51 protein-coding genes and 3 tRNA genes (2 of these 54 running past the window's edge) are annotated in these 57,671 nt (G+C 62.5%); 37 read left to right on the top strand and 17 right to left on the bottom strand.

Annotated elements, in window-relative coordinates:
* A protein-coding gene (locus JH15_RS07185; RefSeq protein WP_043528390.1) for an ion transporter crosses the window boundary here: on the bottom strand, positions 1–957 show its 5' portion. The gene continues 54 nt to the left of window position 1, outside the view; the window shows 957 of its 1,011 coding nt (coding positions 1–957); the start codon lies at positions 955–957; its stop codon lies off the left edge, out of view.
* A gap of 53 nt (positions 958–1,010) precedes the next feature.
* The gene (locus JH15_RS07180; RefSeq protein ID WP_043528387.1) at positions 1,011–1,538 is read right to left on the bottom strand and encodes an acyl-CoA thioesterase; all 528 of its coding nucleotides are present in this window, start codon (positions 1,536–1,538) and stop codon (positions 1,011–1,013) included.
* 146 nt (positions 1,539–1,684) lie between these two features.
* Here JH15_RS07180 and JH15_RS07175 point away from each other — a divergent pair, with 146 nt between their 5' ends.
* On the top strand, positions 1,685–1,978 hold the full coding sequence (locus JH15_RS07175) for a hypothetical protein (RefSeq protein ID WP_043528385.1): 294 nt from the start codon (positions 1,685–1,687) through the stop codon (positions 1,976–1,978).
* 54 nt (positions 1,979–2,032) lie between these two features.
* Here JH15_RS07175 and JH15_RS07170 read toward each other — a convergent pair whose 3' ends face one another.
* The 5 genes from JH15_RS07170 to JH15_RS07150 form a co-directional block, all read right to left on the bottom strand.
* A complete protein-coding gene (locus tag JH15_RS07170; protein ID WP_043528383.1) occupies positions 2,033–3,343 on the bottom strand; it encodes a short-chain fatty acid transporter in 1,311 nt (436 codons plus the stop codon).
* Positions 3,344–3,413: 70 nt separating this feature from the next.
* Positions 3,414–4,742: an MATE family efflux transporter gene (locus JH15_RS07165; protein WP_043528381.1), complete on the bottom strand. Its 1,329-nt coding sequence runs from the start codon at positions 4,740–4,742 to the stop codon at positions 3,414–3,416.
* A 108-nt stretch (positions 4,743–4,850) separates the two neighbouring features.
* Positions 4,851–5,099 (bottom strand): YfhL family 4Fe-4S dicluster ferredoxin, encoded by a 249-nt coding sequence (locus JH15_RS07160; RefSeq protein ID WP_043528379.1) that lies wholly within the window; start codon positions 5,097–5,099, stop codon positions 4,851–4,853.
* A gap of 34 nt (positions 5,100–5,133) precedes the next feature.
* Positions 5,134–5,631: a pantetheine-phosphate adenylyltransferase gene (gene coaD, locus JH15_RS07155; RefSeq protein ID WP_043528376.1), complete on the bottom strand. Its 498-nt coding sequence runs from the start codon at positions 5,629–5,631 to the stop codon at positions 5,134–5,136.
* 117 nt (positions 5,632–5,748) lie between these two features.
* On the bottom strand, positions 5,749–7,632 hold the full coding sequence (locus tag JH15_RS07150; protein ID WP_043528994.1) for a beta-ketoacyl synthase: 1,884 nt from the start codon (positions 7,630–7,632) through the stop codon (positions 5,749–5,751).
* Between the two features lie 357 nt (positions 7,633–7,989).
* Between JH15_RS07150 and trmB the strand changes: the two genes are divergently transcribed.
* The 6 genes from trmB to aroQ all read left to right on the top strand — a co-directional run bounded on the left by trmB (position 7,990) and on the right by aroQ (position 14,587).
* On the top strand, positions 7,990–8,676 hold the full coding sequence (trmB, locus tag JH15_RS07145) for a tRNA (guanine(46)-N(7))-methyltransferase TrmB (protein WP_043528374.1): 687 nt from the start codon (positions 7,990–7,992) through the stop codon (positions 8,674–8,676).
* A gap of 16 nt (positions 8,677–8,692) precedes the next feature.
* On the top strand, positions 8,693–9,022 hold the full coding sequence (locus JH15_RS07140; protein ID WP_043528371.1) for a DMT family transporter: 330 nt from the start codon (positions 8,693–8,695) through the stop codon (positions 9,020–9,022).
* Positions 9,023–9,090: 68 nt separating this feature from the next.
* On the top strand, positions 9,091–10,518 hold the full coding sequence (dacB, locus tag JH15_RS07135; RefSeq protein WP_043528368.1) for a D-alanyl-D-alanine carboxypeptidase/D-alanyl-D-alanine endopeptidase: 1,428 nt from the start codon (positions 9,091–9,093) through the stop codon (positions 10,516–10,518).
* A 137-nt stretch (positions 10,519–10,655) separates the two neighbouring features.
* Positions 10,656–11,027: a diacylglycerol kinase gene (locus tag JH15_RS07130; RefSeq protein ID WP_043528365.1), complete on the top strand. Its 372-nt coding sequence runs from the start codon at positions 10,656–10,658 to the stop codon at positions 11,025–11,027.
* 66 nt (positions 11,028–11,093) lie between these two features.
* Positions 11,094–14,105 (top strand): bifunctional [glutamate--ammonia ligase]-adenylyl-L-tyrosine phosphorylase/[glutamate--ammonia-ligase] adenylyltransferase, encoded by a 3,012-nt coding sequence (gene glnE / locus JH15_RS07125; RefSeq protein WP_043528363.1) that lies wholly within the window; start codon positions 11,094–11,096, stop codon positions 14,103–14,105.
* Positions 14,106–14,134: 29 nt separating this feature from the next.
* Complete coding sequence (aroQ, locus tag JH15_RS07120) at positions 14,135–14,587, top strand: type II 3-dehydroquinate dehydratase (RefSeq protein WP_043528361.1); 453 nt, start codon at positions 14,135–14,137, stop codon at positions 14,585–14,587.
* Between the two features lie 13 nt (positions 14,588–14,600).
* Here aroQ and JH15_RS07115 read toward each other — a convergent pair whose 3' ends face one another.
* Both JH15_RS07115 and JH15_RS07110 read right to left on the bottom strand, forming a co-directional pair.
* The gene (locus JH15_RS07115) at positions 14,601–15,554 is read right to left on the bottom strand and encodes an AEC family transporter (RefSeq protein WP_043528358.1); all 954 of its coding nucleotides are present in this window, start codon (positions 15,552–15,554) and stop codon (positions 14,601–14,603) included.
* 105 nt (positions 15,555–15,659) lie between these two features.
* Positions 15,660–16,451 carry an IclR family transcriptional regulator domain-containing protein gene (locus JH15_RS07110; protein WP_043528356.1) on the bottom strand — a complete coding sequence of 264 codons (792 nt, stop codon included), beginning with the start codon at positions 16,449–16,451 and terminating at the stop codon, positions 15,660–15,662.
* Between the two features lie 110 nt (positions 16,452–16,561).
* Between JH15_RS07110 and JH15_RS07105 the strand changes: the two genes are divergently transcribed.
* The 11 genes from JH15_RS07105 to eno all read left to right on the top strand — a co-directional run bounded on the left by JH15_RS07105 (position 16,562) and on the right by eno (position 28,767).
* Positions 16,562–17,899: a class-II fumarase/aspartase family protein gene (locus tag JH15_RS07105; protein WP_043528354.1), complete on the top strand. Its 1,338-nt coding sequence runs from the start codon at positions 16,562–16,564 to the stop codon at positions 17,897–17,899.
* 208 nt (positions 17,900–18,107) lie between these two features.
* Complete coding sequence (locus tag JH15_RS07100) at positions 18,108–18,938, top strand: CoA transferase subunit A (protein ID WP_043528351.1); 831 nt, start codon at positions 18,108–18,110, stop codon at positions 18,936–18,938.
* Positions 18,938–19,711, top strand: coding sequence for a CoA-transferase subunit beta (locus JH15_RS07095; protein ID WP_043528349.1), 774 nt, complete (start codon positions 18,938–18,940; stop codon positions 19,709–19,711). Before JH15_RS07100 ends, JH15_RS07095 begins: the two co-directional genes overlap by 1 nt.
* Positions 19,712–19,723: 12 nt before the next feature.
* Complete coding sequence (pcaF, locus tag JH15_RS07090) at positions 19,724–20,941, top strand: 3-oxoadipyl-CoA thiolase (RefSeq protein ID WP_043528348.1); 1,218 nt, start codon at positions 19,724–19,726, stop codon at positions 20,939–20,941.
* A 59-nt stretch (positions 20,942–21,000) separates the two neighbouring features.
* Entirely contained in the window at positions 21,001–22,200 is a 1,200-nt protein-coding gene (locus tag JH15_RS07085) for an alpha/beta fold hydrolase (protein WP_043528347.1), read from the top strand.
* 63 nt (positions 22,201–22,263) lie between these two features.
* Complete coding sequence (gene pcaQ / locus JH15_RS07080) at positions 22,264–23,238, top strand: pca operon transcription factor PcaQ (RefSeq protein ID WP_231566381.1); 975 nt, start codon at positions 22,264–22,266, stop codon at positions 23,236–23,238.
* Between the two features lie 85 nt (positions 23,239–23,323).
* Positions 23,324–24,055 (top strand): protocatechuate 3,4-dioxygenase subunit beta, encoded by a 732-nt coding sequence (pcaH, locus tag JH15_RS07075; RefSeq protein WP_043528345.1) that lies wholly within the window; start codon positions 23,324–23,326, stop codon positions 24,053–24,055.
* 13 nt (positions 24,056–24,068) lie between these two features.
* Positions 24,069–24,701 carry a protocatechuate 3,4-dioxygenase subunit alpha gene (gene pcaG, locus JH15_RS07070; RefSeq protein ID WP_052383934.1) on the top strand — a complete coding sequence of 211 codons (633 nt, stop codon included), beginning with the start codon at positions 24,069–24,071 and terminating at the stop codon, positions 24,699–24,701.
* Between the two features lie 174 nt (positions 24,702–24,875).
* Positions 24,876–26,537 carry a CTP synthase gene (locus tag JH15_RS07065; RefSeq protein WP_043528342.1) on the top strand — a complete coding sequence of 554 codons (1,662 nt, stop codon included), beginning with the start codon at positions 24,876–24,878 and terminating at the stop codon, positions 26,535–26,537.
* A gap of 24 nt (positions 26,538–26,561) precedes the next feature.
* The gene (gene kdsA, locus JH15_RS07060; RefSeq protein ID WP_043528339.1) at positions 26,562–27,413 is read left to right on the top strand and encodes a 3-deoxy-8-phosphooctulonate synthase; all 852 of its coding nucleotides are present in this window, start codon (positions 26,562–26,564) and stop codon (positions 27,411–27,413) included.
* A gap of 58 nt (positions 27,414–27,471) precedes the next feature.
* A complete protein-coding gene (gene eno / locus JH15_RS07055) occupies positions 27,472–28,767 on the top strand; it encodes a phosphopyruvate hydratase (RefSeq protein ID WP_043528337.1) in 1,296 nt (431 codons plus the stop codon).
* Between the two features lie 585 nt (positions 28,768–29,352).
* Here eno and fdxA read toward each other — a convergent pair.
* Both fdxA and mutS read right to left on the bottom strand, forming a co-directional pair.
* Positions 29,353–29,676 carry a ferredoxin FdxA gene (fdxA, locus tag JH15_RS07050; RefSeq protein WP_043528335.1) on the bottom strand — a complete coding sequence of 108 codons (324 nt, stop codon included), beginning with the start codon at positions 29,674–29,676 and terminating at the stop codon, positions 29,353–29,355.
* Between the two features lie 217 nt (positions 29,677–29,893).
* A complete protein-coding gene (mutS, locus tag JH15_RS07045) occupies positions 29,894–32,500 on the bottom strand; it encodes a DNA mismatch repair protein MutS (RefSeq protein ID WP_043528333.1) in 2,607 nt (868 codons plus the stop codon).
* Positions 32,501–32,708: 208 nt separating this feature from the next.
* Here mutS and JH15_RS07040 point away from each other — a divergent pair, with 208 nt between their 5' ends.
* The 10 genes from JH15_RS07040 (at position 32,709) to JH15_RS06995 (ending at position 43,976) form a co-directional block, all read left to right on the top strand.
* On the top strand, positions 32,709–36,617 hold the full coding sequence (locus JH15_RS07040; protein WP_043528331.1) for an AsmA family protein: 3,909 nt from the start codon (positions 32,709–32,711) through the stop codon (positions 36,615–36,617).
* A 139-nt stretch (positions 36,618–36,756) separates the two neighbouring features.
* Positions 36,757–37,233 (top strand): CinA family protein, encoded by a 477-nt coding sequence (locus JH15_RS07035; RefSeq protein ID WP_422730553.1) that lies wholly within the window; start codon positions 36,757–36,759, stop codon positions 37,231–37,233.
* Positions 37,234–37,365: 132 nt separating this feature from the next.
* Positions 37,366–38,433, top strand: coding sequence for a recombinase RecA (gene recA / locus JH15_RS07030; RefSeq protein WP_043528327.1), 1,068 nt, complete (start codon positions 37,366–37,368; stop codon positions 38,431–38,433).
* Positions 38,434–38,436: 3 nt separating this feature from the next.
* The gene (locus JH15_RS07025) at positions 38,437–38,937 is read left to right on the top strand and encodes a regulatory protein RecX (protein WP_043528324.1); all 501 of its coding nucleotides are present in this window, start codon (positions 38,437–38,439) and stop codon (positions 38,935–38,937) included.
* 166 nt (positions 38,938–39,103) lie between these two features.
* The gene (gene alaS, locus JH15_RS07020) at positions 39,104–41,713 is read left to right on the top strand and encodes an alanine--tRNA ligase (RefSeq protein WP_043528322.1); all 2,610 of its coding nucleotides are present in this window, start codon (positions 39,104–39,106) and stop codon (positions 41,711–41,713) included.
* 66 nt (positions 41,714–41,779) lie between these two features.
* Positions 41,780–43,030 (top strand): aspartate kinase, encoded by a 1,251-nt coding sequence (locus JH15_RS07015; protein ID WP_043528319.1) that lies wholly within the window; start codon positions 41,780–41,782, stop codon positions 43,028–43,030.
* Positions 43,031–43,220: 190 nt separating this feature from the next.
* On the top strand, positions 43,221–43,418 hold the full coding sequence (gene csrA / locus JH15_RS07010; protein WP_043528317.1) for a carbon storage regulator CsrA: 198 nt from the start codon (positions 43,221–43,223) through the stop codon (positions 43,416–43,418).
* A gap of 191 nt (positions 43,419–43,609) precedes the next feature.
* A tRNA-Ser gene (locus JH15_RS07005) sits at positions 43,610–43,702 on the top strand.
* 43 nt (positions 43,703–43,745) lie between these two features.
* A tRNA-Arg gene (locus JH15_RS07000) sits at positions 43,746–43,822 on the top strand.
* A 77-nt stretch (positions 43,823–43,899) separates the two neighbouring features.
* A tRNA-Arg gene (locus tag JH15_RS06995) sits at positions 43,900–43,976 on the top strand.
* A 214-nt stretch (positions 43,977–44,190) separates the two neighbouring features.
* Here JH15_RS06995 and JH15_RS06990 read toward each other — a convergent pair.
* Positions 44,191–45,141, bottom strand: a complete 951-nt coding sequence (locus JH15_RS06990) for a tRNA dihydrouridine synthase (protein WP_043528314.1) — start codon at positions 45,139–45,141, stop codon at positions 44,191–44,193.
* A 164-nt stretch (positions 45,142–45,305) separates the two neighbouring features.
* On the opposite strand from JH15_RS06990, the gene JH15_RS06985 reads away from it, so the two are divergent.
* The 3 genes from JH15_RS06985 to JH15_RS06975 all read left to right on the top strand — a co-directional run bounded on the left by JH15_RS06985 (position 45,306) and on the right by JH15_RS06975 (position 48,793).
* Positions 45,306–45,557: an OadG family protein gene (locus tag JH15_RS06985; RefSeq protein ID WP_043528312.1), complete on the top strand. Its 252-nt coding sequence runs from the start codon at positions 45,306–45,308 to the stop codon at positions 45,555–45,557.
* A 65-nt stretch (positions 45,558–45,622) separates the two neighbouring features.
* Positions 45,623–47,458, top strand: coding sequence for a sodium-extruding oxaloacetate decarboxylase subunit alpha (oadA, locus tag JH15_RS06980; protein WP_043528309.1), 1,836 nt, complete (start codon positions 45,623–45,625; stop codon positions 47,456–47,458).
* Positions 47,459–47,470: 12 nt separating this feature from the next.
* Complete coding sequence (locus tag JH15_RS06975; protein ID WP_043528307.1) at positions 47,471–48,793, top strand: sodium ion-translocating decarboxylase subunit beta; 1,323 nt, start codon at positions 47,471–47,473, stop codon at positions 48,791–48,793.
* Between the two features lie 86 nt (positions 48,794–48,879).
* Here the strand turns inward: JH15_RS06975 and JH15_RS06970 are convergent, their stop codons facing one another.
* From JH15_RS06970 to JH15_RS06950, 5 genes are all read right to left on the bottom strand, one after another.
* Positions 48,880–50,487, bottom strand: coding sequence for a gamma-glutamyltransferase family protein (locus JH15_RS06970; protein WP_043528304.1), 1,608 nt, complete (start codon positions 50,485–50,487; stop codon positions 48,880–48,882).
* Between the two features lie 92 nt (positions 50,488–50,579).
* A complete protein-coding gene (locus JH15_RS06965) occupies positions 50,580–51,110 on the bottom strand; it encodes a chromate transporter (protein ID WP_043528301.1) in 531 nt (176 codons plus the stop codon).
* On the bottom strand, positions 51,107–51,682 hold the full coding sequence (locus JH15_RS06960) for a chromate transporter (protein ID WP_043528298.1): 576 nt from the start codon (positions 51,680–51,682) through the stop codon (positions 51,107–51,109). The genes JH15_RS06965 and JH15_RS06960 overlap by 4 nt, the downstream gene beginning before the upstream one ends.
* A 101-nt stretch (positions 51,683–51,783) precedes the next feature.
* Entirely contained in the window at positions 51,784–52,401 is a 618-nt protein-coding gene (locus JH15_RS06955) for an IMPACT family protein (protein WP_043528296.1), read from the bottom strand.
* A complete protein-coding gene (locus JH15_RS06950) occupies positions 52,401–52,871 on the bottom strand; it encodes a LexA family protein (protein ID WP_043528293.1) in 471 nt (156 codons plus the stop codon). Before JH15_RS06950 ends, JH15_RS06955 begins: the two co-directional genes overlap by 1 nt.
* Before the next feature lie 213 nt (positions 52,872–53,084).
* Here JH15_RS06950 and ccmA point away from each other — a divergent pair, with 213 nt between their 5' ends.
* The 6 genes in view from ccmA to JH15_RS06920 are tightly spaced (at most 12 nt apart) and all read left to right on the top strand, a layout consistent with a single transcriptional unit that may run on beyond the window.
* On the top strand, positions 53,085–53,729 hold the full coding sequence (ccmA, locus tag JH15_RS06945; protein WP_043528290.1) for a cytochrome c biogenesis heme-transporting ATPase CcmA: 645 nt from the start codon (positions 53,085–53,087) through the stop codon (positions 53,727–53,729).
* Positions 53,716–54,432: a heme exporter protein CcmB gene (gene ccmB, locus JH15_RS06940; RefSeq protein WP_043528288.1), complete on the top strand. Its 717-nt coding sequence runs from the start codon at positions 53,716–53,718 to the stop codon at positions 54,430–54,432. Before ccmA ends, ccmB begins: the two co-directional genes overlap by 14 nt.
* Before the next feature lie 12 nt (positions 54,433–54,444).
* The gene (locus tag JH15_RS06935) at positions 54,445–55,185 is read left to right on the top strand and encodes a heme ABC transporter permease (RefSeq protein ID WP_043528286.1); all 741 of its coding nucleotides are present in this window, start codon (positions 54,445–54,447) and stop codon (positions 55,183–55,185) included.
* Positions 55,185–55,388 carry a heme exporter protein CcmD gene (ccmD, locus tag JH15_RS06930; RefSeq protein ID WP_043528284.1) on the top strand — a complete coding sequence of 68 codons (204 nt, stop codon included), beginning with the start codon at positions 55,185–55,187 and terminating at the stop codon, positions 55,386–55,388. Before JH15_RS06935 ends, ccmD begins: the two co-directional genes overlap by 1 nt.
* On the top strand, positions 55,378–55,887 hold the full coding sequence (ccmE, locus tag JH15_RS06925) for a cytochrome c maturation protein CcmE (protein WP_043528282.1): 510 nt from the start codon (positions 55,378–55,380) through the stop codon (positions 55,885–55,887). Before ccmD ends, ccmE begins: the two co-directional genes overlap by 11 nt.
* A gap of 12 nt (positions 55,888–55,899) precedes the next feature.
* Positions 55,900–57,671 carry the 5' portion of a heme lyase CcmF/NrfE family subunit gene (locus tag JH15_RS06920; RefSeq protein WP_043528280.1) on the top strand. It continues 223 nt past the right edge of the window, so only the first 1,772 of its 1,995 coding nucleotides appear in the window; its start codon is at positions 55,900–55,902; the stop codon falls past the right edge of the window.

Below are 57,671 nucleotides of genomic sequence, written 5' to 3'. Positions count from 1 at the left end.
CTTGACGACCTCGAGCATATCCACCAGCACGTGCTCGGTGATTCGGTCGGTACGGTTATCGACCTGGAGCCAGGCATCGAATCCGCTATCCGTGACACGCTCCAACAGCGTATTGAATTCGGGCGAGCGCAGACCCTCCACGGCTTCATGGACCAGGCGGCACGCAATATCACTCAATGTATCGTCCAGTGCCGATGCCACTTGTCCGCCCATGGGCAGACGTTTGAGCCGCTGAATCTCGCGACTCTCGGCCAGAGTACGGCCGACCAGGGCACTGACATAGCGCATCAGGTCGCCCTGGTTACGTGCATAGGCATTGCCCGCCATCTCTTCGATGCGCCCGGTGATCTCGCGCATCAACTGCTGCTTGCGGGGCATGATGACATCATCGACCAGGCGCCTGGACAACGACTCGCTGGAGCGAACCTGATCCTGGGCGGTGCTCAGCATGCGCAGCGCGATGCGGTCCGAGAGCTCTTCCAGCAGGATGTCGTAATACTTGGCAACGAAACCGGCGATATACCAGCGCTTCACATCGATCAGGCCGAGGCGTTGCAGGCGATACAGCAGGGTGACTACCCGCAACACGCGCAAGAGCCTGAATCCGCTTAGCGGGATGCAGCCCAGCACGTCGTACCAATGCACGAAGGGATAGAAGAACCAGCGATGGTAGCGGCGCTCGGCGATGGCAACGGCCCAGCCCAGCAGTACATCGAATAGGAAGATCGCAACGAACGCCAGGTCGATGCGCAAGAAGTTTGCGTGTATCTGCTGGTCGTAGAAGCCGTGCAAGCCAGGGGCGACCGCCTCGAAGGCGCTGTTGAGCGGAGGAACGAGGAACAGACTGTCGAACAGCAGCAATGACAGGTTGATGATGACCAACGCGATGATGAAAAGATCCCAGGCGACATGAAGCCGCTCCAGGCGGGAATTGGGGGTTCGCGGTGAGGGTGACATGGCGCCTCCTTGTGCCACGCGACTAGGCGCATCTCTCGTAGGATCGCTGCGGTTCACGGCTTGCCCTGGCCGAGACGCTGCTCCGCGTAGTAGTCCTCATGGGTACGCCGTGCCTCTTCCTCGGCTTCCTTGCGCAATTTCTTGCGCAGGGCGGCTTTCTCGAAGCGCAGCTCCTGCAACGGCGTTTCCAGCCGCAGCGGGGGAACCAGTGCCGGCTTGCCGGCTTCATTGATGGCCACCATGGTCAGATAACAGCTATTGGTATGACGGATCACTTTATCCTGAATGTTCTCGGCAACCACCTTGATGCCGATTTCCATGGAAGAGCGTCCCACATGGTTAACGCATGCCAGGAACGTCACCAGTTCACCGACATGGATCGGTTGCTTGAACAGCACCTGGTCGACCGATAGCGTCACGACATAGCTGCCTGAATAGCGGCTGGCGCAGGCATAGGCGACTTCATCGAGTTTCTTGAGAATGGCCCCGCCGTGAACCTTGCCACTGAAATTTGCCATGTCCGGCGTCATCAGGACGGTCATCGAAAGCTCATGCTGGCGGGGCAGGTCGTCTGGGGTCATAGCGTTTTCATCGCGCCGGGGAAATAGCCTATAGGTGTAACATGTTTTCGTGGCCCATGGGACGTTCGGGTGCACTTGGCAAGAGGCCCGAGGAATGTGCTGTACTGTGTACTAAGATGATCCGTGCATTCAAGGAGGAGAGACAGATGGCAACCGCATATCGGGTCGGGGTCGAGGTACTCACCCCGGATCAAAAGATGCTCGGCACGGTCGATGTCCTCGGCGAGAAGTACGCGCAACTCGTTGCGCCGGATGGCTCGTTTCGCTGGGTACCGTATTCCGTGCTCGATGAGGCAGAAAACGATCGCTTGATCGTGACCGATGCCGAAAAGATGCTGACGGCACCGCCCGTCGGGGAAAACGATGCCATCGCCGACGAGGCGAGTGCGGAATCGTTTCCCGCAAGCGACCCCCCTGGCTACACCCCCGACAAGCACTGATCGGCTCCGTTAGGGGCCTTGGGCAGGCAGGTGCCGCTTTTGATGAACAATGGCCTACAGATAGGTCAATAGCAGCCCGATCACCGTGCCGGTGATGAAAAGCTGGATCAGGCAGAACCCCATGATGTCCTTGGCCTTGAGCCCGGCGATCGCCAGGACCGGCAGCGCCCAGAAGGGTTGCAGCAGGTTGGTCCAGGCGTCGCCCCAGGCCACGCCCATGGCAACGCGTGCCACATCGGCCCCCAGCGCTTCGGCAGCCGGTAGCATGACCGGTGCCTGAACCGCCCATTGGCCGCCACCGGAGGGGACGAACATATTGACCACGCCGGCACTGATGAAGGACCAGAAGGGCAGTGTCTCAGCCGTGGCAAACGAGACGAAGTTCTCTGAAAGGGTCTCGGCCAGGCCCGATTCGACCATGATTGCCATGATCCCCGCATAGAACGGGAACTGTATGACGATACCCGCCCCGCCCTTGACCGCTTCATACAGACTTTCCAGCAAGCGGCGTGGCGAGCGGTGCAAGACGATGGCGAGCGACAGGAACAGAAAGTTGACTACGTTCAGGTTGAGGCCGCCGCCCCGTAACACGAAATGATCCAATAGATAGAGCAGGGCAGGAATTCCGACCAGCCACGACAGGAGGGGCGTGTTCTCGAGATATTCGGCCGGCCGTGTGATGCGCCCGCTGGATGGCGGTGAATCGTCGAGGAGCTTGGAGTCGACATAGACACTGTCGCGCTCGTTGGGAAGCATGAGGCGATTGACCAGGGGCACCACGATGAACAGACACGCGACGATCGCCAGGTTGAATCCCGAGAAGATGGTGGCGCCGGTACCGATCACGCCAATCCGGTCGGCTGTGAAGTGGCCATCGGTGGCGATCGTCAGCGGTATCGATCCCGCCAGGCCACCATGCCAGACAATGAAGCCGGAATAGGCGCTGGCAATCAGCAGCCGATAATCGACACGTACGAGACGAGCCAGCTCCTTGGCGAACAGCGCCCCCACCACCAGGCCGAACCCCCAGTTGATCCAGCTTGCCGTCAGCGACACCAGGCTGACCAGCAGGATCGCCCTGGCCGGGGTACCGGCCAGGGCGGCCAGGCGTTGTAGCAGTTGCTTTACCGGTGGCGTGTTGGCGAGCATGAAGCCCGTTACCAGCACCAGCAACATCTGCATCGAGAACGTCAGCAGGTTCCAGAACCCATCCCCCCAGTAGCGCATTACGGCCAAGGGGCTTTGCCGCTCGATGCCGATGGCCGCTGCGGCGGCCACCACAGTCAGAATCAGCACGAAGATATAAGGATCGGGCAGGTAGCGCTCGACTAGCCTAACGGCTGGGCGCGAGATCAATCTGAGCATGGCGAGGTCGCTTGTTGTTTGTCGTTTCGTTCAAGCTAGTCCATTTATCAGTTATGTGCGGTAAGGCTCGTCAACGCTGCGCCGCGGACCAGCGCGTACGACGGTAATGCAAGTAATAGGCGCTCAGCGTGGCAGAGCGCACCAGGGTAAAGAGAACGAAGGAAAGCCATAAGCCGTGATTGCCCAGAGGCTGCAACAACCACCAGGCGGGGAGATAGACCGCGAGGCCGGCAAACACGCTATTGCGCATCTCGCGGGTGGCCGTGGCCCCGATGAACACCCCGTCGAACAGATAACTCCATACGGCGATCAGGGGAAGCGCCACCATCCACGGTAGGTAGGTTCCGGCCGTAGCACGCACTTCAGGCAATCCCGTCAACAGGGCGATCAAGGCCTCCCCGCCCACGGCAAAGGCGAGTGCCGCAGCCCCCGCCGTGACCAACGACAATCGCGCGGCAGCGCGCACCGAGTCGGCAAAGGCTTGCCACTGGCGTGCGCCAATGGCGCGGCCGGTCAACGCCTCGGCGGCATGCGCAAAACCGTCCAGACCGTAGGAGACGAGCATGATGAACTGCAGCAGAACAGCGTTGGCGGCGAGCACCGTATCGCCCTGGCTGGCCCCTTGTGCCGTGAAGAAAGCCAGTGCAAACAGCAGCCCCAGGGTGCGTAAAAACAGCTGGGCATTGACCTGAAAGAGTTCGCGATAGGCACCAAGCCGAAGCAGGCGCTCCCCCAGGAAGCGCCCCTCGAGCCGCCCTAATTGGCGACACACCAGCCACAGGCCGGCCAGCAGGGCCGTATAGTCCGCAATGACCGTCGCCCACGCCACGCCATCGCTGGTCATGCCGAGCACCACCACGAACAGCACGTCGAGCAGGATGTTCACGCTATTGGTCAGCACCATGATGGCCAGCGTGACCCGGGAATTCTGCTGTCCCAGGAACCAGCCGAGGATCGCGTAATTGGCGAGCACCGCAGGGGCCGAGAGGATGCGAATGCTGGCATATTCTGCAGCCAGTTCGGTGGCGACTTCACTGCCGTCGAGCAGCCAGAGCCCCAGGCCGATCAAGGGGCGCGACAGCAGGATCAATGCCGCCCCGATGACCACTGCCATGATCAGCGCCTGCCCCAGCAGGTTGCGAACGTCGCTGTTGCTTTCGCGCCCGGCCGCCTGGGAGGTCAACCCCGTGGTGCCCATGCGTAAAAAGCCGAAGCCCCAATAAAGAAAGCTGAACAGGGTGGCCCCCAGCGTGACCCCAGCCAGGTAGCGCGAGTCCGACAGGTGGCCTACCACGGCCGTATCCACCAGACCCAGCAGCGGCACGGTGATATTGGAGAGGATGATCGGCCAGGCCAGGAGCCAGATACGCTGGGCGGGGTTACGCTCGGAGAGGGACACGTCAACGGCCTATGAAATGAACGATCGGCAGCATAGCGATCGTGGGTAACATAAAAAAGCCCTTCGCGGGGAAGGGCTTGGCAACGCGGAGTCGGTAATGACGATGGCTCACGCCGCCGTGATGAGCGTGTACTTCTCCATCAACTGGTCATGTGTCTCGGGCCGTTCGGGGTCGAGGGGAATGCAGTCGACCGGGCAGACCTGCTGACACTGGGGTTCGTCATAATGGCCGACGCATTCCGTGCACAGGTTGGGATCGATGACATAAATCTCCTCCCCGGCGGAAATGGCGCCGTTGGGGCACTCGGGCTCACAGACGTCGCAGTTGATACACTCATCGGTGATCATCAGAGCCATGGCTTTTCACTCCTGGCAGCGTGGTGGTCGACCATCACTGGCCTGATGGCGTTTCCTTGGCATAATGCGCGCGCAGCGCGTCAGCGACCCGGGGGTGCACGAGCCGGCTGACATCGCCGCCCAGTCGCGCAATCTCACGCACAATGGTGGCAGATATATAGGAATTCTCGACCGCTGGGGTCAGGAACACGCTTTCGACATGGGGAGCCTGGGCGCGGTTCATATTGGCCAGCTGAAGCTCGTATTCGAAATCCGACACCGCACGCAGGCCGCGCAGGATGATACGCGCGCCCTGCTGATCGAGTAGCTCGGTCAGGAGGCAACTGAACCCGGTCACTTCGACATTGTCGATACCGTCGATGACCTCCTTTGCCAGCGCCACACGGTCCTCAATCGACAGGGTTGGCCGCTTGCCGGGGCTGGCCGCTACCGCCACCACGACCTTGTCGAACATGCGTGCAGCACGTTCGATCAGATCGAAATGCCCCTTGGTAATGGGGTCGAAGGTGCCTGGATAGACCACGATATTCATGGGTGCATCCTATGCGGGCGGAATACGGCCGGTCGAAAGCCGGGGCGACTAGGGTACCCCAAGCCCTCGAGCGCGACAATCGCGGGTGGGGCGGCGGATCGTCGCTCTTGTTGACGTTCAGTCGTCGTTCACACGCCCGAAGGGGTTGGCCACCGACAACGACACCGGCTGCCCGTATCCAGGGATGCTGAGGCGCTCGGTATTCATGTCGAGCTCAGGGCCTTCGAGCACACCCTCACCGAAGCGATAGATCGCCTGGTAGTGGCCGGCATCCGCTTCGCGTTCAAACGCCTGGCTGGCTTGCAGGATGGCTTCGCGACGCTCCTTCCAGGCGTCGATCGCGGCCTGCCCGTGACGCCTGAGCATCAGTCGCTCCGTGACCTCCGGAGATAGAACCAGTCCCGTTGCGTTGTTGCCGCCAAAGCCCTTGGCATTGATGAACGCGGCATCCGCCGTGAATCGCTGCGTATCCTTGAACAGGTGCAATCGCTCCGCATAGACGTCATCGGCCACGGCATCGAGGGTATGAATGCCCGGCAATAAGCCGTAGGCAAAACTGCCCAGGGCGCTGGCCAACTGATCGCCCGCGGCACTGCCCTGGGTGTGGCCGACGTAAGCCTTGACCGCCACGACCGGCCAGGCCTCGATCGCGTGGGCCCGTGCCACCATGTCGAAGACATGCGATTCGGTCACACGGTTCTTGGGGGTACTGGTACCGTGGGCATGCAGGTAGGTGCGGGTGCGTAGCGCCTGTTCGCCAAGGATGTCGCGTGCCAGCGAAACGGCCTTGCCAAGGGTCAGGTAATTACCGACGCCGGGCGCCGAGATCGAGCGCTTCCAGCCGTCGGCATTGACGAAGACGCCCGGCACGGAGCCAAGTACCTGGGCACCGGTTTCCAGCGCCAGGGCATCGTCCATCAGCAGCACGAACTGGCTGGCTTCGGCGATGGTGAAGCCGCAGTTACGCGCGAATGGGCGACAGGCGCGTTGGTAATCGGCGTCGGTGAGCAGCGTGAGGGCATCCAGGGCCTTGAGACTGTCGTCATCGGCCAGCGCTCCCATGGCGCGAAAGCCCTCGATGATTTCGGGGGTGATCGGTGCATCCGAAGTGCCGACCATCACCACCCGGCGGCGACCGCTGGCAATGTCATCGACACCCAGGCGCAGATTGTAAAGGAAACTGGCGCAGGCCCCCTGAACGGCGCCGGTCGCACCGACGCTTCCCAGGACATAGGCGTTCAGGAAGTCGGCCGGCATCTGGCCATAGCCCAGCGGCATCTGCTTGGAGGTGGCGCGGTTACCCGAGGCGAAACTCTTGAGCAATCCGCCCCAACCCTCGTCATCCATCTGGCCGATGGAGTTGCCGGCATAGACGGCGATCAGGTCGGGATCGAGCCGATCGCGAAGGGCCTCCCAATCCAGGCCACTCTGCCCCAGGCAATCCGAGGCACCGAACACGGCCATGGACAAACCACGGGGGTGATGCACGCTGCGGTACAGGCGGCTGGGTTCGAAGCCACTGGGAAGTTGCCCGGCGGCTCGCACCTGAGCTGGCCGCCGTTCCGGCAGCATGACCTCGAGCGGGCCGGCCGGAATGGTGACTTCGAGCGTCTGGCGATCGTATTCACGCACCTGCCACGTATCGGGCAGGGCGTCGGGGAGCTGACGTCGACGGATTCGGAAGGTCTGCGGTGCGTCGAAGGTCAGCTCGGCCTGTCGGTTTGCTGGAATCCCGTCGCTGTTGAAGCGAGGGTCCTCGATGCGCCGAATCAGCGAGTGGTCGAGCACCTGCTGACGGTATCTCTCGGCGATAGCCGAAGCGTCCAGGGGCGCACCGCTGGCGTCATGCCATGACCCATCCGCCTGGCGCGTAGCCAGACGCATCATGGCTGCCAGTCCAACCAGGGTGCGTGCCTGGTCGTCCTCGTGCAGGGCGTCGAGCACGGTACGCCGATAGGCCTGGTGCCCCGAGGTTCTGCCGGCTGGGTTGACGCCACCCATGCCGACGATCACCGGTAACTGTGACAAGCCGCGTTCCTCGTGTGCTGTTTGACGAGTCAAGTGGTCGTTTCTAATGAGGCAAATGATATCACCCGTGAACCCCCGGCGTCATGCAAGCCACCAGGCTGCAGGACCGTGTTTCCAAAGGGTTTTATGCAAACGAGTGTTTGAATTCGGCGCCCTGCAGCGCTATCATGAAACGGCTGTTTGAGTCATACGAGTTGGTTTGGGCGCACCCTTTTCAGGGCGCGCCTTTTTTCTTTCTGGCGTCGTTGCCGTTTTCACCTGCGTTGTTGCCGTCGGCGTGGCGCCTGGCTGGTATGATGCGGTTTTCTTCCGTTCCGTGCCGAGTCATCCATGCAAGTCGTTTCGCGCTCCATCGTGACCAACCAGACTGGCCCACATGAGGACTTGGCCCGCCGTGTCCAACGGGCCTTGCAGTATCCGCTGCGCAAGCCGGTCGCCGAACATACTCGCGACGCCTTCGAAAGGGCCGATGCCTGGCTACAGGCGATCAGGGCACCGCTGATTCTCGACTCAGGCTGTGGTGTGGGGTTGTCGACACGTAGCCTGGCCCGGCAGTTCCCTGGCCATGCCGTGATCGGTATCGATCGTAGCGTCAGCCGGCTGACCCGCGAGCATGGCGAGGTGCCTGACAACGCCCTGCTGGTGCGTGCAGATCTCGTCGATTTCTGGCGCCTTGCCCTGCAAGCGGGCTGGCGACCCACGCGGCATTTCCTGCTTTATCCCAACCCTTATCCAAAATCCTCGCACCTCAAGATGCGTTGGCAGGGGCATCCGGTATTTCCGGTTATTCCTGCCTTGGGAGGGCAGTTGGAGTTGCGCTCCAACTGGCGGCTTTATGTGGAGGAGTTCGCGCTGGCGCTGACCCAGGCCACCGGAGCGGCGGTGGATGTCGAGGCGTTCGTACCCGAGGGGGACGAATTGACTCCGTTCGAACGCAAATATTACCGCAGTGGGCAATCGCTCTGGCGTTGCCGGACCGATTTGGCTTACGCTCCGGGGCTGTTTCCCCGTCCCTGACGCTCAAGGAGCCGATATGGCCTATTTCTATCTGGGCCTGGCGATTATCGCCGAAGTGGTCGCCACCAGCGCGCTCAAGGCGTCCCAGGAATTCACCCGCTTCTGGCCCACGGTGGTGGTCGTGGTGGGCTATGCCCTGGCGTTCTATCTGCTGACCCTGGCGCTGCGGTCGTTGCCGGTGGGCATCGCCTATGCCTTCTGGGCGGGGCTCGGTATCGTGCTGGTCACCCTGATCGGCGTCGTGGTGTATGGCGAAAAGCCCGATTTGCCGGCCATGCTCGGGCTGGGGTTGATCGTTGCCGGGGTGGTGGTGATTCAGGCCTTCTCATCCATGTCTCATCACTGACCAAGTCCAATCCATCACTGACGATTCTGTCAGGAACACGCTCACTCTTGCTCAAGGTTTTCGTTGTTATGCCGCGTCTGCTGGTCCTGCTGTTCTGCCTGTTGCCCCTGACGGTCTCTGGCGCAGGTTTCACCCACCTCTCCACCCTGACCCAACAAGGCTTTGCCATCGGCGCCCAGGCGCGTCTGCTCGACGACGGCGAAGTCCTGGGCGAAATCGATTCGGCACGACAGCTGTCGCCCGCCTCGGTGTCGAAGCTTTACATCGCCGCAGCGGCACTCGATCGCTGGGGGCCTCAGCATACGTTTACCACGCGCCTGATCTCGCTGGGCGAGATTTCCGACGATGGCACGCTGCATGGCGACCTGGTGCTGGAAGGCGGAGGAGATCCGGCGCTCGACTCGCGCGACTTGTGGCAATTGGTGCAGACGCTGCGCCAACGGGGGGTTGAGCGCATCGATGGACAACTGATCATTAGCCAGTGGCGCTTCGGCCCGGTCGATTGCATGACCGAGGATCGTTGCCAGGCACGTACGCGTACGGCGACCACCTACAGCGCTCAGTTGACCTCCGCGGGGGTCAATCATGGCAACTGGTGCCTGAATGTGGCTCCGGCGCGTCAGGTCGGTGACCCGGCCCGCCTGTCGAGCTGCGATACCGTGATTCCCGCCACCGGCCTGACCAATCGCGTGACAACCGCGGCGGGCGGTAGCGAGACCCAACTCAATGTCGAACGTGTCACCGAATCGGGCAGCGATGTCATGGTGGTACGGGGACAGATTGCCCAGGATGCCTTCCCGCGGACGGTCTATCGCTCAAGCTCCGACCCGGCGATTCAGACCGCCGAGACGCTGGTGGCGCTCCTCGAGCAAGCCGGGGTCGCCGTAACGCAAGGTTATAGCGTCAGTGTGACCCAGCCTCCTGCCAACGCCCGCACGCTAGCTGCCCTGGATGGTGAGCCGCTGCAGGAAGTGTTGATGCGCATGCTCAATCACTCCAACAATTTCATGGCCGATGTATTGAGCCTCAACCTGGCCGATACGGCCCAGGCCTCGCTGATCGATGCCGGGGCGGCCCTGGAGGGCTTCGCTCAGAAATTGCCGGGACACGGTGAGCTGCGGCTTCTCAGCGGGAGTGGCTTGACGACCGAGAACCGAACCTCCGCTCAGGGGGTCAATGCGCTGCTCGAGCACATGTACCGTCAGCCGGCGCTGTTTCCCAGCTTCGTGGCTGGTCTTCAATCGCCGGCCAATGGCGTGATGCGCTTCATTCGCCGCGGCAGTTCCACGTTTCAGGAGCATGTCATGCTCAAGACCGGTACGCTCAACCAGCCCTTTGCCGTGCGCTCGGTCGGTGGTTACTTCCGGACCGAGAGCGGCCGCTGGGGTGTTTTCTCGGTTTTGGTCAACGGCAGCAGCCAGACACCCTATCTCAACTGGACCAAGGTACTCGATCCGCTCGCCCGTGACCTCGAGGCCATGATTCGCTCGCGTTAGTGGGCTGCCGAGTTTTTGGCGCAGTGTCACGCTACGACACAGTGACGCGCGACTATGCTTGCCGCTGCGGGTAGTTTGGTATCCTTGCGGCAAGGACACGGCAACCCTCTACCAGGACATCCCACCAGGACATCTCGATGAAACACGGGCACACCGGTTGGCGCCATCTGCTCTATTCGACGCACTATTCGCTCAAGGGCTTACGGGCGGCCTTTCACAATGAAACCGCCTTTCGCCAGGAAGTGGGGCTGTGCCTGGTCCTGTTGCCATTGGCGATCTGGCTGGGGCGAACCCCGATTGAATGGATCCTGCTGGTGGGGAGTTGCATGCTGGTGTTGATCGTCGAGCTACTCAACAGCGCGATTGAGAACGCCGTCGACCGTATCGGCCCCGAACACCATGAACTGTCCGGACGCGCCAAGGACATCAGTTCGGCTGCCGTCATGCTCACTTTATTGATCGCGGGGCTGACCTGGGGACTGCTGGCCTGGCAGCGTTTTTTGTCCTGACGCTGCCCACCGACGATCCCCTTCGCTATGCTGAAGGCCTGAACATTCACGACCCGTGAGAGGCCCATGGCGCTACCCGACGACTTCCTGCCGCAACGCGTTATTCCCCCTGTCCTGCATCAGGGGCTGGCAACGCTCAAGGAGCGCCTCGACGAGGCCTTGGCACAGGCGGACCGACGCGCCGCACGGCAGGAATCGGAGCCTCCGGGAGAGCGCTGGCAGGCCTTGTCGTCAACGCGCCGCGAGCAGCTGGCGCGGGTGGCGGTGATCTCCGAGTACGCTGCCGAGACATTGACACGCTATCCGCATTGGCTTGCCGATCTCGATGCCGCCGGTGAACTGGACGCGCGCCCCTCCAGGGACGCCATGGGCGAATGGCTTGCCGACGCGCTGCAGTCGGTCGATGACGAGACAGGCCTGCAAGCGACTCTGCGTCGGTTTCGCCGTGCCCGAATGCTGGGCATCATCTGGCGAGACTTGAATCGACCGGCGGGAAGCGACATTTGGCAAACCGCCGCCAGCGTCTCGCAATTGGCCGAGGTGTGCCTCGAAGGGGCGCTGGGTTGGCTCGAATCGCACTTAGCCCCACGCTGGGGGCGCCCCGCGCCGCGTGCCGATGGCTCGCCACAGCGCCTGGTGGTGCTGGGCATGGGCAAGCTGGGCGCGGGCGAGCTCAACCTCTCCTCGGATATCGACCTGATCTTTGCCTTTCCCGAAAAGGGCACCACGCAGGACGGCAAGCGCGAATTCGATCATCAGGAATATTTCACCAAGCTGGGGCAGAAGCTGATTGCGGCGCTGGATGCCGTGACTGCCGAGGGCTTTGCCTTTCGCGTCGACATGCGCCTGCGTCCGCTCGGCGATGGCGGGCCCCTGGTCGGCAGCTTCAACATGCTGGCCAGCTACTATCAGGACCAGGGCCGGGAATGGGAGCGCTATGCCATGCTCAAGGCGCGCCCGGTCGCCGGCGATCTCGATGCCGGCCGCGAACTGCTGGCCAGCCTGCGTCCCTTCGTGTATCGCAAGTATCTTGATTTTGGCGCGATCGAATCCCTGCGTGAGATGAAGTCGTTGATCAATCGCGAGGTCAAGCGCAAGGGCATGGATGACAACATCAAGCTTGGCTCTGGCGGCATTCGCGAAGTCGAGTTCGTGGTCCAGGCCTTCCAGTTGATTCGAGGGGGGCGCGACACCGAGCTCCAGGTCACCTCGCTCAAGACGGCCCTCGAGCGCTTGCCTTCGCTGGGCCTGGTGCCCCAGGCCGTCGTCGATGAATTGCTGCCGGCCTATGCCTTCCTGCGCGATCTGGAGCATGCGCTGCAGGCACTCGAGGATCGTCAGACCCAGACCCTGCCCCGCGACGACAGCGAACGCGAACGCGTGGCACTGGCAATCGGCATGGAAGATTGGCCCGCGGTGATGGCGCGCCTGGCCGAGGTGCGTGAGCAGGTACGCCAGCACTTCGATGCTGTGATCGCCGATCCGGAAGAGGAAATCGAGGCTTCTCCCGAGCATGCTACGGGCGGGGCCGAGGGAGGCTTCACGCTCGATGAGTGGCGCGCCTTGTGGCGAGGCGATTTGACGGACAAGGGGCCGCAGGGAGAAACCGAAAACGAGACGCTCGACATGCTGGCGCGCGGTGGGTTCGCCGATCCCGAGCGCGCCGCCCGGCGCCTGGCCTCCCTGCGCCAATCCCGCCAGGTGCAGAGCATGCAGCGTATCGGCTACGAGCGCCTGGATGCCCTGATGCCCATGCTGTTGACGGCCGTCTCTGACAGCGAAGACCCCGATATGGCCCTTGAGCGTGTCTTGCCCTTGATCGAGGCAGTGCTGCGGCGAACGGCCTACCTGGCCCTGTTGCGTGAGAATCCCGATGCGCTCGATCACCTGATGCGACTCTGCGGTGCCAGCCCCTGGATTGCCGAGCAGTTGGCCCGCCACCCGGTGCTGCTCGATGAATTGCTGACCCCGGCGACGCTTTATTCGCCCGCCGACAAGGCGCGTCTGGCCGACGAATTGCGCCAGGCCCTCGCCCGCATCCCCGAAGAGGACGAGGAAGCCCAGCTCGAGGCGCTGCGCATCTTCAAGCACGCCCAGGTGCTGCATGTGGCGGCCTCGGATATTGCCGGGGCACGGCCGTTGATGAAGGTCAGCGACTTCCTGACCTTCATTGCCGAGGTGGTGCTCGAGCAGGTCTTGGCCATGGCCTGGAAGCACATGGTGCATAAGCACGGCTATCCCCAGCGCCAGGGAGGCCAGGACCGAGATGCCCACTTCATCGTCGTCGGCTATGGCAAGCTCGGCGGGATCGAGCTCGGTTACGGCTCGGATCTCGATCTGGTCTTCCTCCATGATGCCGATTCCCAGGGGAGCACCGACGGCAAGCGACCCATCGACAACGCCGTGTTCTTCACCCGGCTGGGTCAACGCATCATTCACCTGCTGACCACGGTGACCCCGGCAGGCGCCTTGTATGAGGTCGACATGCGCCTGCGTCCGTCGGGCAACTCCGGGTTGCTGGTGACCTCACTGGATAGCTTTGCCGACTATCAGCGTCAGCACGCCTGGACCTGGGAGCACCAGGCGCTGGTACGCGCGCGGGCCGTGGCGGGGCATGACGCCTTGGCGGTGCGTTTCGATGAGGTGCGGCGCGAGATACTCGGGCGTGCGCGGGACAAGCAGGAACTGCGTGACGAAGTCGTCAAGATGCGTCGCAAGATGCGCGATCACCTGGGCAGCAGCGCAACGGATCAGCGCGAAGGGCGCTTCGACATCAAGCAGGATGCCGGCGGCATGGTGGATATCGAGTTCCTGTGCCAATTTGCCGTCCTGGCCATGGGGCACGAGGCGCCTGAGCTGCTCGAATGGAGTGATAACATGCGTATCCTCGAGACGTTGGAAGCCAGCGGCCACCTGCCGGCAGAGGATTGCCGTCACTTGCGTGAGGCCTATTTGGCCTACCGTAACGCCTCGCACCGTGCCGCCCTGACCAAGCAGCCCGCGCGGGATGAGGCGGGCGACTACGAGGAGTATCGGCGCTACGTCAGTGCGCTGTGGGAAAGGTGTCTGAAACAGTAATTAATGATAGTACCGCGAGGAGATACTGGATGAGCGCAGGTAAAGTCCTGGTGTTGCACGGCCCCAACCTCAATTTATTGGGCACCCGGCAACCGGAAATCTATGGCCATGAAACGCTTAACGACATCAACAATGCTCTTTACGAGCGAGCTGCGATCAATGGCTGGGATATCCGGGCACTGCAGAGCAATCACGAGGGCGAGCTGATCGATGCCATTCATGCGGCGCGACAGGATGGCACACAAGCGATCATTATCAATCCCGCTGCCTATACGCACACCTCGGTCGCCATTCTCGATGCACTCAGTGCCTTCGATGGCAAGGTCATCGAGGTCCATCTTTCCAACGTTCACAAGCGTGAGCGTTTTCGCCACCACTCCTACGTATCGCTACGTGCCGATGGGGTGATCGCCGGTCTGGGCAGTCAAGGATACCTGGCGGCGCTGGACGCCTTGATCAAGGCCACCGCGGTCCGGGCGTGAGCTGCCGGCATGGTCAAGAAAAGGCGAAGAGACCGCTTCCCTGTAGCGCCCACACGGCGATGCTCATGGTCGCGAACGAGAGCAGGGTGGTCACCATCAGCGTCGCTGCCGTGATCTCGCCCAGGTTGTAGCGTTGGCCGAAGATCGGATACACGCTAAGCATCGGCGCGCAGGCGAACAGCACACCCGCGGCGGTCAGCACCGGATCGGTCTCCGGCAGCAACAGGAACATGGCCAACACCGCCAGCGGGTGGATGACCAGTTTGCCGAAGGTGATTTGGCTGACCTCGCCAGCCATGCCGCGGGCCCTGAGACCGTAGAGCGTGCCACCAATTACGAACAGGGCCGTGGGCGGGGCCGCCGAAGCCAGCATGTCTATGACTTTGAACAGCGGCGAGGGCAGTTCGATGCCGCTGATGGCCAAGGTCGTACCGAACAGGATGGCGATGATGATCGGGTTGCGAATCAGTTGGCGTGCCGAACGGGCGATGATCGTCCGTAGCTTGGCACCGCGCTGGTTGCTGGCTTCCGCCAGGGCGAGCGCGAGCGGGATGATCAGCAGGTTCTCGATCAGCATGTTGAGCGCCATGGCGATGACCGCGGAAGAACCCAGTACCATCGCCGCGACCGGGTAGCCGACGAAGCCGCTGTTGGCCGCTGCCATGCCCAGGGCATAGAGCGCACTGGCATCGAGTGGCTGGCGCCGGTAGAGGCGCGCCATGGCGAGCCCTCCGAGGAACACGATCAGCGACCCCACACCGTAGGCCAACACATAAACCAGGTTGAAGGTTTCTTCCAGAGGCCGGCTTATCAGGGCGCGAATGATCAGCGCGGGCAGGGCGCAGTGCATGACGAACACGCCGATCCCCCTGACCTGGGGCTTGTCGATGATGCGGGCATGTACGGTCAGGTAGCCGATACCGATCAACAGGAATAGCGGTAGGGTAATGCCGAATATCTCGAGCACGCCTTATCCTTTTGCGTATCGAACGTCTCGCTGTCGTATGAACGTTCTATATGCGAACGACCCGATGGGGTGTGGCCCCGTCTCCGTTCCATCCAATGGCATCGCTCAGCTTACGTGGGTCTGGATTAGCCGAGCCTTCTCCTGCAATAGAGGCAGGAAGGTGCGCGTCAACGTATCGAGATCGATCCGAGCCGCATTGGTGCTAATGTTGATCGCACCGAGCAAGCGGCCATTGCCATCGAAGGCAGGCACCGCGAGCGAGCGCAACCCCGAATCCAGCTCCTGGTCGGAAATGGCGTAGCCCTGCTGGCGAACCTTGAGGATACGCTCACGTAATTCGCTCCTGTCGGTTACGGTCTTTTCGGTATAGGGCTTGAGCTCGACTCGGGCCAGATAGCCCTCGATCTCGTCATCCGATAATTGTGCAAGCAGCACCCGGCCCATGGAGGTATGTGCAGCCGGCAAGCGCGTGCCCACCGAGAGTGTAATGGCCATCAGGCGATGCTTGGCGGCGGAACGGGCCACGTAGGTGACCTCGTCGCCATCCAGCACGCCCAGTGAGGACGATTCGCCGCTCTCTTCGGTGATATCTTCCAGGTACTGCTGGATAACGCCGCGGTAGTCATTGGCCGACAGAAACGAGTAACCGAGCTGCAGGACCTTGGGGGCCAATTCGAACGATCGGCCTTGTTTGCGAACGTAGCCCAGCGCATGCAGTGTCAGGAGGAAGCGTCGGGCCCGGGCACGGTTCATGCCGGTGCGCGCTGCCACTTCGCTCAAGGTCATGCGCGGGTGAGTATTGTCGAAGGCCAGGATGACTTCCAGCCCGCTGGCAAGGGCCGTGACGAAATCGCGATCGTCCGGTGAAAGAGTGTCGTCCTGGTGTTGTGCGTCCATTCGCTCGGTGTCCTGATCGAGTTGCAAGTTTCGACGGCCCCAATCTAGCATAGTGTTCGAATTGCGAACACGTGTACGACTATTGACGCAGGTCACCGGGAGACGTCGCCATGCCAGCCACTTTTATTCAGCATCCCTTCATGAGTCAGGCCGCACTCAGCGACTGTAACGCTGACGCCATGGTCGAGGCGATGCTGAGTTTCGAGCTGGCCCTGGCCGAGGTCCAGGAAGCCCATGGCGCCCTGCCGGCGGGAACCGCCAGCGCCATGGCCGAGCGGCTCACGGCTCATGTCTTCGATATGTCTGCGATTGCCCAAGGGGTCGCTAGCGGAGGCAACGCTGCGATTCCCTTCGTCAAGCAAGGCCGTGCCGCGCTGCCCGATACGCTCAAGCGTTACTGGCACCAAGGCGCCACCAGCCAGGACGTGCTCGATAGCGCCCTGATGCTGCTCATCAAGCCGCGTCTGATACGTATCGATGCGTTGCTATCACGCTGCCGGGACGCCGCCATCCCCTTGATGAAGGACCACGCTGCGACAGTCATGGTCGGTCGTACCTTAATGCAACAGGCCCTGCCGATCACCTTTGGTGTCAAGGTAGCGCATTGGGCGTTGGGGCTCGAGCAGTCGCGCCGTCGCCTGGCACCGCTGGTCGAGCATGGCCTTCCGGTACAGTTCGGTGGCGCCGTGGGTGTGCACTCCGGCTGGGAATCTCAAGGGCTAGATTTCATGGATGCCCTGGCTGAGCGTCTTGGGCTCACCGCGCCGGTGCTGCCATGGCATACCGATCGCCAGCCCGTTCATGCCCTAGCCACCGGGCTGGATGCGGTGGCCGGGGCAGCTGAAAAGGTAGCGCTCGACGTCTCGCTGCTCACCCAGACGGAGGTGGGCGAAGTGAGTGAACCGGGTGGCGAGGGCATGGGCGAATCGTCATCCATGCCCCACAAGCGCAACCCGGTGCGCTGTGCGCTGATCCGCGGTGCCTGTCGGCAGATCCACGCCCATACCACGGTCATTCTTAATGCCGCCGCCCAACCCTTGGAGCGAGGCCTGGGTGAATGGCACGCCGAATGGGCGCCGCTGGTTGATAGCGCACTCTTGCTGGAAGGGGCGTTGGAGCAACTGGCGGTACTGTTCGAGGGAATCGAGGTCCATCCCGAGGCCATGCGGCGCAATCTTGCCATTACCGGGGGGGCGATCATGGCCGAGCCGGTTTCGCGCCTGCTGGCGCCGATCATGGGACAAGACGCCGCCAAGCGCGTCAGTGCCGAGGCGGCTGAAGCGGCACGGCACACAGGCCGGCCCTATAGCGATGTCCTGGCCGAACATGCTGACGTCAAAGGCAGGGTCAGCCCCGATGCGTTGGCCGAGGCGGCCGATCCAGGCTTATACATTGGTAGTAGTCGGCAGCAGGTCACACGAGCCGCTCAATGGCTTACTTCAGTTTAAGCGCCTGTATTTAAAGACATAGCGTTTTTCTCTTCTAGGGAAGGCCCAGCCTTCCCTTTTTTTGTGCGTTTGACGGACGATCCGCTTGGGTTTTATTTTGTTCGTATTACAAACCTATGTTCACTAGGCGAACATAACGTGCGCTGAACTCGCGATGAGGCGCCGTCGGACTGGTGAGCGTACGACTGACCCAAAGAGGCGAACCATCATGGCCGAGTTTCTCAGCTTGCATGATGCGGTGGCACGCTACGTCGAGGACGGCGCCACCGTAGCCATGGAAGGCTTTACCCACCTGATTCCCTTTGCGGCGGGGCATGAAGTGATCCGTCAGGGCAAGCGTGGCCTGACCCTGATCCGCATGACACCCGACATCGTCTATGACCAGATGATCGGGGCCGGCTGTGCCAGGAAGGTGATCTTTTCCTGGGGCGGCAACCCCGGCGTCGGCTCGCTACACCGCCTGCGCGACGCGGTCGAGAAGGGCTGGCCGCACAAGGTCGAGATTCTCGAGCATAGTCACGCTGCCATGGCGTGTGCCTTCGAGGCCGGTGCGGCCGGTCTGCCGCTGGCCGTGCTGCGCGGCTACGTGGGCAGCGAGTTGCCCAGCGTCAACGATCAGATCAAGTTCATCGAGTGCCCGTTCACCGGCGAGCGCCTTGCCGCGGTGCCCTCGGTGCGCCCGGACGTCTCCATCGTGCATGCCCAGAAAGCCGACAGGGCGGGCAACGTGCTGGTGGAAGGCATCATCGGGGTGCAGAAGGAAGCCGTACTGGCGGCAAAGAAGAGCATCGTCACGGTCGAGGAAATCGTCGACGACCTGACGGCCCAGGCCGATTATCACCCCAACGCCTGCATCATCCCCGGCTGGGCCATCACGGCCATCGCCGTGGCCGAGAACGGCGCCTACCCGTCCTATGCCCACGGCTACTATCCGCGCAGCAATCGCTTCTACAAGGAGTGGGACACCATCGCCCGCGACCGCGACACCTTCACGGCCTGGCTCGATGAGCACATCTACAACGCAGGGGGGCAGTCCTGATGAGTCTCGAATACACCTCGGCGGAAATGATGACCGTCACGGCCGCGCGCGCGCTGGAAAACGGCATGACCTGCTTCGTGGGTATCGGCCTGCCCAGTGAGGCCGCCAACCTGGCGCGCCTGACCCACGCCCCCGACGTGGTGCTGATCTACGAGTCCGGCACTCTGCAGACCAAGCCCGACGTATTGCCGCTCTCCATTGGCGATGGCGAACTCTGCGAGTCGGCGTTGACCACCGTCTCGGTGCCCGAAATGTTCCGCTACTGGCTGCAGGGCGGCAAGGTCGACGTGGGCTTTCTCGGCACCGCGCAGATCGACCGCTACTGCAACCTCAACACCACCCTGATCGGCGATTACCAATCGCCCAAGGTCCGCCTGCCGGGCGGCGGCGGGGCGCCCGAGATCGCCACCAACGCCGGTGAAGTCTTCATTACCCTGAAGCACTCCAAGCGCACCTTCGTGAAGGATGTCGACTTCGTGACTACGCTGGGCTTCGGGCGTGACGGCAAGGGCCGCGACGGCGTGCCCAACATCGGCCAGGGCCCGACGCGGGTGATTACCGACCTGTGCGTCATGAAGCCCGACCCCGAAACGAAAGAGCTGGTGGTCGTCTCGCTGCACCCCAACGTCAGCCGCGAGGACGTGATCGAGGCGACCGGTTGGGAGATTCGTTTTGCCGACACGCTGGAAACCACGCCCGAGCCCAATGCGCGTGAACTCGACGTGCTGCGTGAGTTAAAGGCGCGAACCGAGCGTAAACATTCAGGTGAGTGAAGGAGAGCCGCAATGAACGATGTCTACCTGTGCCACCCGGTGCGCTCGGCGGTCGGCAAATTCGGTGGCGCGCTGTCCAGCCTGCGCCCCGACGACCTGGCGGCACGTATCTTCGAGGCGCTGCTGGCACGCGCGCCGGATCTCGATCCGGCCGCCATCGAGGATGTCATCATGGGCTGCGCCAACCAGGCCGGTGAAGACAACCGCAACGTGGCGCGCATGTCGCTGCTGCTCGCGGGCCTGCCGACCAGCGTGCCCGGCACCACCCTCAACCGCCTGTGCGGCTCGAGCATGGATGCCATCGGTACCGCAGCGCGTGCCGTGCGCGCCGGTGAGGCCGAGCTGATGATCGCCGGCGGTGTCGAATCGATGTCGCGTGCCCCCTATGTGCTGGGCAAGGCCGATACCGCCTTCTCGCGCACCCAGACCATGGAAGACACCACCATCGGCTGGCGTTTCATCAACCCGCTGCTGAGAAAGCAGTACGGGGTCGACTCGATGCCGGAAACGGCCGAGAACGTCGCCGAGCAGTTCAAGATCTCCCGCGAGGATCAGGATCGGTTCGCCTACGACTCGCAGCTCAAGACCAAGCGGGCCCAGGACAATGGCCGCCTGGCGCGCGAGATCGTCCCGGTCGAGATCCCGCGGCGCAAGCAGGACCCGCTGGTCTTCGATACCGACGAGCATCCCCGCGAAACCACGCTCGAGAAGCTCGCCAGCCTGCCGACGCCGTTCCGGGCTGCCGGCTCCAGCGTGATGGGCTCGGTCACGGCCGGTAACGCCTCCGGCGTCAACGACGGTGCCGCCGCGATGATTGTCGCCAGCGAAGCCGCGGTCAAGCGCTATAACCTGACGCCCATGGCGCGCATTCACGGCATGGCGACCGCCGGGGTGGAGCCGCGCATCATGGGTATCGGCCCGGTACCGGCCACCCAGAACCTCTTGAAGCGCCTGGGCATGAGCCTCGATCAGCTCGACCATATCGAGCTCAACGAAGCCTTTGCCGCCCAGGCGCTGGCCTGTCTGCGCGAGCTGGGTATCGACGATAACGACCCGCGGGTCAACCCCAATGGCGGCGCCATCGCCCTGGGCCATCCGCTGGGCATGTCGGGAGCGCGCATCGTCACCAGTGCCATGCATGAGCTGCACTTGACCGGCGGCCGCTTTGCACTGTGTACCATGTGCATTGGCGTGGGGCAGGGGATTGCGACGCTGATCGAGCGCGTATGATTGCCTTGTCTGGTCTTCGCTCGCTGTGTTTTCGCTCAAAGCCATAAGGGAGGATTAACATGGCATTTCTCGAGATAAACGGTCGCAGCGTGGCCTACCGGCTACTGGGCCCCGAGGCGCTGCCGTTGGTGGTGCTGGCGCATCCGCTGGGCATGACCCAGGCGGTGTGGGACGACGTGATACCATCGCTACTGCCACGCTATCGTGTCTTGACCTGGGACCTGCCGGGACACGGGGCCAGCGAGGCCTGGCAACAAGACGGTGGCGAGATCACCCCCGCCGCGCTGGCCCACGAGGCCCTGGCGCTGGTCGATAATGCCGGTGTCTCGCGCTTCCACTTTGCTGGCACCTCGATTGGCGGCGTGGTCGGCCAGCATCTGATCGCCGAGCATGCCGAACGGCTCTACTCCGCGATTCTGACCAACACCGGGGCGGTCATCGGCAATGGCGAGATGTGGACGACCCGCGCCGGACGCGTACGCAGTGAAGGCCTCACGGCCATTTCCGGCGACATCGTACCGCGCTGGTTCTCTGCTGAACGCCTGGCCGCCGAGCCTGCGCTGGAAACAGGCTGGCGCACCCAGATGGCGCGCACCGATGCCGAGAGCTACGCGCGGTTGTGCGAGATGCTGGCGGTCACCGACTTCCGTGGCCAACTCAAGGGCGCCCTGGACAACCATCCTGGGCTCAGCGTGCACTTGTTGGGCGGCAGCGAAGACATGGCCACACCGCCCGATACGCTGGAAACCCTGGCTAGGGAGTGTGGTGGTGCGCCACTCGAAATCCTCGAGGGCTTTGCCCACGTGCCCTCGGTCGAAGACCCCCAAGCGATGGCCAAGCGCCTGCTGCTGTGGATGGCTGCCGCGCGCAGCGACGCCGGGGAACGCGGCGTGGCTTACGCCGACGGCCTGGAAACCCGCAAGCAGGTGCTTGGCGAGGAGCATGTCGCGCGTGCCTCGGCCGCCGCAGCCAGCCTCGACGCCCCCTTCCAAAAGATGATTACCCGTCTGGCCTGGGGTGAGCTGTGGAGCAACGACGACTTGACCCGCCGCGAGCGCAGCATGATCACTACCGGCATTCTGGCCGCGCTGGGGCGCGAGGAACTTGAATTGCATCTCAAGACCGCCAAGCGCATCGGACTGAGCGAGGCTGAGCTGCGGCAGGTGCTCATGCATGTCGCGATTTATGGCGGTGTACCGGCCGCCAACCATGCGTTTTCCTTGGCCAAGAAGCTGGGATGGGGTGACGGAGAAGCGTAACGGGATGAACAGAGTGCCATTGCGGTTTCGTTTGAGCAGCGATTGCGCGAAGGTGACGGCTTCTTGATTACCGATTATTCGCCCATGCTCAATCCACGTATCAAGCTGCGCCATCTACAGGCCTTCCTCGAAGTCGCCAAGCGACGCAGCTTCGCGCGGGCGGCCGAGGCGTTGGCGATCACCCAGCCAGGCATATCCAAGGCCATTCGCGAACTGGAGGATGTGCTTGGGACCGACCTCTTCGAGCGGACCTCGCAAGGGGTGGCGTTGACCCAGGCGGGACTGACATTGCTGCGCCATGCCGGGCCGGCCATGCGCGCCCTAGGTGAAGGTGTGATGGCGGTGGGCGATAGGCACAAGGGTGCGCGCTGGATTCGCGTCGGGGCACTGTCGACCGTCGAGAGCCGGCTGCTGCCTCTCGCCATTCAGCGCTGGCACGCCCAGCCCGGCATGGCGCAGGGCGAGGTGGGCATTTCGGTGGTCACGGGCTCGAGTGCCTTCCTGCTGTCACGGTTGCGCATGGGCGAGCTCGACCTGGTCGTGGGGCGTATGACCGAAGCCCGAGAAATTCGCGACCTGGCCTTCGAGCACCTCTACTACGAGCCTTTGTCGCTGGTGGTCCGGGCTGGCCATCCGCTGGCCGGTATTGATCCACTGCCCCCGGCTCGCCTCAACGCCTTTCCCTGGGTGCTGCCACCGCCGCAAACCACGCTTCGCCAGCAGGTCGACAGTTTCTGCGTGCGTCACTCCCTGACCCTGCCCGACCGGCTACTCGAGACCTTGTCATTGCCGGTCTCCCTGGGGTATGTCCAGGCCAGCGACGCCGTATGGATCGCGCCGCATGAAGCCGTTGCGGGTGCCTTGGCTCAGGGGGAACTGGCCGAACTCGCGCTTTCGCTCGAGGCGCGTGGCGGTTCGGTGGGTATGTGCAGCAATGCGACACTGAATTCCTCGCTGACCCTGGAGGCTTTCTGCGAGGCGCTGCGCGAGGTCGCGGCGGCACGCTTGGACCAAGGTCGTACATCTCATAACCCATAGGTTATGGGCACTAGAACATACGTCAATTGGCATGCCTGCGGCATCTGGCCACACTGGCGCTACCGTGAATCAACGAGACCGAGCAATGACTCACCATGACAAGCGCTTCGTTCAGCGCGACCGTGACTGGCATCCCCCGGCCTATGCCCCAGGCTACAAGACGACGGTGGCACGCTCGCCGAACCAGGCCCTGGTCAGCCTGATGAAGCCCAGTGCCTCCGAACTGACCGGGCCGGATTTCCGTACCCTGCGCATGGGACCGCACGATAATGACCTGCTGCTCAACTTTCGGGAGGGCAAGGGGCAGGACGGTCTGCCGATCGGCGAGCGCATCATCATGTTCGGCCGCGTCATCGATCAGTTCGGCAAACCGGTACCGCACACGCTGGTCGAGATGTGGCAAGCCAATGCCGGTGGCCGCTATCGTCACAAGAAAGACGCCTACCTGGCGCCGCTTGATCCCAATTTCGGCGGAGTGGGGCGCACCTTGACCGATGAGCAGGGCTGGTACCGCTTTCGCACCATCAAGCCCGGCCCCTATCCGTGGCCCAACGACGTCAATAGCTGGCGCCCTGCGCATATCCACGTTTCGGTGATGGGGCCGGCGATTTCCACGCGGTTGATCACCCAAATGTATTTCGAAGGCGACCCGTTGATCCCAATCTGCCCGATCGTCAACACGCTGAAGGATCGCGACGCCGTCGAGACCATGATCGGTCGTCTCGATATCGCGCGCAGCAATTCCATGGATTGCCTGGCCTATCGCTTCGACCTGGTGGTTCGCGGCGAATTGCAAACCTACTTCGAGAACCAGTAAGGAGGGAGCCCTGATGAAACAACCCAATAGCGTTCCCGCCAGTGAGCTGGTTCTGCGCGAGACGGCCTCGCAGACTGCCGGCCCCTACGTGCATATCGGCCTGGCCCTGGCCGCTGCGGGCAACCCGGTGCGCGACGAGGAAATCTGGAACGAGATGGCCAGGCCCGAAGCCGAAGGCGAGCACATCGAGGTGGTCGGCACCGTGATCGACGGCAATGGCGATCTGGTGCGCGATGCCTTCATCGAGGCGTGGCAGGCCGACAGTCGGGGCGACTATCAGCCCGAGTACGATCTCAAAAAGCCTTTCAACAGCTTTGGACGTACTGCGACCACGTTCGACCGCGGCAGCGAGTTTATCCTCAAGACCGTGAAGCCCGGCTCAGTCAAGACGGCCGACGGACAGACGATGGCACCACACATCAATGTCACGCTCTTTGCCCGGGGTGTGAATATTCACCTCCACACGCGCCTTTACTTCGAGGACGAGGCCGAGGCCAATGCCCACTGCCCGGTGCTCAATCGGGTCGAATCGCCGGTCCGTCGGCAGACGTTGATTGCCAAGCGCGAGGAAGAGGGCGGCCGCGTGCGGTATCGTCTCGATATCAAGCTGCAGGGCGAGGGCGAAACGGTCTTCTTCGACTTCTAGTCGTTTCGTGTCGATGTTTCCTGGTGCTCCGCGCCATGTACCGCTGCCTTCGCGCAGCGGTATTTTTTGTAACCGGCTTGAAATTGAGCCGCGGGGCCGAATCTGCTACTCTGTCGACCCATCCTGGCGCGGTTTCCTGCTGCGCCTTCCGAATCACGTTTCGACAGGTTTTCCATGACACGATTTATCTTCGTGACCGGCGGCGTTGTGTCCTCTCTCGGCAAGGGCATTGCGTCGGCTTCGCTTGCGGCGATCCTCGAGGCACGCGGCCTCAAGGTCACCATGCTCAAGCTGGATCCGTACATCAACGTCGATCCCGGCACCATGAGCCCCTTCCAGCATGGCGAAGTGTTCGTCACCGAAGATGGCGCCGAGACCGATCTCGACCTGGGCCACTACGAGCGCTTCATCCGCACCAAGATGACCCAGGGCAACAATTTCACCACCGGGCGCGTCTACGAGCATGTGCTGCGCAAGGAGCGCCGTGGCGATTACCTGGGTGGCACCGTGCAGGTCATCCCCCACATTACCGACGAGATCAAGCGCCGGGTCTATGCCGGGGGTGAGGGCTTCGACGTGGCGCTGGTGGAAATCGGCGGCACCGTGGGCGATATCGAATCGCTGCCGTTCCTCGAGTCGATCCGTCAGATTCGCAGCGAGCTGGGCGCCAACCACGCCCTGTTCATGCACCTGACCCTGGTGCCTTACATCAAGACCGCGGGCGAGACCAAGACCAAGCCGACCCAGCATAGCGTCAAGGAACTGCGCTCGATCGGCATCCAGCCCGATATCCTGATCTGTCGCAGCGAAGTCGAGCTCGAGGAAACCGAGCGTCGCAAGATCGCGCTGTTCACCAACGTCGAAGAGCGTGCCGTGGTACCGCTCCAGGATGCCGATACCATCTATCGCATCCCGTTGATGCTGCACGAGCATGGGCTGGACGAGATCGTCTGCGACAAGCTGCGCCTCGAGGCTGACGAGGCCGACCTGTCCGAGTGGATTCGTGTGCTCGACGCCAAGCTCAACCCGTTGAAGTCGGTCAATATCGCCATGGTCGGCAAGTACATGGAACTCCTCGATGCCTATAAGTCGCTCAACGAGGCGTTGATCCATGCCGGCATCCAGGGGCGAATCAAGGTCAACATCGATTACATCGATTCCGAGGACATCGAGCGCCACGGTACCGAGCGTCTGGCGGGCAAGGACGCGATCCTGGTCCCCGGTGGTTTCGGTGAGCGTGGCGTCGAAGGCAAGATCGCCACGGCCACGTTCGCCCGCGAGAACAACGTGCCCTACCTGGGGATCTGCCTGGGGATGCAGGTGGCGGTCATCGAATATGCGCGCAACGTCGTTGGCTGGAAAGACGCCAATTCCACCGAGTTCACGCACGATACCCTGCATCCTGTCGTTGGCTTGATCACCGAGTGGATCAATTCGGAGGGCAAGATCGAGCTGCGTGACGAAGCCTCTGATCTCGGCGGCACCATGCGCCTGGGTGGCCAGGTATGCCATTTGAAGGGTGGCTCGAAGGCGCACGAAGCCTACGGTTCCGAGGAGATCGTCGAGCGCCATCGTCATCGCTTCGAAGTCAACAATCAATTCATCGATGAGCTTGAGCGTGCGGGCCTGGTGATTTCGGGCAAGAGCGTCGACCAATCGCTGGTCGAGATGATCGAACTGCCCGACCACCCCTGGTTCGTGGCGTGCCAGTTCCATCCCGAATTCACCTCGACCCCGCGTGATGGGCACCCCTTGTTCTCCGGCTTCCTGAATGCCGCCCTCGAGTACAAGAACCTGCGTGCCCGTCAGCATGCCCAGGCACAACCCCAAGGCTAATCGCGGTACGCCTAAGGAGATCGCATGCAAGGACAGGAAAACGTCATCGAGTTCGCCGGCCTCAGGGCCGGCAATTCATTGCCGCTGATGCTGTTTGGCGGCATGAACGTCCTCGAGTCCCGCGAGATGGCGCTCGAGGTCGCCGACGCCTACGTTCAGGCCACCGGCAAGCTCGGCATTCCCTATGTGTTCAAGGCCAGCTACGACAAGGCCAATCGGAGCTCCATCACCTCCTTTCGCGGCCCTGGGCTGGAGAAGGGCCTGGAGATCCTGGCCGAGGTCAAGCAGCGCTATGGCGTACCGGTCATCACCGACGTCCACGAGCCCTGGCAGGCCGCACCTGCCGCCGAAGTGGCCGACATCATCCAGTTGCCTGCCTTCCTCGCGCGCCAGACCGATCTGGTCGTGGCCATGGCCGAGACCGGGGCGGTGATCAATATCAAGAAGCCGCAGTTCCTTGCCCCGCACGAGATGCGCCACATCATTCGCAAGTGCGAGGAGGCGGGTAACAATCGTCTGATCCTGTGCGAGCGCGGGTCGAGCTTCGGCTACAACAACCTGATCGTGGATATGCTCGGCTTTGGCGACATGAAGCAGACCGGCTATCCGCTATTCTTCGACGTCACCCATGCGTTGCAGCGCCCCGGTGGCCGTTCGGACAGCGCCGATGGGCGACGTCAGCAGGTCGCCGAGCTGGCCCGGGCCGGTGTGGCCGTCGGCCTGGCGGGTCTGTTCCTCGAGGCGCACCCTGACCCCGACAAGGCGCTCTGCGACGGTCCCTGCGCCTTGCCGCTCGACCAGCTCGAACCGTTTCTTTCCCAGCTCAAGTCATTGGATGACTTGATCAAGGGCTTGCCGCCCCTGCAGATATCCTGAGGGGCACGCATCCCGCGATGCGACCCGATCAACGCTGACCAAAAAAGGACGACACACCATGACCAAGATTGTCGAAATCCGCGCCCTCGAGGTGCTCGATTCTCGCGGCAACCCCACGGTTCAGGCCGAGGTGGTGCTGGAAGGTGGCGCCAAGGGCGTGGCTTGCGCACCGAGCGGGGCCTCGACCGGCTCACGCGAGGCACTCGAGCTGCGTGATGGCGACAAGTCACGCTATTTGGGCAAAGGGGTGCTCAAGGCCGTTGAGGCCGTGAACGGCAAGATCCGCGACAGCCTGCTGGGTATGGACGCCAACGATCAGCGCGGTCTCGACAAGACCATGCTCGAGCTCGACGGCACCGACAACAAGGCCAACCTGGGCGCCAACGCCATCCTGGCCGTGTCGCTGGCGGCGGCCAAGGCCGCGGCGGCGGACAAGGGCATCGAGCTCTACGCTCACATTGCCGAACTGTATGGCACGCCCAACACGTTCAAGATGCCCGTTCCGATGATGAACATCCTCAACGGTGGCGAACATGCCGACAACAACGTCGACATTCAAGAATTCATGATCCAGCCGGTGGGGGCACCGAGCTTCCGTGAGGCGTTGCGTACCGGGGCCGAAATCTTCCATGCACTGAAGAAAGTGCTCTCCGCACGCGGCCTGGCCACGGCGGTAGGCGACGAGGGCGGCTTCGCCCCCAACCTGGCTTCCAACGCCGAGGCGCTGGAAGTGATCAAGCAGGCGGTCGAGGACGCGGGCTATACCCTGGGCAAGGACGTGACCCTCGCTCTCGACTGTGCCTCGACCGAATTCCACAAGGATGGTCAATACGATCTGGCGGGCGAAGGCAAGAGCTACGACGCGGCCGGCTTTGTTGACTACCTGGCCGAGCTCTGCGACCAGTACCCGATCGTCTCCATCGAAGATGGCATGGACGAGTCCGACTGGGATGGCTGGAAGACCCTTACCGATCGCCTGGGTAGCCGCGTGCAGTTGGTCGGCGACGACCTGTTCGTCACCAACACGCGTATCCTCAAGCGCGGCATCGACGAGCAGATCGGCAACTCCATCCTGATCAAGTTCAATCAGATCGGCTCGCTCTCCGAGACGCTGGATGCCATCAAGATGGCCCAGGATGCCGGTTTCACCGCGGTCATCTCCCACCGCAGTGGCGAGACCGAGGACACCACCATTGCCGATCTGGCAGTAGCGACGTCCGCCGGCCAGATCAAGACCGGCTCGCTATGCCGCAGCGACCGTGTCGCCAAGTACAACCGTTTGCTGATGATCGAGCAGCAGCTCGGTGACAAGGCAAGCTACCCCGGTCTTGCCGCCATCAAGGGTCAAGGCTGAAATCGAGTCGGGTAAGTACGGGGGAGGCGCCATGCCTCCCCTTTTTTGACACTCGGCTTGGCCTGTCGCCAAGAGGCTGCACCGTATCGCCCCGGCCGCTTGAGATGTCGTCAATCTCTCCATTTTTTGTAAGATATTTCCTACATAGAGCCGTCGAAGTTAGCCATTTTATAGTATTCGCTATATAAGCTTGTCTTGCTTATACGGTTATAGATAACTGTTAATTAAGGTATTATTTCCGGTGTCTTCGTTTGCGGACGCCTCGGGAAGGTGGTTTTGTGCGAGTTTGAGAAGTGCCCGGTTAGTGCCACAATGACCTTGGGATTTGGAGAGGTGAAGCGCTTCTCCGGCAGGATGCAAACGGGATGCAAGACATGGTGCGCTGGGTGCGACAGGATGTTGTCTCCTGGCAAGGACGTCACCATCAGGAATTCGGGTAGCGGGATGCTATCCAAGGGAACGGCTGGGAGCGGGCGACCTTCGGGTCGCCTTTTTTGTGCGCGTTTGAAATATGGCACAGAAATGAAAACGCCGCAGGCCAAAGTTGGCAGCGGCGCTTGGGCGGTCTCTGGACCGGTACTCGGCTTAGCGCTCGAGGTACTCCAGCTTGCCGGGCTTACCGTCCCACTCCTCGGCATCGGCCGGGGGATCTTTCTTCTCGGTGATGTTTGGCCAGACCTCGGCGAGCTCGGTGTTGAGCTCGAGGAAGGCTTTCTGGTCATCGGGCAATTCGTCTTCCGAGAAAATCGCTTCAGCGGGGCATTCCGGTTCGCACAACGCGCAATCGATGCACTCGTCGGGATGAATGACCAGAAAGTTAGGCCCTTCGTAAAAGCAATCCACCGGACACACTTCGACGCAGTCGGTGTATTTGCACTTGATGCAGTTTTCGGTGACGACGAATGTCATGGGATCTCCCTCATCGGGTAGGGCGCGGCGATACCGAGCGCACCGACACCGGAATTTAGCCAGTTATAAGCAAAGCCGGTCATATAAGCGGCGATTCTAATGGCGACACATTCTAGTCGTGCCGCCAAGCTCACGGCAAGCGACATGGGGCGCAGCGTCAAGACCGATTCGGCATGCTCTAATGCCCGGTTCGCGTCCCGCGTTCGCCTTGTTGCGGTTATAGTGTCTCACGCCACGAGTAGAGCAGGGCTAGCGCATCGCGTGGTGTCAGACTATCGATGTCGAGTCCGGCGAGTTCCTCCAGCAGTGGGTGCGGCGTGCTGGCAAACAGGTCGGCTTGTTGAGGCCCCGCTGTGGCCTGACCGGACACCGTGTCCGGTGTAGCGGTAAGGCGTCGGCTGCTCTGATCGACCTCGTGCTGTTCGAGTGAGCCCAGCTTTTCGCGGGCGCGTTTGATCACCGCCTGTGGAACGCCCGCCAGCTGTGCCACCTGTAGGCCATAACTCTGGCTGGCGGGGCCTTCCTCCACGCGGTGCATGAAGACGATTCCATCCTTGTGCTCGGCAGCGGTCAAGTGCACGTTGGCCACGCCTTCCGCCTGCTCGGCGAGCGCTGTCATCTCGAAATAGTGAGTCGCGAACAGGGTAAAGGCTCGCGTGCGAGTTAGATGCTCGGCACTTGCCCACGCCAGCGACAACCCATCGAAGGTACTGGTGCCACGGCCGATCTCGTCCATCAGCACCAGGCTCTGGTCGGTGGCATTGTGCAGGATATTGGCGGTTTCGGTCATCTCGACCATGAAGGTCGAGCGACCGCCGGCCAGGTCGTCGCTGGAGCCGATACGCGTGAAGATGCGATCCACGGGACCGATCTCGGCGCGGTCGGCGGGTACGAAACTGCCGGTATGCGCCAGCAGGGTGATCAACGCCGCCTGACGCATGTAGGTCGACTTGCCGCCCATGTTGGGACCGGTAATCACCAGCATCCGGCGCCGGTCGTCGAGTACCAGGTCGTTGGGGACGAAGGGCGCACCGCTGACATGCTCAACCACCGGGTGGCGGCCACCGTGAATGTCGATTCCCGGCGCCTCGGCAAGATGGGGGCGCACGAAGTCGAGGGCCTGGGCGCGTTCGGCGAAGGCAGCCAGTACATCCAGGGTGGCAAGCGCCCGGGCGCTGGCTTGCAGCGTATCGAGCTCGGCGTTGAGTTTATCCAGCAGGCTCTCGTAGAGCAGCTTCTCGCGGGCCAGCGCACGCGACTTGGCCGACAGGGCCTTGTCCTCGAACTCCTTGAGCTCGGGAATGATGAAACGCTCGGCATTCTTCAGCGTCTGGCGACGGATGTAGTCGGCAGGGATCTCGCGCGCCTGGGCGCGAGGAATCTCGATGTAGTAGCCATGCACTCGGTTGTAGCCGACCTTGAGTCCACTTAGCCCGGTGCGCTCGCGCTCGCGGATTTCCAGCTGCACCAGGTACTCGCCGGCATGCTCGGCCAGGCCACGGTACTCGTCGAGCTCATCGTCGAAGCCTTCGGCGATCACACCGCCGTCGCGAATGACCACCGGCGGGTTCTCAATGATCGCTCGGGTCAGGATGTCGGCCAGCTCGGGGTAGGGCCGAATATGATGGCGAAGATCGTCGAGTGCCGACCCCTCGGGGAAATCGGCCAGATCACGTTGCAGGTCAGGTAGCGCATTCAGCGCATCGCGAAGCCGTGCCAGGTCACGGGGTCGGGCACTGCGCAGGGCAACCCGCGCCAGGATCCGCTCGACATCGCCGATCGCCTTGAGGCTCTCGCGCAGGGGGACGAAGCTCTCGCGATCGAGTAGCAGCTGTACTGCAGCCTGGCGGCCACTTACCTGGGCATGGTCGCGTAGCGGCCGATTGAGCCAGCGTTTCATCAGGCGCGAGCCCATGGCGGTGGCGGTGGTATCGAGCACGCTGGCCAGGGTATTGTCGCTGCCGCCCCCGAGATTGATATCGATTTCGAGATTACGACGGCTGGCGGCGTCGATGACCACCGCGTCATCACGGCTCTCGACGCCGATCGCCGTCACGTGGGGCAGACGTGAGCGCTGCGTATCGCGAGCGTATTCGATGAGTACGCCGGCGGCCGTCAGGGCGGCTTCGAGGTGGGCGCAGCCGAAGCCGCGCAGGTCCTGGACCTCAAACTGGTCGCACAGGATGCGCGTCGCGGATTCCAGGTCAAAAAGCCATTCGCTCTGGTGGCGCAGGCCGCGGCGTCCAGTGAGGCTCGGCGGCAATGCCAGGCCGTCGGCAACCAGCAGCTCTGCGGGGTCGAGGCGCTGCACCTCGGCCAGCATCTCGCTCTCGTCTTCGACCTCGAGCACGCTGAAGCGTCCACTGGAGAGTTCCAGCCAGGCGATACCCCAGCAACTGCCCTGCGAATGCAACGAGACCAGCAGGTTGTCACGCCGCGCGTCGAGCAATGCCTCGTCGTAGAGTGTGCCCGGGGTGACGATACGCACCACCTTGCGCTCCACCGGCCCCTTGGCCAGGGCCGGGTCGCCGATCTGTTCGCAAATGGCCACCGACTCGCCAGCCTTGACCAGGCGGGCGAGATACCCTTCGGCGCTATGGTAGGGAACGCCGGCCATGGGAATCGGCTTCCCCGCCGACTGGCCACGCTGGGTCAGCGTGATGTCGAGCAACGCCGCCGCACGCTTGGCATCCTCGAAGAACAGTTCGTAGAAATCGCCCATGCGATAGAAGAGCAGCACGTCCGGGTGCTCGCGCTTGATCTTCATGAACTGAATCATCATCGGCGTGTGCTGGGTACTTTTTGTCTCGACCGCGTCTTGCATGGGGTTGGCATTTCCCGTGTGACAGTGGGCTGGATCGCCCTGGGGCGTTGCTGGCTGAATAGTCTATCGCAGTCCGGTCAGGGGTCGACAGGCTGACATGGTCCTGTTCCACATGGCCAGTTCGTCTACGCTCGTAGTGACCCGCCCCCTATTACAAGGAATAGCGATGGGGAGCGCTCGACCGGCAGGAACTGAACCAGGAGTGGACGTGGCTAAGGCAGCTCGACGTATTCTCGTCACGCTGGCCTGCATCGTGGTGTTACTGGTGGCTGGAGGATTCTTTCTGGAGTCGCAGTGGGCCCGCGCATGGTTGGAAGACCGAGTCAGTCAACGCTTGAATGGGCGCGATGTCGAAATCGGCAGCCTGGATATCGGTTGGGGCTGGCCACTGACGGTGCGCCTCGAGGAAATCTCGGTTGCCAATCCCGGCTGGGCGACACATGACCAGATGCTGGACATCGAGGCGCTGGAGATTGCGCTCGACCCAGGTGCGCTGCTGACGGGGCAGGTCGAGTTGCAACGGCTCGGGATGAGCCGGCCGGTGGCTCATCTGTCCAGGCGCAAAGATGGTGTATCGAATTGGGATGCACTGACCGACAAGCAGGACGCCCAGGGTGGTGGGCTTGGTATCAGTCCCGACATTGTCGATATCGACGAGGGCCACCTGACTTACCGGGACCCCAACCTGGAGGCGGACCTGAGCGCGGATTTCCATACCCGTAGTAACGATGGTGGTTCACGCGAGCTGATGATCGAGGCGCAAGGGCAATTCCAGGGGCTGCCGCTCGAACTGAGTGGCCACGGTGGAGCGCCGTCTCAGGCCATGACAGGCAATGGCGACAACGCTTACCCGATCACGTTGCAGGGTCATCTCGGCGAAGTGCAGGCGAGCTTCGATGGCCGCCTTCCCGATGTCTCCCAACCGACCAGCCTGGAGGGGCAGCTGGACGTATCGGCTCCTCAGACGGCGAACCTGGCAGACATACTCGGTCGCCCCCTGCTTGAGCTGCCCTTGCTCGAGTTGAATGGACAGATCAGCCATCGGGATCAGCAATGGTCGATCGAGGGCGCCACGGCTCGGCTGGGTGAGTCCCAGATACAAGGCTCGGTCAGTGTCGACATGCGGGGAGAGCGGCCCAAGATCGACGCCCAGCTCAAGGCCGACCGGCTCGATCTGGCGCGCTGGGGCCTGTTCGATGAAGAGCAGGCAACGCAGGCTGATCAGGATGATGCCGCAAACGCATCGATGCCCCTGGATCAACGCCTGGCCCAACTGCTGGCACCGCTTCAGAACTACGATGCGCAGGTCGATCTGACGGTCGAGCGCCTCGCTTACGCCGACCACGTACTTGATGACGTCGCCGTAAAGGGTTCGCTGAACCAGGGAACCCTGTCCATCCAGCGCCTCCATGCCATTCAAGGCCAGTCCCAGGACCAGGATCAGCAGCAGGCCGACCAGGAAGCGGATGGTCAAACGCCGGGGGAAGTGACGGTTCAGGGACACATCGACATTCGTGACAATACTCTGACTGCCGATCTTGACGCGCAGCTTTCCCAGCTCGATCTGGACGAGGCCTTGGCCCCGCTGGGCTATGCCGGGCTAGGCACCTGGAGCGGCCAGATCGACCTGGACCTGCCGGCCAACGCGGCATCGCCGGAAACCCGGCCACAGGTTAGCGCTCAGCTCGATATCGGGCATCTCAACTTGACGCAACTGGGCGTCATGCCCCGGGACGACGAGTCGCAGGGGTCAGCCGAGCCTCAGGAAGAAAAGGCCTGGGATCACCAGCTGGCACAGCAGCTCGCGCCGCTGCGGAGGGTGAATGCTCAGGTCGATCTCTCGGTCGAACGGCTCAGTTACGGCGACTCCCAGCTCAGCGATGTCGTACTGCAGGGCAGTCTCGAGGCAGGCAGGTTGGATGTCGAACGCTTGCATGCGATCCAGGATCAGGGCGAGTTGGCGGCTCAGGGTCAGGTCGAGATTCGCGAAAAGACCCTGACCGCCAATCTGGAAGCGCAGCTTTCCCAGGTGGGCATGAACGAGGCACTGGCGCCGTTCGGCTATGGCGGGTTAGGTACCTGGGATGGCCGCATCGGGCTGCAACTGCCTGCCAATGCCGCAGAGAAGGGCAACCGCCCGAACATCGAAGCCCAGCTCGACATCGGTCATCTGGATCTGGCGCAATTGGGCGTGACGCAAGGGGGCGGCGAGGAGGCTGTTCAGGAAGCTGATGCGCCGAAAGACGACGCTACCTGGGACCGGGATCTGGCGGAGGGGCTCGAGCCGCTGCGGCGTTTCAATGCCCAGGTCGATCTTTCGATAGAGCGGTTAAGCTACGGCGGCAGGCAGTTGCGCAACGTGGCGTTGCAGGGGGGGCTCGAGGCGGGTCGGTTGGACGTACAGAACCTGCATCTGGAACAGGGCCAGGGAGCGTTGACGGCCCAGGGGGTGTTGAATATCCAGCCGCAGACATTGAGTGGCGATATCGATGCGCAACTTTCCCAATTCGACCTGGGCGATGCCTTGGCCCCGCTGGGCAATAGCGATCTAGGGTCGTTGGACGGACGACTGAATGTCCAGCTAGAGGACGGCGAACTGGTCGCGGACGAGACATCGCTCGATTACCGGTTACCCTCGAAGGATCTGTTCGTACATATCAATGCCGATGCCATCGACCTGGCGGGGACTTCGGCGCCGGGGGTGCGCCTGAAGGGTTACGGGCGCCACAATGGCGAACCCTTCGAATACGATCTTGATGTGGGCCCGCTATTCAACCTGCGCGACCCGAACAAGCCCTATCCCGTCCAGGGTCAGGTCACCTCCCGGCAGTCCAGGCTGAGCGTGGACGGCACGATCCAGAAGCCGCTGGAACTCGGCCGCATCCAGACAGCGTTCGAGCTGTCGGGGCCCAATCCGGCTCGTCTGAATGAGCTGACAGAACTGAACCTGCCCGCTCTGCCGCCCTACGAGTTGAAGGGTGAGTTGAGAGTGAGGGGCGATCTGATTCGCATGCTGGATCTGGATGGCACCTTTGGCGACAGCGATGTCAGCGGTGATGTTCGCCTGCGCCTGGGTGAGCGCAACATGCTTTGGGCGACACTGCATTCTCAGCGAATGGACCTCGACGACCTGGCGCCGCTCACCGGCAGTCCCCCGGAAACGGGCAGTGGGGAGGTTGCGTCGCCTGCCCAGCAGGCAAGGGCCCGTCGCGAGGAAGCGCGCCAGGGCTTGTTCTCCGATCGCCAATGGGATCTGCAAGGATTGCGCACCATGGACGCCAAGGTGCGCTACAGCGCGGATGACGTCAATTCCGACTACGTCCCGCTGACGAAAGTGTCGCTGGAGTTGACTATGGAGAACGGGGTGCTGACGCTCGACCCGCTTCGCATGGAACTGGGTGGTGGCAACGCCCTGGCTCAACTGCACATGGACGCTCGTGGCCGGGCGCTGAATGGCAGCCTCGATCTATCGGTACAACAGGTCAACCTCAAGCCAATCTTGCGTCGTGCCGGTGCGCCGCAGATCGCCGAAGACTCCGCAGGCACCTTGGGAGGCCAAGGGCAGGTGCATTTCGCCGGTCGCTCCATGGACGAAGTCATGGCGAGCCTCGGCGGCAAGACGGAACTGGCGATGGCCCGGGGACGGCTCGACATGTTATTGATGGAAGTCATTGGGCTCGACGTGGGCGAAGGGTTGCTGGCGGCTCTGTCCGAGTCCGATAAGGTTCCCATGCGCTGTGCCTATGTCCGGCTCGCTGCCGAAAATGGCATTGCCGCGGTCGATCAGTTCTTTGTCGATACCGCTGACTCGAATGTCACCGGTGGCGGGGAAATCGACCTGGACCGTGAGCGGCTGGAACTCATCTTCGAGGCCCATCCGAAGGATCCCAGCCTGCTGGCCTCCGACTCTCCGGTCAGGATACAAGGGCCCCTTACCGATCCTCAGCTCGACGTGGTGTCCCGAGAACTGATTGCGCATGGCGTGCTCTCGGTGTTGGGCGCGTTGGTGGCGCCACCCCTGGCGATACTGCCGTGGGTGGAGCTGGGACTGGGGGAAGGCGTCGGTCCCGGCTGTCAGCAGGTGCTGGAAGAGTCGCGGACGCAGGCGGAAAACTGAGAACACGGCCCTGATACAAGACCGGGTACGGGGGTCTGGCAGGACGCTCCATTACAGCTCATGGCTTCTGGTAAGCTGCAGGCACAAGTATCGGGCGAGGAGGAGCGTGACCTTGAGCGATTATTCTCACGATGCCGAAGTGCGAATCCTGAGTGAGCGTCTAAAGCAAGCCTGCCTGAAGCGACACCTGACGGTGACGACGGCGGAATCGTGTACCGGCGGCGGTGTGGCCAGTGCCATCACGGCGGTGGCCGGAAGCTCCGCGTATTTCGAGACCGGTTACGTCACCTATTCCAACGCGGCCAAGACGCGCCTGCTTGGTGTATCGCCCGAGATTCTCGAGGCGCATGGCGCCGTCAGCCGCCAGGTGGTCGAGGCGATGGTGGCGGGGGCCTGTCGCGACAGCGGCGCCCAACTGGGCGTGGCGATCAGCGGCGTGGCCGGCCCGGGGGGCGGCAGCGAGGCCAAGCCGGTGGGCACCGTATGGCTGGCCTGGGGCGATTCCATGCATCAGGTGGCCGAATGCCATGTCTTCCCGGGCGGTCGTGCCGAGGTGCGGGAGGCGGCGGTTCGCGAGGCCCTCGTCGGGCTGATATCCAGGCTCGACGACCACTGAAAAATTGGCCATACTGCTGCCAGTTGAACTACTGTGCAGTCATACAGTATTATGCGCTGCCGCCCGGCCCGTTCGCCACCTCGATCGGCCGGTGCTAGTCTACGTCCCCCCAGGTTTCAGGAGGCCAAATCGATGGCACAGGACGACAATCGCTCCAAGGCGCTCAACGCCGCGCTTTCCCAGATCGAGCGCCAATTCGGCAAGGGCACCGTGATGCGCCTGGGGGATACCCCGCGAGTCGTGATGCCATCGGTCTCCACCGGCTCGCTGGGGCTGGATATCGCCCTGGGCATCGGGGGCCTGCCCTACGGCCGGGTCGTGGAAATCTTCGGGCCGGAGTCGTCGGGCAAGACCACGCTGACCCTGTCGGTGATCGCCCAGGCCCAGAAGCAGGGCAAGACCTGCGCCTTCATCGATGCCGAGCACGCGCTCGACCCGAGCTATGCCGAGAAGCTGGGCGTCAATCTCGACGACCTGCTGGTCTCGCAGCCGGACACCGGTGAGCAAGCGCTTGAAATCTGCGACATGCTGGTGCGCTCCGGCGGCGTCGATGTGATCATCATCGACTCCGTGGCAGCACTGACGCCGCGTGCCGAGATCGAAGGCGAGATGGGCGATTCCCACGTCGGCCTGCAGGCGCGTTTGATGTCGCAGGCGCTGCGCAAGATCACCGGTCACATCAAGAATGCCAACTGCATGGTGGTATTCATCAACCAGATCCGCATGAAGATCGGCGTGATGTTCGGTAGCCCCGAGACCACGACCGGGGGTAATGCGCTGAAGTTCTATTCCAGTGTGCGCCTCGACATCCGCCGGACCGGCTCGGTGAAGCAGGGTGACGAGGTCACCGGTAACGAGACCCGCGTCAAGGTGGTCAAGAACAAGGTGGCCCCGCCGTTCCGTCAGGCCGAGTTCCAGATCCTGTATGGCAAGGGGATCTACCATGCCGGTGAGGTGGTCGACCTGGGCGTGCAGTGCAATCTGGTCGACAAGGCGGGTGCTTGGTACAGCTACAAGGGCAACAAGATCGGTCAGGGCAAGGCCAACGCCGCCCAGTTCCTCGAAGATAATCCTGCCATCATGGAAGAGATCGAGACACAGATTCGCGACCAGTTGCTGGCCAAGGTCGAGCCCCGCGACAAGGACGAGGAAGCCGCCGCCGTGGCCGCCGAGGACGATCGCGCAGACGATCTGCTCTAAGCCATGCTGGGCCGCTCACCGGATGAGACCCCACCCAAGGGGTCGCCTCACGATGATGCCATTCGCCTACTGGCTCGGCGCGAGTACTCTCGTGCCGAGCTGACCTCCCGCCTGGCGGCCAAGGGGCACTCCCCCGACGCCGTGACCGAATGCCTCGATGCGCTGGCCGAGCAGAACCTGCAGAGCGATACGCGCTTCGCCGAACACTTCATTCGTGCCCGCATCGGGCGGGGCCAGGGGCCCCTTCGAATCCTCGCCGACCTGGGTGCCCGAGGGATTACCGGGGCTCACGCCCGAGCGGCGCTCGCCGACTACGAACGCGATGAGAGTGTCGACTGGTACCCGTTGGCCTGCGAGACCCTGTCACGTCGCTTTTCCTCGCCGGGGGATTCCCCCCGGGATCGCGCCCGCCGCGAACGCTTCCTTGCCGGTCGTGGCTTCGACTTCGACCAGGTCCGTCATGCCATGGCTCATGCCTGGGACGACGCCGGTGGCGCGATCTAGCGGATGCCCTCTCGTGCCGCCGCTCACGGGGCACGATGAAAGTTGCTTGACGACTGCGCTATAATCATGGCCTTTGCGACGATGCCGGGCAGCGCCAGGGCCTGGTTGTGGGCGAATTGCCGAGCGGCACCGCCTGCGTCATTACGCTTATCGCCACGAGTCAATTATGAAAAGCGCAGACATACGACAGGCCTTTCTGAATTTCTTCGAAGAGCAGGGGCACACTATCGTGCCGTCCAGTTCGCTGGTGCCCGGTAACGACCCGACCCTGTTGTTTACCAATGCCGGCATGGTGCCGTTCAAGGATGTATTCCTGGGACGCGACCCTCGCCCCTATGTCCGCGCAACATCGTCCCAGCGTTGTGTACGCGCTGGCGGCAAGCACAACGACCTTGACAATGTCGGCTACACGGCGCGTCACCATACCTTCTTCGAGATGCTGGGCAACTTCAGCTTCGGCGACTACTTCAAGCGTGACGCCATTCGCTTTGCCTGGACGTTTCTGACCGAGCGTCTGGGCCTGCCCGCCGAGAAGCTCTGGGTCACCGTGCACATCACCGACGACGAAGCCGAGAAAATCTGGAAGGAAGAGATCGGCATCGACCCGTCGCGCTTCTCCAGGCTCGATGAAGACAATTTCTGGCAAATGGGCGATACCGGCCCCTGCGGCCCGAGCTCGGAAATTTTCTTCGATCATGGTCCGGATGTGTGGGGCGGGCCTCCCGGCAGCCCCGAAGAAGACGGCGATCGCTACATCGAAATCTGGAACCTGGTATTCATGCAGTTCGATCGTGATGCCAGCGGCACGCTCAATCCGCTGCCCAAGCCGTCGATCGATACCGGCATGGGCCTCGAGCGGGTGGCGGCGGTGCTCCAGGGCGTGCATTCCAATTATGAGATCGACCTGTTCCAGAACCTGCTCGACGCGGCCGCCAAGGCCACCGGCCATGACGACACGGCAGCACCCTCGCTGCGGGTGATCGCCGACCACATCCGCTCGTGCGCTTTCCTGATCGTCGATGGCGTGCTTCCCTCCAACGAGGGGCGCGGCTACGTCCTGCGTCGCATCATCCGTCGTGCCATCCGCCATGGTCACAAACTCGGCGCGAGCGAGCCTTTCTTCCACCAGCTGGTGGCAGCCCTCGATGCCGAAATGGGCGAGGCCTATCCCGAGCTGCGCCAGGCGCGCAGCCAGATCGAGAAAGTGTTGCTCAAGGAAGAAGAGCAGTTTGCGCGTACCCTCGATCATGGCATGGGCCTGCTCGAGGCGGCACTAGCCGAGCTCCAGGGTGACGTACTGCCCGGCGAGACGGTCTTCAAGCTCTACGACACCTATGGTTTCCCCTTCGACCTGACCGCCGATGTCTGCCGCGAGCGCGGTGTGCGTCTCGATGAGGCCGGCTTCCAGCGCGAACTCGAGGCCCAGCGCGAGCGGGCACGTGCCGCGAGCCAGTTCGGCGCCGACTACTCGGCAGCCCTGGAGCTCGAGGGCGAAACTGCTTTCACCGGCTACGATACGCTCGAGGACAGCGCCCAGGTGATGGCCCTGGTCGATGGTGAGGGTAATGCCCTGGCATCGCTGCAGAAAGGCCAGAAGGGCGTGGTGGTGCTCGATCGCACGCCGTTCTATGGTGAGTCGGGGGGGCAGGTTGGCGATACGGGGTATCTGCACCTTGCGACAGGGCGCTTCCAGGTCACCGATACCCAGAAGCAGGCGGGGCATCACCTGCACAAGGGCGTGATGGTCGAAGGCAGCCTCAAGGTAGGTGCCGCCGTTACGCCCCAGGTCGATTCTGGGTTGCGTGCCGCTACCGTTCGCAACCACTCGGCGACCCACCTGCTGCACAAGGCGCTGCGCATGGTGCTGGGCGATCATGTGCAGCAGAAAGGCTCGCTGGTCAGTGCCGAGCGCCTGCGCTTCGACTTCAGCCACTTCGAGGCCATGACCCCGGCGCAACTTGCGGAAGTCGAGGCGATCGTCAACGCCCAGATCCTCGAGAACGCGTCTACGCGCATCGAGCATATGAGTCTCGACGACGCCAAGGCCAAGGGCGCGGCAGCGCTGTTCGAGGCCAAGTATGCCGATAACGTGCGCGTCTTGACGATCGGTGCCGACGATTTCTCGATCGAGCTGTGTGGGGGCACCCACGTGTCGCGCAGTGGCGATATTGGTAGCTTCCATATCGTCGCGGAAACCGGGATTGCCGCCGGGGTTCGTCGTATCGAGGCGATCACCGGCGAGAATGCGCTGACGCATTTCCAGGCCCAGGAAGCGCGGTTGTTGCGTATTGGCGAGCGTCTCAAGGCCAAGCCGGAGCAGGTCGAGAGCCGGGTGGAGTCGCTGATCGAGCGTAACCGTAGCCTGGAGAAGGAGCTCGAGCGACTCAAGGCCAAGCTGGCCAGTGCCGCAGGCAGCGACATGCTTTCCGAGGCACGCGACGTCGCCGGCGTGAAATTGCTGGCCAAGCAACTCGAAGGTGTTTCAGGCAAGGAGCTGCGCGGCGTCCTCGATCAGCTCAAGCAGAAGATGGGCTCAGGTGTGATCGTGCTGGGCGTGGCCGATCGCGAGGCCGGCAAGGTCAACCTGATTGCCGGGGTCACCGACGATCTCACGGGGCGCGTGAGGGCGGGCGAATTGGTCAATCACGTGGCCAGTCAGGTCGGCGGCAAGGGCGGTGGCCGGGCGGACATGGCCCAGGCGGGCGGTAGCGATCCCGCGGCGCTCCCTGATGCGTTGGCCAGCGTGCCGGGTTGGGTGGAAACACAACTCGGTTAAGGATTCGGGCCGGGCGAGTACGCTCGGCCCTTCATTTATCATTCACTTCAACCAGAGCACTTTGCCATGGCGCTATACGTTCAGAAATTCGGCGGCACCTCGGTGGGCTCAGTCGAGCGCATCAAGGCCGTTGCCGAGAAGGTGAAACGCTTTCGCAACGAAGGGCATCAGGTCGTGGTGGTCGTCTCGGCCATGAGCGGCGAGACCAACCGACTGGTCGATCTGGCCAGCCAGATCAATGACGAACCCACACCGCGTGAGATGGACATGCTGGTGTCGACCGGTGAGCAGGTCACCATCTCGCTGTTGGCGATGGCACTGCACAAGATCGGTGTACCCGCGACCTCATACACCGGGGCGCAGGTAGGTATTCAGACCGACAGCGCCCACACCAAGGCGCGGATCCAGCGCATCGAGACCGACGAGCTGCGGGCCGATCTCGATGACGGCCAGGTCGTGGTCGTGGCCGGTTTCCAGGGTGTCGACGAGGACGGCAATATCACGACCCTCGGCCGTGGTGGATCGGATACGACCGGGGTGGCTCTGGCAGCGGCCCTCAAGGCCGACGAATGCCAGATCTATACCGATGTGGACGGCGTCTACACCACCGACCCACGGGTGTGTAACAAGGCACAGCGCCTGGATACGATCACCGTCGAGGAAATGCTTGAGCTGGCGAGCCTGGGCTCCAAGGTCCTGCAGATTCGCGCGGTGGAATTCGCCGGGAAATACAACGTGCCGTTGCGTGTACTGTCGAGTTTCGAGGACGGTGGCGGCACTCTGATCGTTGCAGACACAGATAACGAAGAGGACTCCATGGAAGAACCGCTGATCTCCGGTATCGCCTTCACGAAAAATGAGGCAAAACTGACCCTGCTCAACACGCCGGACGTTCCCGGTGTGGCTTCCCGCATCCTGGGTCCGATCGCCGACGCCAATATCGAAGTCGACATGATCGTTCAGAACGTGGCGCCGGTCGGTGATTACACCGACTTCACCTTTACCGTCGCCAAGGGCGACTTCAAGCAGACCATGCGCATCCTGCAGGATCAGGTCATCCCCGACCTGGGTGGCGGTGAGCTGCGCGGTGACGACAATATCGCCAAGGTCTCGCTGGTCGGCGTCGGCATGCGTTCCCACGCGGGCGTGGCCTCGAAGATGTTCCGTATTCTGGCGGACGAGAACATCAATATCCGCATGGTCTCTACTTCCGAAATCAAGATTTCGGTGGTGATCGATGAAAAGCATATGGAACTCGCGGTACGTGCCCTGCATACTGCATTTGGCTTGGACAAGTCAGATATCGAAGCAGAATAAGTACTTGCAAGCGCTATAAACGTTCTATGCTAATGAAAAGATGCCTGTTCGACCTTTATTCAACGAGGGTTCCGGGTGTCAGGGAACGGGTGCATTTGGCCCAGGCGCAAGCATGACGCATAATGCGCTGTCATATTGCCCATAAGCCTAATGCATCCCGTTGCAATGAAGTCTGAGAAGGAGATCAGCCATGCTCATCCTGACCCGCCGAGTCGGCGAGACCTTGATGATCGGTGACGACATCACCGTCACCGTTCTGGGCGTCAAGGGAAACCAGGTCCGAATTGGGGTCAATGCCCCGAAGGACGTGGCCGTACATCGCGAGGAAATTTACCAGCGTATCCAGCGCGAGAAGACCGAAGACGACACCGGAACGTCCCACGGATGATAGGTGTCCGCATGATCTGGGCAATAGTATGAGCCAGTGGGAAGAAGGGGTTCTCACTGGCTTATTGCCGCTTGGGGGCAGAGATCCCCGGTAGGTCTCGATTCGACCGCTCTGTGCCAGTCAGAAAAAAATGGCCCCGAGTATTGGACAATGGCCTTCCGAAACGGTAACATACGCGCCGTGTTGATGAGGGAGAGATGGCCGAGTGGCTGAAGGCGCTCCCCTGCTAAGGGAGTATGGGGTTTATAGCCCCATCGAGGGTTCGAATCCCTCTCTCTCCGCCACATTCTTTACTGGTGGAATGTCATCGATACACGCCGGAGACACGCGCCCGTAGCTCAGCTGGATAGAGTACCTGACTACGAATCAGGTGGTCGGAGGTTCGAATCCTCCCGGGCGCGCCATCTCTTGACCATGCAGACAGCACTTCATTGGTTTGCATGCCTGGTCAGCCCAGGGAATAGTTTCAAAACTGTTGTTAGCGCCCGTAGCTCAGCTGGATAGAGTACCTGACTACGAATCAGGTGGTCGGAGGTTCGAATCCTCCCGGGCGCGCCAGATATCAACCCGTCCTCTCGAGGGCGGGTTTTCTGTATGGCCAAGGCGCACCACCTTTGCCATGCCGCCAGGCCCTTTACCACTAGCGAATCGTAAAGATCGACAGGGCTGTCGATCCGCGATTCAGCGATCGTTCAAGGCGCCTCCCTCAGGGAGGCGCCTTTTTTTTGCCTGTGCCTTCATGCTAATGCCACCCGAGGGCCTCTTCAGTGCCTCAGAGCGAGGTCTCCTGTGCCGTCCCCTCAGCCAGCCCGGCCAGGAATGTATCGAGATCCGTCAGGCGCCTGAGGCGCTGAAAGCGCTGAGCGGCTTCCGGGTCCCGCCCACGCATATGGTTCAACCATTGTTTAAGCAGGGAAACCACGACTCGATTGGGAAGTGTGCTACGCTGCAATGCAGCATAACTGCAAAGGATGTCGGCTCGAACATGCCACGGTGTGGGGGGCAATGTCTCGCCGGTGCGCTGCCAATGGCGTAGCCGTGAGGCCAGCCAGGGGTCGGCCAGCGCACCACGGCCCAGCATGACGTCATCGCAACCGGACAATGTACGGGCTCGCCAATAATCCTGTAGTGACCAGATATCGCCATTGGCCACGACGGGAATCGACACGTGCTGGCGAATGCGGGCGATCCATTCCCAATGCGCCGGCGGTCGGTAGCCTTCGTCCCGGGTGCGGGCATGCACGACCAGTTGGGAAGCTCCGCCACGTTCCGCTGCGCGGGCGCAGTCCAACGCCAGGCGCCGGTGGGAGAAGCCTAGCCGGATCTTGGCGGTGACGGGGATGGCCCCGTCGACGGCGCGGTGCACGGCGCTGACGGCGCGTTCGACACGCGCTGGGTCGCGCAGCAGGGAAGCGCCGCCATCGTGACGATTGACCAGCTTGGCCGGACAGCCGAAATTGAGGTCCAGGCTCACGGCGCCAAGGCGAACGGCCTGCTGCGCATTGGCTGCAAGCGCCTCAGGATCGGAGCCCAGCAGCTGCAGGTGAACGGGAATGCCGCTGGGCGTGGTGATTCGATCCTGCTGCAATTCGGGGCAATGCTTGTAGAAGACCCTGGGCGGCAGGCGAGCATCCACGACACGCACGAACTCCGTCACGGTCCAGTCGAAGCCGGGCCGGACGGTGAGCAGGTGACGGGTATGGGCATCGATTACGCCCTCCATGGGCGCTAGGCCGATGCGACCCTTATGTAGTAAATTAACAACGTACTCAACCATGGTGTCATTGCATTATCGTGGAATTCAGGCAGGTTATTGTACCAGTCAAAATGCGCTCGCCGATCAGGGAAAAGTCAGGGTGGGACGCCTAGCAAGGGGATCGACACAACATGGACACGGAGCTGCTGCAGGAAGGCGTGAACCTGATGGCCTTTGGTATGGGCTTTGTTTTTGTCTTCCTGACGGTGCTGGTCATTGTCACCGGCATCATGTCGAAGGTCGTGGGACGCCTGGTGCCGGAGCCGGCCAAGAGCGAGGATGCCAGGCCGGGGCGGACACCCAGCCCTGCGCGGGACGACGATGACGTCATGGTGGTAATCGCGGCCGCCCTGCATCGCTATCGCCAGCGGCGGCGTCGCTGAGTCTTGTGGCGCCGAAACGATTTTTCGCTGCGTTCGTTTCTCTTTGAATGGATAAGGATAATGTCATGAGCGAGACCCAACGCCCGCTGGGTATAACCGATGTCGTACTGCGCGACGCCCATCAGTCACTGTTTGCCACCCGCATGCGTCTGGACGACATGCTACCGATCGCCGAGAAGCTCGACCGTGTCGGCTTCTGGTCGGTCGAGTCCTGGGGTGGCGCGACCTTCGATGCCTGCATCCGCTATCTGGGCGAGGATCCCTGGGCGCGCATTCGTGCCCTCAAGGACGCCATGCCCAACACGCGCCAGCAGATGCTGCTGCGGGCCCAGAACCTGCTTGGCTATCGGCATTACGCCGATGACGTGGTCGACAAGTTCGTCGAGCGGGCACGCACCAATGGCGTCGACGTGTTCCGTGTGTTCGATGCCATGAACGACCCGCGCAACCTGGAGCGGCCGATCAAGGCGGTGGTCGATCAGGGCGGCCATGCCCAGGGCGCGATTTCCTATACCGTCAGCCCGGTGCATACCATCGAAGGCTGGGTCGAGCTCGCCCAGCAGATCGAGGCGATGGGCGCGCATTCGGTGGCCATCAAGGACATGGCCGGGTTGCTCACGCCCTATACCGCCTTCGATCTGGTGTCGCGTCTCAAGAAGGCGCTCTCGGTACCCGTGCACATGCAGTGCCATGCCACCACCGGCATGTCCACGGCTACTGCGGTCAAGGCGGTCGAGGCGGGCATCGACAATGTCGATACGGCGATCTCCTCGATGTCGATGACCTATGGCCACAGCCCGACCGAATCGGTCGTGGCCATCCTCAAGGAGACCGAACGCGATACGGGGCTCGATCTCGAACTGCTCGAGGAAATTGCCGCCTACTTCCGGGAGGTGCGCAAGAAGTACGCGGCCTTCGAGGGCTCACTGAGGGGCATCGACTCGCGCATTCTGGTGGCCCAGGTGCCTGGCGGCATGCTGACCAACATGGAAAACCAGCTCAAGGAGCAGGGCGCGGGCGACAAGCTCGACGACGTGCTTTCCGAGATTCCCAAGGTGCGTGAAGACCTGGGGTTCATCCCGCTGGTGACGCCCACGTCGCAGATCGTGGGAACCCAGGCCGTCATGAACGTGATGATGGGCGAGCGCTACAAGTCGATCTCCAAGGAGGTCCAGGCACTGCTCAAGGGTGAATACGGCTCGGCGCCGGCTGAGTTCAACAAGGAGCTGCAGGATCGAGTGCTCGAGGGTGGCGAGCCGATCACCTGCCGACCTGCCGACCTGCTCGAGCCGGAGATGGACCGTCTGCGCGACGAACTCCGGAGCAAGGCCAAGGAAGAAGGTATTCGCCTCGAGGAGGGCGAGCGTGAGATCGACGATGTACTGACCTATGCGCTGTTCCCGCAGATCGGGCTCAAATTCCTCAAGAACCGCGACAACCCCGATGCCTTCGAGCCGGTCCCCGAGGCGCCCGGCAAGTTGGAAACGCTGCCGGCCAAGAGCGAGTCGAAGGCGCCTGCCACTCAGGCGGCACCCGGCGAGCCCGAGACCTACACCATTACCGTCAACGGCAAGCAGTACGTGGTCGAGGTCGCCGAGGGTGGGGACATCACCCAAGTGCAGAGCGGTACGGGCGCGCCATCGGGCACGTCTACCCAGGTGTCCCATGACGAGGGTTCACCGCCCTCGACCGGCGAAGCGATTACTGCACCGCTGGCGGGTAATATCTTCAAGGTTCACGTCAAGCCGGGCGACAGCGTCGCCGAAGGCGATGTGGTGATCATCCTCGAGGCCATGAAGATGGAGACGGAAGTGCGTGCGGCCAGTGCCGGCACGGTTTCCGAAGTCAAGGTCAAGGAAGGCGACAGTGTATCGGTCGGCGATACGCTGATCGTGCTCTAAGGACATCGCCACATGGATAAGTTAATGACGCTCTGGTACGGCTCCGGGCTGTACAACCTGAGCCTGGGGCAGGCGGTGATGATCTTGGTCGGGCTGGGACTTTTGTACCTGGCCATCCAAAAGCGCTTTGAACCGCTGCTGCTGGTGCCGATCGGCTTCGGGGGCATTCTGGCCAATATTCCCGAGGCTGGCTTGGCGCTTTCCGCGGCCGAACAAGCGGCGCATATGGCGCGTCCCGGTGTGATCGAACAACTGGCCGGTGCGTTGGGGGTCGGGCTCGACCCCGGTGCCACCCTCGACAGTTGGCGCCATGCCGTGACCGAGGCGCTGCACGGCGACCTGTCGCCTCAGGCCTATCGCGAAGCCAACGACCGAGCGATGGATGCTGGCTACACCCATGGCATGCTGTATCAGTTCTACAGCGTAGCCATCGCCTCGGGCATTGCACCGCTGGTGATCTTCATGGGTGTCGGTGCAATGACCGACTTCGGTCCGTTGCTGGCCAATCCACGCACCCTGTTCCTGGGGGCGGCGGCGCAGTTCGGCATTTTTGCCACGCTGCTCGGTGCGGTCGGCTTCTCGGCACTCGGGTGGATGGACTTCTCGCTCAACCAGGCGGCGGCCATCGGCATTATCGGCGGCGCTGACGGGCCGACCTCGATCTATGTATCGAGTATCCTGGCGCCCGAGTTGCTGGGGGCCATCGCGGTGGCGTCCTACTCCTACATGGCCTTGGTGCCGTTGATCCAGCCACCGATCATGCGTGCGCTGACCTCTGCCAAAGAGCGTCAGATCGTCATGACCCAGCTGCGTCCCGTGCCCAAGCTGGAAAAGATCGTCTTCCCGATCTTGCTGCTGATCCTGGTGGCGTTGTTCCTGCCGGACGCAGCACCGCTACTGGGCATGTTCGCCTTCGGCAACCTGATGCGCGAATGCGGTGTTGTCGAGCGCCTGTCGGATACCGCCCAGAACGCCTTGATCAATATCGTGACCATCTTCCTGGGTCTATCGGTAGGCTCCAAGCTGGTCGCTGATCGCTTTCTGGCTGTTGAGACCTTGGGTATCCTGGGCTTGGGCATCGTGGCGTTCGCCATTGGTACGGCCTGTGGCGTATTGATGGCCAAGCTGATGAATACCATGAGCAGGATGCCCATCAATCCGCTGATCGGCTCCGCCGGTGTCTCGGCAGTGCCCATGGCGGCGCGGGTGTCGAACAAGGTGGGTCTGGAAGCCAATCCCCATAACTTCCTGCTGATGCATGCCATGGGCCCCAACGTGGCCGGTGTCATCGGCTCGGCGGTGGCGGCCGGGGTGATGATCAAATACCTGGGCTGAGCCTTTAGTAAGGCTCTCATGAGAAAAGGCGCCAACTGGCGCCTTTTCTCGTTTCCATATTTCGCATTACGTGATGTAAGCAAGCATCACCAGGCCGCAGCGGTGCCATCCGTGCGTGGTTCGGTACCGGCGCACAGCACGCCACTGTCATGATCGCGGACGATGATCTGGCCGCGGCCGAAGCTCAGTGAGTCGGCGCGCTTCACGAGGGTATGGCCACGTCGCATCAATGCCTGGGCCAGGTGGTCGGGAAAGTCGGGCTCGACCTCCACGGTCTTGCCTGCGACCCATTGCCAGCGAGGCAGGTCCAGGGCCGCCTGTGGGTTCAGGCCGTCGTCGAGCATCGCGCTGACGACCTGCACGTGACCCTGCGGCTGCATGAAGCCACCCATGACCCCGAACGGCCCCAACGCTTTTCCCTGGCGGGTAATGAACCCGGGAATGATGGTGTGATAAGGCCGTTTACCGGGGGCCAGGACATTGGCATGGGCGGGATCGAGAGAGAACGACCAGCCCCGATTCTGCAAGCTGATGCCCGTGCCGGGCACCACGATGCCCGAGCCAAAGTTCTTGAAGTTGCTCTGTATGAACGAAACCATGTTGCCGTCGCCATCGGCGGTGGCGAGATACACCGTGCCGCCCCGGATCGGGTTGCCGTGGACGGGGTCCAGGGCTTGCTCCCCGATCAAGCCAGCACGCTCGGCGAGGTAGGCGGGGGTCAGCATGTCATCGACGCTTGGCCCCATTGCGCCGGGGTCGGTGATATGGCGAAGCCCATCGACATATGCGAGTTTGGTGGCCTCGATGCGACGATGCAGCGTCTCGACGGGATCGCAGCCGTCCGGACCCAATATCTCGAGCATTCCCAGAGCCTGCAGGGCGATCAGGCCGCAGCCGTTGGGCGGTAGCTCCCAGATGTCATGGTCGCGGTAGCGGACGGCGACCGGTTCGACCCACTCGGGGGCATAGGCGGCGAGATCCTCCTTGCGCAGGAATCCACCATGCTCGCGAAAGAAGGCATCGATCGTTTCGGCCAATTCGCCGCGATAAAACGCGTCGGAATGACTGGCGGCAATCGCGCGCAGCGTGCGGGCATGATCGGGTGAGCGCCATAGCTCGCCGGGCTGCGGCGCCCGGCCCGCGGGTGCGAAGGTCTCGAACCAGGGGGCGAAGACGGCCTCGGCATAGCTCCTGTATTCATGGAAAGCCTCGTCCCACATCTGATGAACCACGGGCGATACCGCGAATCCCCGCTCGGCAAGGTCGATGGCGGGTAACAGCAGTTCGTCGAATGGGAGTCTGCCGAAGCGCTGCGAGAGTGCAGACCACGCAGCGGGGGCGCCGGGAACGGTGACCGGTAGCAGGCCGTGCTTGGGCATCTGTTCGTGGCCCAATCCTTTCACTCCATCGACGCTCAAGCCCTGGGGGGCAGGACCACTGGCATTGAGCCCGTGGAGCTTGCCATCGATCCAGACGATGGCAAACGCATCGCTCCCCAGGCCATTGGAGGTCGGCTCGACCACGGTCAGTGCGGCGGCCGTGGCGATGGCGGCATCCACCGCATTGCCACCGCGCTTGAGTATGTCCATGCCCGCCTGGGACGCCAGCGATTGTGACGTGGCGACCATGCCGCGGCTGCCGTAGGTCACCATGCGCCGGGAAGGGCCGGGATAGTAGAGTGGATCATGGTGCATGGCGCTTCTCCTTGTTGGTCTGTTTTCCTTCCATGTCACTGGACCTGCGGGCCTGTTAGCTGCGTTTCTGCAAGGGCGCTGCCACCGGGGGCTTAGCCCAGGAACAGGCCGCCATAAACCAGGGCGGCAAGGACGACGAAGGCGGGATGGACATTGAAGCGCAGCAGCGCGAGGCCTGATGCAACGGTAATGATGACCATGTGGATCACGCCGGCATTCTCGAGTCCTTCGCTCAGGAAGCTGAAGGTCAGCCAGCCCATCATCACCGCGATCACCGGGCGAACCCACTGGCTCATACGCTTGACCCGCGGCGAGTCGCGATGGCGGTAGAGTAGCCCCAGCGCGCCCAGCATCAACAGAAGCGAGGGCACGACCGTGGCGAATACCGCGACGACTGCGCCGGCGATGCCCGCGACGTCATAGCCGATGTAACCGGCCATCTTGGTCGCGATGGGGCTGGGCAGGGCGTTGCCCAGAGCCAGTGTCTCGGCGAATTCCTGAGCGCCCATCCAGCCGTAGCGGCCGACGACCTCATTCTCGATCAGGGGAATGATGGCGGGACCACCGCCGTAGCCGATGATGTTGGGAATGAAAAAGGCGAGGAAGAGCTGCCAGTAGATCACCGCGAGGTCTCCTTGGCCTTGTTGTCGGGCAGCGTGCGGGGACTCAGGAGCGCGGCGAGCAGCAGCGCACCGATGACCCAGCCCGGATGTACGCCCAACCAATAGATCAGCCCACCGGCGACCGCTGCCATCGCCAAGGCCACCCACCACCCCAGCGCCAGGCGCGATTTATTCCCAAAATCCCAGGTGAGCTGCGCCATCATGACCATGACGACCGGAATCACGCCTTGGCCCATGCCGTGTATCCAGCCGACGTCGCGATAGCGGGTGAACAATCCGAGCAGCGCAATCATGGCAACGATAGTGGGGCCGATCGTGGCGAGCAGGGCGATACAGCAACCGCTGATCCCGCCCACCCGATAGCCGATATACCCCGGCATCTTGGTGGCAATCGGTCCCGGCAGGGTATTGGCAATGGCGAGGACATCGGCGAATGCCTCGTCATCCATCCAGCCATGACGCGTTACCACTTCCTGGCGTACCAGGGGGATCATGGAGGGCCCGCCGCCAAAGCCGAGCAGGCCGATACGCAGGAAAGCCCAGAACAAGGGGGCATGGGGCGCTTGTGACATGTCAGCCTCAGAGCAGACGAATAGTTTTATCAATCGATTACCCTGGCCACCCGAGATCGGTGGGGTAGCCTTGGCAGCGCTATATTACCAGCCCGTTAGCATCAGGGCGTGTGCCACGCGACCTGGCCACGCAGGCGGGCCTCGAGTGGCGCCAGCTCGCGTGGCATATCGTCCGGCCAGGCCAGGGTCAGTATGACCCCGTTGGCGCCATAGTCGGCTGCTGTCACCTGCACGTTGCGCGACTCGAGCCATGCCCTGGCTTCGGATTCGCCGGCGAAATCGAGTGCCAGCTGGCAATGAGAGCGCGGTGTGAACAGGCACGTTTGTAGCGTATCGAGCGCTTGGGCGACGGCCTGGGAATAGGCCCGCGCCAGGCCGCCGGTGCCGAGCTTGATGCCGCCGAAGTAACGAATCACCACGCAGCCGACCTGGCCCAGGCCCGAGCCTTCGAGCACCTGGTACATGGGGCGACCGGCCGTTCCTCCCGGTTCGCCATCATCCGAAAAACCGATCGCCTGCTGCTCGCCCGGTGGCCCGGCAATGAAGGCGCTGCAATGATGGCTGGCAGCGGGATGCGCGGCGCGTGCCGATGCCAGCACGGCCTCGAAATCGGCCGCCCGTTCGGCGTGGCAGGTCCAGGTAATGAAGCGGCTGCGTTCGATCTCGAGCGTGGTTTCCTGCCACTCGCCATCGGCCAATCGAGGAATCGGATAGGCCATCAGGCAGCCGTGGCAGGCTGGCGCATCACACCCATGACCAGTCCCAGCACCTGTATGTCATCGTTTTTCAGATAGATCGGCGGCATGCTCTCGTTGGCCGGCTGCAGGCGCACCCCCGATTTCTCGATATACAGCTTCTTGAGCGTGACTTCCTGGCTGTTGATCAGGACCACGGCGGTTTCGCCATTCTCGGCGCTCTCCTGGCGTTCGATGATGATCACGTCGCCATCATGAATGTTACTGTCGATCATCGAGTTGCCGCACACCCGAAGGGCATAGGTATTACGGCGTACCATGCGGGACGGAATGAGAACGCTGGCCTGGTCGGGACAGGCTTCGATCGGCAAGCCAGCGGAGACCCGCCCCAGCATGGGCACTTCGATCAGGTCGGTGGCGTCGATCGCTTCCCAGGCATCGGAAAGCGGCAGATTGGCAATACGTTGCAGATAATGCGCAGCGGTATGCGACATGGGCTCTTCCTCGAGGGAATCGGGGCGCATGGAGACCTGTTGATATTTACAGCACTCGCAGGGGCATGGCAAGGCGATGTTAGGTGTTGCTCTCAACGCCGCAAGCCTAGACATGGCGCGGCCTGTATGCGACCCGCTGACGCAGCCGCCGTGTCTGGCGGGGCCTGTTAATTCCATGTAAAGTGCCGGCGAATCCCCGGTTTGGAGAGTGCGGTGACCTTCCGCCTAGAGGCGCGGCGCCTGGCATGTGAACGAGACGACCGTTGGCTGTTTACCGATCTGGACATCGAGATCGGCGCCGGAGAGATCGTGCGCATCGAAGGTCCCAATGGCAGCGGCAAGACGACACTGCTCAAGATCCTGTCGGGGCAACTGGCCGATTATCAGGGGGAGCTCTTCTGGTGTGGCGAGCCGATGCGCCGAGTACGTGTCGATTTTCTTGCCAACCTGCTCTATCTGGGCCACGCCCCGGGGGTCAAAGCCGCGCTGACACCCCTCGAGAACCTGGCCTGGTACCAGGCCCTGGCAGGCGAGCAGGGCAACGAGGCCGAGCGGATGCAGGCGTTGGCCGGTGTTCGGCTGACGGGGTTCGAGGACATTCCTGCCGCCCAGTTGTCCGCGGGCCAGCTTAGGCGCATCGCTCTGGCGCGTCTGGCCTTGATCCAGCGTCCCTTATGGGTGCTTGACGAACCCTTTACCGCCATCGACCGGGAGGGCGTCGCCGAACTCGAGCAGCGCCTACTGGCCCATGCTCAACGGGGCGGTAGCGTATTGCTTACCACGCATCACGATCTGGCCCCTTTGGGAGAGCTACGACGTATTCCTCTGGGTACGGGGGCGCGTCATGCCACGCAGTGACACACTGACGATCCGGGAATCCCGGGGTGGCTTGGGGGGCGCTGTCGCGGCCACGCTACGTCGCGACCTGATCCTGATGCTTCGCCGACGCAGCGAGATCATGAATCCCCTGGTCTTCTTTGCCTTGGTGATCACTCTGTTTCCGTTGGGGATCTCGCCGGAACCGGCCCTGTTGACCACCATCGCGCCGGGGTTATTGTGGGTGGCGGCCCTGCTGGCCACGCTGCTGTCGCTCGACTCGCTGTTTCGTGCCGACTACGACGATGGCAGTCTGGAGCAGTTATTGCTGGCACCGCAGCCGCTCCCGGCGCTGGTGCTGGCCAAGGTGGCGGTTCACTGGCTGATGACCGGGCTGCCGCTGGCCTTGATGTCGCCGCTGTTGGGCTTGATGCTGGGCCTGCCCGGCGGCAGCTACCTGATATTGGCCATCTCGTTGGCCCTGGGCAGCGCCAGCCTGAGCCTGATCGGCGCGATTGGTGCAGCGCTGACGGTCGGCCTGTCGCGCGGCGGCGTACTGCTGTCACTATTGGTACTTCCCCTGTATATCCCGGTGCTGATCTTCGGCGCAGGGGCGGTACAGGCAGCCATCCTGGGCGACGGTGCCGCCGCCCACCTGGCGATTCTCGGCGCCCTGCTATCGCTGGCGCTGATGTTGGCACCCTGGGGCATTGCTGCGGCACTGCGCATCAGTATCAATGGTTGAGAGGTAACGGTCATGTGGGCCTTCATTCATAAGCTGGGCTCGCCCAAGTGGTTCTACGGCATCAGCGCACGCATGCAGCCGTGGTTCTGGATCGCTGCCGTGCTCCTGATCGCCGTAGGCAGCGTCTGGGGCCTGGCCTTCGCGCCTGCCGATTACCAGCAGGGCAACAGCTTCCGTATCATCTACGTGCATGTGCCGGCAGCCTTCCTGGCCCAGTCGATCTTCGTCGGCCTGGCCGTGTCCGGGTTGGTCTTTCTGGTATGGAAGATCAAGGTCGCCGACATGGCGGCAGCGGTGATGGCGCCCTTGGGCGCAGCGATGACCTTCATTGCCTTGTTCTCGGGGGCGGTCTGGGGCGTGCCGACCTGGGGCACCTGGTGGATGTGGGATGCGCGGCTGACCTCGATGCTGATCCTACTGTTTCTCTATCTAGGCGTCATTGCCCTGCGTGGCGCATTCTCCAGTCGTGACAGTGGCTCGCGCGCGGCCTCGGTGCTGGCCATGGTCGGCGTGATCAATATCCCGATCATCAAGTACTCGGTCGACTGGTGGTATACCCTGCACCAGCCGGCAAGCTTCACCCTTACCTCGCGTCCTTCGATGCCGGTCGACATGTGGTGGCCGCTGCTGTTGATGGTGCTGGGGTTCTACTGTTTCTTTATCGCCTTGACGCTGATGCGGACCCGCAACGAGATCCTGCGTCGCGAGGCGAGCAAGCGCTGGGTACGTGACCTGGCACGCGAGGAGGGCTGATGGCTTTCGACTCCCTGAATGAGTTTTTGCAGATGGGGGGGCATGCCCCCTATGTCTGGGCGGCCTGGTGTGTCACGGCGGCCTTGATGGTCGGCGCAGTACTGCATGCCCGGTTCGAACGGCGCAGCCTGCTGCGCGATCTGAAGCGCCGCGAGCGCCGCGCCATGAGCGAGTTATCGAGGAACGAAGTCAATGAGGCCTAAACGCAAGCAGCGCCTGTACGTCATCCTGGGCCTGGTCTGCCTGGCGGCGATCGCCGTGGGGCTGACCTTGTATGCCCTGCGTTCGAACATCAACCTGTTCTTCAGTCCGATCCAGATCGCCAACGGCGAAGCGCCGGTGGACCGCCAGATTCGCGCAGGGGGGATGGTCAAGGAGGGTACGGTATCCCGCGATCCTGCCAGCCTGGATGTCGAATTCGTGATCACCGATTACGTCGAGGAGCTGGAAGTCAGGTACAGCGGGATCCTCCCCGACCTGTTCCGCGAGGGGCAGGGCGTGGTGGTGGTCGGTCGCCTGGGCGAGGACAATCGTCTGCGGGCCGATCAGGTGCTTGCCAAGCACGACGAGAACTACATGCCCAGCGAAGTGGCCGAGGCTCTGGAGGCGGCGGGGTACTCGCCGGCCGACTACGCCGCGGAATACAGCGCCGAGAAAAAAGCCGACGCATCCTATGGCGAACAGGCCGAAAAGACCGAGTAGAGTGGAGATGCCATGTTGATCCAGATGATCCCCGAGATCGGCCACTTCGCGCTGGTGATCGCCCTGGCCATGGCGATCGTCCAGGCTGTCGTGCCGCTGGCCGGGGCTGCCACGCGTCGCCCCCTGTGGCTGGCCTTCGCCCGCCCCATGGCAGGCGGGCAGTTCCTGTTCGTGGCCTTCGCCTACCTGTGCCTGACCACGAGCTACATGCTGGATGACTTCAGCGTGGCCAACGTGGCCAACAACTCCAACTCGATGCTGCCCTGGTACTACAAGTTCAGTGCCGTGTGGGGCAACCATGAGGGCTCGGTACTGCTATGGAGCTTGATGCTGGCCGGCTGGAGCTTCGCGGCCAGCCGCTTCTCGCGCAACCTGCCCCAGGATATGGTCGCGCGCGTGCTGGGTGTCTTGGGTCTGGTCAGTAGCGGCTTCCTGCTTTTCGTACTGATCACGTCCAACCCGTTCGAGCGTACGCTACCCTCGGTTCCCCAGGACGGCGCCGATCTCAACCCGCTACTTCAGGATTTCGGCCTGGTGATCCATCCGCCGATGCTCTACATGGGGTATGTCGGCTTCTCGGTGGTGTTCGCCTTTGCCATCGCCGCGCTACTCGGCGGTCGCCTGGATGCCGCCTGGACGCGTTGGGCGCGCCCCTGGACCAACATTGCCTGGGCCTTTCTGACCGTGGGCATCGCCCTGGGCAGCTGGTGGGCCTATTACGAACTCGGCTGGGGCGGTTGGTGGTTCTGGGACCCGGTGGAGAACGCCTCGTTGCTGCCCTGGCTGGCCGGGACTGCGCTGTTGCACTCGCTGGCGGTTACCGAAAAGCGTGGCTCGTTCAAGAGCTGGACGGTCTTGCTGGCCATCACCACGTTTTCGTTATCCCTGCTGGGCACGTTCCTGGTGCGCTCGGGCGTGCTCACGTCGGTTCATGCCTTCGCCAACGACCCGTCGCGCGGCTTCTTCATCCTGATGCTGCTGGGTATCACCGTCGGCGCCTCACTGCTCGTTTTCGCGTTACGTGCGCCTCGGGTCAGTCACGCCGTGGGCTTCAACTGGTTGTCGCGCGATGCCCTGCTGCTGATCAACAACATCCTGCTGGTGATCATGACGGTGACCGTGCTGATGGGCACCGTCTACCCCTTGATCCTCGATGCCCTGGGCCTGGGCAAGATCAGCGTGGGCCCACCGTACTTCAATGCCCTGTTCGTGCCGTTGACAGTGATCCTGTGTATTTTCATGGGCCTGGGTCCCAGCGCGCGCTGGAAGCGCATGTCGGGACGCGACCTGTTCCGGCGCCTGGCCCTGGCAGGGGTGGCGGCGTTGGTGATCGGCATCGTGGCGCCGTTGCTGTACGCCGGCGAATGGAATCTGTGGGTATCGCTGGGGGTGGTGGCTGCGTTGTGGATCGTTCTGCCCATGCTGCGCGATATCTATGACAAGACCCGTCATGCCAGTTCGTTCGGAGCAGGGCTACGCAAACTGTCGCTCGCCTACTGGGGCATGTTGTTGGGACACCTGGGAGTGGCCGTGACTATCATCGGTGTCGCGGTGGTCTCCAACTACAGTATCGAACGCAACGTTCGCATGACGCCGGGCCAGAGCGTCGAGGTGGCGGGCTACAACTTCACCATGACCGACCTGCGCAGTCGCCGTGGTCCCAATTACGTGGCCGATACCGCGACCATCGAGGTGCAGCGCGGCGATGGAGCGCGTCAGTTCGAGATGTACCCGGAGAAACGGCTCTACATCGCCCGCGGCATGCCGATGACACAGGTGGCGCT

The sequence above is a fragment of the Litchfieldella xinjiangensis genome (assembly GCF_000759345.1).
In the GTDB taxonomy this organism is placed as follows: Bacteria; Pseudomonadota; Gammaproteobacteria; order Pseudomonadales; family Halomonadaceae; genus Litchfieldella_A; species Litchfieldella_A xinjiangensis.
This window is presented reverse-complemented; position numbering and strand designations above follow the sequence as displayed.

Excerpts from the sequence above, each read along its gene's own strand:
- aroQ (WP_043528361.1), top strand. The coding sequence starts at position 14,135 with ATGAGCGCAGGTAAAGTCCTGGTGTTGCACGGCCCCAACCTCAATTTA.
- JH15_RS07130 (WP_043528365.1), top strand. The coding sequence starts at position 10,656 with ATGAAACACGGGCACACCGGTTGGCGCCATCTGCTCTATTCGACGCAC.
- csrA (WP_043528317.1), top strand. The coding sequence starts at position 43,221 with ATGCTCATCCTGACCCGCCGAGTCGGCGAGACCTTGATGATCGGTGAC.
- JH15_RS07150 (WP_043528994.1), bottom strand. The coding sequence starts at position 7,632 with ATGGGTGGCGTCAACCCAGCCGGCAGAACCTCGGGGCACCAGGCCTAT.
- JH15_RS07065 (WP_043528342.1), top strand. The coding sequence starts at position 24,876 with ATGACACGATTTATCTTCGTGACCGGCGGCGTTGTGTCCTCTCTCGGC.
- recA (WP_043528327.1), top strand. The coding sequence starts at position 37,366 with ATGGCACAGGACGACAATCGCTCCAAGGCGCTCAACGCCGCGCTTTCC.
- JH15_RS06985 (WP_043528312.1), top strand. The coding sequence starts at position 45,306 with ATGGACACGGAGCTGCTGCAGGAAGGCGTGAACCTGATGGCCTTTGGT.
- dacB (WP_043528368.1), top strand. The coding sequence starts at position 9,091 with ATGCCGCGTCTGCTGGTCCTGCTGTTCTGCCTGTTGCCCCTGACGGTC.
- oadA (WP_043528309.1), top strand. The coding sequence starts at position 45,623 with ATGAGCGAGACCCAACGCCCGCTGGGTATAACCGATGTCGTACTGCGC.
- alaS (WP_043528322.1), top strand. The coding sequence starts at position 39,104 with ATGAAAAGCGCAGACATACGACAGGCCTTTCTGAATTTCTTCGAAGAG.
- JH15_RS06990 (WP_043528314.1), bottom strand. The coding sequence starts at position 45,141 with ATGGAGGGCGTAATCGATGCCCATACCCGTCACCTGCTCACCGTCCGG.
- JH15_RS06960 (WP_043528298.1), bottom strand. The coding sequence starts at position 51,682 with ATGTCACAAGCGCCCCATGCCCCCTTGTTCTGGGCTTTCCTGCGTATC.
- JH15_RS07025 (WP_043528324.1), top strand. The coding sequence starts at position 38,437 with ATGCTGGGCCGCTCACCGGATGAGACCCCACCCAAGGGGTCGCCTCAC.
- JH15_RS07160 (WP_043528379.1), bottom strand. The coding sequence starts at position 5,099 with ATGGCTCTGATGATCACCGATGAGTGTATCAACTGCGACGTCTGTGAG.
- JH15_RS07110 (WP_043528356.1), bottom strand. The coding sequence starts at position 16,451 with ATGGACGCACAACACCAGGACGACACTCTTTCACCGGACGATCGCGAT.
- trmB (WP_043528374.1), top strand. The coding sequence starts at position 7,990 with ATGCAAGTCGTTTCGCGCTCCATCGTGACCAACCAGACTGGCCCACAT.
- glnE (WP_043528363.1), top strand. The coding sequence starts at position 11,094 with ATGGCGCTACCCGACGACTTCCTGCCGCAACGCGTTATTCCCCCTGTC.
- mutS (WP_043528333.1), bottom strand. The coding sequence starts at position 32,500 with ATGCAAGACGCGGTCGAGACAAAAAGTACCCAGCACACGCCGATGATG.
- ccmE (WP_043528282.1), top strand. The coding sequence starts at position 55,378 with ATGAGGCCTAAACGCAAGCAGCGCCTGTACGTCATCCTGGGCCTGGTC.
- JH15_RS07175 (WP_043528385.1), top strand. The coding sequence starts at position 1,685 with ATGGCAACCGCATATCGGGTCGGGGTCGAGGTACTCACCCCGGATCAA.
- pcaH (WP_043528345.1), top strand. The coding sequence starts at position 23,324 with ATGACTCACCATGACAAGCGCTTCGTTCAGCGCGACCGTGACTGGCAT.
- coaD (WP_043528376.1), bottom strand. The coding sequence starts at position 5,631 with ATGAATATCGTGGTCTATCCAGGCACCTTCGACCCCATTACCAAGGGG.
- JH15_RS07015 (WP_043528319.1), top strand. The coding sequence starts at position 41,780 with ATGGCGCTATACGTTCAGAAATTCGGCGGCACCTCGGTGGGCTCAGTC.
- JH15_RS07140 (WP_043528371.1), top strand. The coding sequence starts at position 8,693 with ATGGCCTATTTCTATCTGGGCCTGGCGATTATCGCCGAAGTGGTCGCC.
- JH15_RS07095 (WP_043528349.1), top strand. The coding sequence starts at position 18,938 with ATGAGTCTCGAATACACCTCGGCGGAAATGATGACCGTCACGGCCGCG.
- JH15_RS06970 (WP_043528304.1), bottom strand. The coding sequence starts at position 50,487 with ATGCACCATGATCCACTCTACTATCCCGGCCCTTCCCGGCGCATGGTG.
- pcaG (WP_052383934.1), top strand. The coding sequence starts at position 24,069 with ATGAAACAACCCAATAGCGTTCCCGCCAGTGAGCTGGTTCTGCGCGAG.
- ccmB (WP_043528288.1), top strand. The coding sequence starts at position 53,716 with ATGCCACGCAGTGACACACTGACGATCCGGGAATCCCGGGGTGGCTTG.
- JH15_RS07170 (WP_043528383.1), bottom strand. The coding sequence starts at position 3,343 with ATGCTCAGATTGATCTCGCGCCCAGCCGTTAGGCTAGTCGAGCGCTAC.
- kdsA (WP_043528339.1), top strand. The coding sequence starts at position 26,562 with ATGCAAGGACAGGAAAACGTCATCGAGTTCGCCGGCCTCAGGGCCGGC.
- JH15_RS06955 (WP_043528296.1), bottom strand. The coding sequence starts at position 52,401 with ATGGCCTATCCGATTCCTCGATTGGCCGATGGCGAGTGGCAGGAAACC.
- JH15_RS07100 (WP_043528351.1), top strand. The coding sequence starts at position 18,108 with ATGGCCGAGTTTCTCAGCTTGCATGATGCGGTGGCACGCTACGTCGAG.
- JH15_RS07180 (WP_043528387.1), bottom strand. The coding sequence starts at position 1,538 with ATGACCCCAGACGACCTGCCCCGCCAGCATGAGCTTTCGATGACCGTC.
- JH15_RS06935 (WP_043528286.1), top strand. The coding sequence starts at position 54,445 with ATGTGGGCCTTCATTCATAAGCTGGGCTCGCCCAAGTGGTTCTACGGC.
- JH15_RS06950 (WP_043528293.1), bottom strand. The coding sequence starts at position 52,871 with ATGTCGCATACCGCTGCGCATTATCTGCAACGTATTGCCAATCTGCCG.
- ccmD (WP_043528284.1), top strand. The coding sequence starts at position 55,185 with ATGGCTTTCGACTCCCTGAATGAGTTTTTGCAGATGGGGGGGCATGCC.
- JH15_RS06975 (WP_043528307.1), top strand. The coding sequence starts at position 47,471 with ATGGATAAGTTAATGACGCTCTGGTACGGCTCCGGGCTGTACAACCTG.
- eno (WP_043528337.1), top strand. The coding sequence starts at position 27,472 with ATGACCAAGATTGTCGAAATCCGCGCCCTCGAGGTGCTCGATTCTCGC.
- pcaF (WP_043528348.1), top strand. The coding sequence starts at position 19,724 with ATGAACGATGTCTACCTGTGCCACCCGGTGCGCTCGGCGGTCGGCAAA.
- JH15_RS07105 (WP_043528354.1), top strand. The coding sequence starts at position 16,562 with ATGCCAGCCACTTTTATTCAGCATCCCTTCATGAGTCAGGCCGCACTC.
- JH15_RS07085 (WP_043528347.1), top strand. The coding sequence starts at position 21,001 with ATGGCATTTCTCGAGATAAACGGTCGCAGCGTGGCCTACCGGCTACTG.
- fdxA (WP_043528335.1), bottom strand. The coding sequence starts at position 29,676 with ATGACATTCGTCGTCACCGAAAACTGCATCAAGTGCAAATACACCGAC.